This window comes from Polynucleobacter sphagniphilus (genome assembly GCF_001953355.1).
GTDB lineage: Bacteria > Pseudomonadota > Gammaproteobacteria > Burkholderiales > Burkholderiaceae > Polynucleobacter > Polynucleobacter sphagniphilus.
This window is the reverse complement of the sequence record NZ_MPIY01000003.1, coordinates 402,699-460,369: the sequence shown is the minus strand read 5'-3', so window position 1 is coordinate 460,369 and position 57,671 is coordinate 402,699. Positions and strand designations below refer to the sequence as shown.

General features: G+C 47.5%; 54 protein-coding genes and 1 pseudogene (2 of these 55 cut by a window edge). 27 read left to right on the top strand and 28 right to left on the bottom strand.

All coding sequences use genetic code 11. The features are described 5' to 3' along the window. Positions 1 to 1,333, bottom strand: the 5' portion of a protein-coding gene (gene rpoD / locus BOQ04_RS05925) for an RNA polymerase sigma factor RpoD (RefSeq protein WP_233126664.1). 758 nt of this gene lie to the left of the window's left edge; the window shows 1,333 of its 2,091 coding nt (coding positions 1–1,333); the start codon lies at positions 1,331 to 1,333; its stop codon lies beyond the left edge, outside the window. On the opposite strand from rpoD, the gene BOQ04_RS10925 reads away from it, so the two are divergent. Then, positions 1,296 to 1,901 carry a hypothetical protein gene (locus BOQ04_RS10925; RefSeq protein ID WP_233126662.1) on the top strand — a complete coding sequence of 202 codons (606 nt, stop codon included), beginning with the start codon at positions 1,296 to 1,298 and terminating at the stop codon, positions 1,899 to 1,901. The two genes, rpoD and BOQ04_RS10925, sit on opposite strands and share 38 nt — an antisense overlap. Before the next feature lie 113 nt (positions 1,902 to 2,014). On the opposite strand, the gene dnaG is transcribed toward BOQ04_RS10925, so the two are convergent. From dnaG to rpsU, 3 genes are all read right to left on the bottom strand, one after another. Next, a complete protein-coding gene (dnaG, locus tag BOQ04_RS05920; RefSeq protein ID WP_076023816.1) occupies positions 2,015 to 3,958 on the bottom strand; it encodes a DNA primase in 1,944 nt (647 codons plus the stop codon). Positions 3,959 to 3,998: 40 nt separating this feature from the next. Then, positions 3,999 to 4,445, bottom strand: coding sequence for a GatB/YqeY domain-containing protein (locus BOQ04_RS05915; RefSeq protein WP_076023815.1), 447 nt, complete (start codon positions 4,443 to 4,445; stop codon positions 3,999 to 4,001). Between the two features lie 109 nt (positions 4,446 to 4,554). After that, on the bottom strand, positions 4,555 to 4,767 hold the full coding sequence (gene rpsU / locus BOQ04_RS05910) for a 30S ribosomal protein S21 (RefSeq protein ID WP_011903537.1): 213 nt from the start codon (positions 4,765 to 4,767) through the stop codon (positions 4,555 to 4,557). A 77-nt stretch (positions 4,768 to 4,844) separates the two neighbouring features. On the opposite strand from rpsU, the gene tsaD reads away from it, so the two are divergent. Next, positions 4,845 to 5,918, top strand: a complete 1,074-nt coding sequence (tsaD, locus tag BOQ04_RS05905) for a tRNA (adenosine(37)-N6)-threonylcarbamoyltransferase complex transferase subunit TsaD (protein ID WP_076023814.1) — start codon at positions 4,845 to 4,847, stop codon at positions 5,916 to 5,918. A 33-nt stretch (positions 5,919 to 5,951) separates the two neighbouring features. On the opposite strand, the gene folE2 is transcribed toward tsaD, so the two are convergent. The 4 genes from folE2 to xseB are packed head-to-tail and all read right to left on the bottom strand — an operon-like array spanning position 5,952 to position 9,868. Then, complete coding sequence (gene folE2 / locus BOQ04_RS05900) at positions 5,952 to 6,779, bottom strand: GTP cyclohydrolase FolE2 (protein ID WP_076023813.1); 828 nt, start codon at positions 6,777 to 6,779, stop codon at positions 5,952 to 5,954. Between the two features lie 25 nt (positions 6,780 to 6,804). Then, positions 6,805 to 8,706, bottom strand: coding sequence for a 1-deoxy-D-xylulose-5-phosphate synthase (dxs, locus tag BOQ04_RS05895; protein ID WP_076023812.1), 1,902 nt, complete (start codon positions 8,704 to 8,706; stop codon positions 6,805 to 6,807). Positions 8,707 to 8,724: 18 nt separating this feature from the next. After that, positions 8,725 to 9,615 (bottom strand): polyprenyl synthetase family protein, encoded by an 891-nt coding sequence (locus BOQ04_RS05890; RefSeq protein ID WP_076023811.1) that lies wholly within the window; start codon positions 9,613 to 9,615, stop codon positions 8,725 to 8,727. A 19-nt stretch (positions 9,616 to 9,634) separates the two neighbouring features. Next, positions 9,635 to 9,868, bottom strand: a complete 234-nt coding sequence (gene xseB, locus BOQ04_RS05885; protein WP_076023810.1) for an exodeoxyribonuclease VII small subunit — start codon at positions 9,866 to 9,868, stop codon at positions 9,635 to 9,637. A 162-nt stretch (positions 9,869 to 10,030) separates the two neighbouring features. Here xseB and BOQ04_RS05880 point away from each other — a divergent pair, with 162 nt between their 5' ends. Then, positions 10,031 to 11,137, top strand: a complete 1,107-nt coding sequence (locus tag BOQ04_RS05880; protein ID WP_076023809.1) for an aromatic ring-hydroxylating oxygenase subunit alpha — start codon at positions 10,031 to 10,033, stop codon at positions 11,135 to 11,137. 18 nt (positions 11,138 to 11,155) lie between these two features. Next, a pseudogene (locus BOQ04_RS05875) lies at positions 11,156 to 11,987 on the top strand (sulfurtransferase). Between the two features lie 7 nt (positions 11,988 to 11,994). Here BOQ04_RS05875 and BOQ04_RS05870 read toward each other — a convergent pair. From BOQ04_RS05870 to polA, 3 genes are read right to left on the bottom strand one after another with little or no spacing between them, the layout of a single operon-like run. After that, positions 11,995 to 12,768, bottom strand: a complete 774-nt coding sequence (locus BOQ04_RS05870) for a ZIP family metal transporter (protein WP_076023808.1) — start codon at positions 12,766 to 12,768, stop codon at positions 11,995 to 11,997. A 5-nt stretch (positions 12,769 to 12,773) separates the two neighbouring features. Next, a complete protein-coding gene (locus tag BOQ04_RS05865) occupies positions 12,774 to 13,637 on the bottom strand; it encodes a dienelactone hydrolase family protein (RefSeq protein WP_420875842.1) in 864 nt (287 codons plus the stop codon). A 15-nt stretch (positions 13,638 to 13,652) separates the two neighbouring features. Continuing rightward, positions 13,653 to 16,484, bottom strand: a complete 2,832-nt coding sequence (gene polA / locus BOQ04_RS05860) for a DNA polymerase I (protein ID WP_076023806.1) — start codon at positions 16,482 to 16,484, stop codon at positions 13,653 to 13,655. A gap of 85 nt (positions 16,485 to 16,569) precedes the next feature. Here polA and BOQ04_RS05855 point away from each other — a divergent pair, with 85 nt between their 5' ends. Genes BOQ04_RS05855 through BOQ04_RS05845 form a run of 3 tightly spaced genes read left to right on the top strand, consistent with a single transcriptional unit; the run spans position 16,570 to position 18,734 of the window. Next, on the top strand, positions 16,570 to 16,965 hold the full coding sequence (locus tag BOQ04_RS05855; protein ID WP_076023867.1) for a hypothetical protein: 396 nt from the start codon (positions 16,570 to 16,572) through the stop codon (positions 16,963 to 16,965). Between the two features lie 12 nt (positions 16,966 to 16,977). Beyond that, positions 16,978 to 17,955 (top strand): homoserine kinase, encoded by a 978-nt coding sequence (locus tag BOQ04_RS05850; RefSeq protein WP_076023805.1) that lies wholly within the window; start codon positions 16,978 to 16,980, stop codon positions 17,953 to 17,955. Beyond that, positions 17,952 to 18,734 (top strand): BPSS1780 family membrane protein, encoded by a 783-nt coding sequence (locus BOQ04_RS05845; protein WP_076023804.1) that lies wholly within the window; start codon positions 17,952 to 17,954, stop codon positions 18,732 to 18,734. Before BOQ04_RS05850 ends, BOQ04_RS05845 begins: the two co-directional genes overlap by 4 nt. A 16-nt stretch (positions 18,735 to 18,750) precedes the next feature. Here BOQ04_RS05845 and BOQ04_RS05840 read toward each other — a convergent pair whose 3' ends face one another. Next, positions 18,751 to 21,117, bottom strand: a complete 2,367-nt coding sequence (locus BOQ04_RS05840) for a UvrD-helicase domain-containing protein (protein ID WP_076023803.1) — start codon at positions 21,115 to 21,117, stop codon at positions 18,751 to 18,753. 24 nt (positions 21,118 to 21,141) lie between these two features. On the opposite strand from BOQ04_RS05840, the gene BOQ04_RS05835 reads away from it, so the two are divergent. Both BOQ04_RS05835 and galU read left to right on the top strand, forming a co-directional pair. Further along, positions 21,142 to 24,033: a valine--tRNA ligase gene (locus BOQ04_RS05835; protein WP_076023802.1), complete on the top strand. Its 2,892-nt coding sequence runs from the start codon at positions 21,142 to 21,144 to the stop codon at positions 24,031 to 24,033. 21 nt (positions 24,034 to 24,054) lie between these two features. Beyond that, positions 24,055 to 24,939, top strand: a complete 885-nt coding sequence (galU, locus tag BOQ04_RS05830; RefSeq protein WP_076023801.1) for a UTP--glucose-1-phosphate uridylyltransferase GalU — start codon at positions 24,055 to 24,057, stop codon at positions 24,937 to 24,939. A gap of 21 nt (positions 24,940 to 24,960) precedes the next feature. On the opposite strand, the gene BOQ04_RS05825 is transcribed toward galU, so the two are convergent. Both BOQ04_RS05825 and alaS read right to left on the bottom strand, forming a co-directional pair. Continuing rightward, positions 24,961 to 25,188, bottom strand: a complete 228-nt coding sequence (locus BOQ04_RS05825; protein WP_076023866.1) for a sulfurtransferase TusA family protein — start codon at positions 25,186 to 25,188, stop codon at positions 24,961 to 24,963. An 8-nt stretch (positions 25,189 to 25,196) separates the two neighbouring features. Beyond that, complete coding sequence (alaS, locus tag BOQ04_RS05820; RefSeq protein WP_076023800.1) at positions 25,197 to 27,821, bottom strand: alanine--tRNA ligase; 2,625 nt, start codon at positions 27,819 to 27,821, stop codon at positions 25,197 to 25,199. A gap of 16 nt (positions 27,822 to 27,837) precedes the next feature. Here alaS and BOQ04_RS05815 point away from each other — a divergent pair, with 16 nt between their 5' ends. From BOQ04_RS05815 to BOQ04_RS05805, 3 genes are read left to right on the top strand one after another with little or no spacing between them, the layout of a single operon-like run. After that, positions 27,838 to 28,380, top strand: a complete 543-nt coding sequence (locus tag BOQ04_RS05815; RefSeq protein ID WP_233126660.1) for a tripartite tricarboxylate transporter TctB family protein — start codon at positions 27,838 to 27,840, stop codon at positions 28,378 to 28,380. A 24-nt stretch (positions 28,381 to 28,404) separates the two neighbouring features. After that, positions 28,405 to 29,907, top strand: a complete 1,503-nt coding sequence (locus BOQ04_RS05810) for a tripartite tricarboxylate transporter permease (RefSeq protein ID WP_076023799.1) — start codon at positions 28,405 to 28,407, stop codon at positions 29,905 to 29,907. A 59-nt stretch (positions 29,908 to 29,966) separates the two neighbouring features. Further along, entirely contained in the window at positions 29,967 to 31,739 is a 1,773-nt protein-coding gene (locus BOQ04_RS05805; RefSeq protein ID WP_076023798.1) for a glutamine--tRNA ligase/YqeY domain fusion protein, read from the top strand. On the opposite strand, the gene BOQ04_RS05800 is transcribed toward BOQ04_RS05805, so the two are convergent. Beyond that, the gene (locus BOQ04_RS05800) at positions 31,702 to 32,616 is read right to left on the bottom strand and encodes an SDR family oxidoreductase (RefSeq protein WP_198929287.1); all 915 of its coding nucleotides are present in this window, start codon (positions 32,614 to 32,616) and stop codon (positions 31,702 to 31,704) included. The two genes, BOQ04_RS05805 and BOQ04_RS05800, sit on opposite strands and share 38 nt — an antisense overlap. Before the next feature lie 27 nt (positions 32,617 to 32,643). Here BOQ04_RS05800 and BOQ04_RS05795 point away from each other — a divergent pair, with 27 nt between their 5' ends. Both BOQ04_RS05795 and BOQ04_RS05790 read left to right on the top strand, forming a co-directional pair. Then, a complete protein-coding gene (locus BOQ04_RS05795) occupies positions 32,644 to 33,681 on the top strand; it encodes a CDP-6-deoxy-delta-3,4-glucoseen reductase (RefSeq protein WP_076023796.1) in 1,038 nt (345 codons plus the stop codon). A 79-nt stretch (positions 33,682 to 33,760) separates the two neighbouring features. Then, entirely contained in the window at positions 33,761 to 34,954 is a 1,194-nt protein-coding gene (locus BOQ04_RS05790; protein WP_076023795.1) for an acetylornithine transaminase, read from the top strand. Here BOQ04_RS05790 and ispH read toward each other — a convergent pair. Both ispH and BOQ04_RS05780 read right to left on the bottom strand, forming a co-directional pair. Further along, positions 34,951 to 35,892: a 4-hydroxy-3-methylbut-2-enyl diphosphate reductase gene (gene ispH / locus BOQ04_RS05785; RefSeq protein ID WP_076023794.1), complete on the bottom strand. Its 942-nt coding sequence runs from the start codon at positions 35,890 to 35,892 to the stop codon at positions 34,951 to 34,953. The two genes, BOQ04_RS05790 and ispH, sit on opposite strands and share 4 nt — an antisense overlap. 18 nt (positions 35,893 to 35,910) lie before the next feature. Further along, complete coding sequence (locus BOQ04_RS05780; RefSeq protein ID WP_076023793.1) at positions 35,911 to 36,357, bottom strand: FKBP-type peptidyl-prolyl cis-trans isomerase; 447 nt, start codon at positions 36,355 to 36,357, stop codon at positions 35,911 to 35,913. Positions 36,358 to 36,399: 42 nt separating this feature from the next. On the opposite strand from BOQ04_RS05780, the gene radC reads away from it, so the two are divergent. The 3 genes from radC (at position 36,400) to rpmG (ending at position 37,638) form a co-directional block, all read left to right on the top strand. Further along, complete coding sequence (radC, locus tag BOQ04_RS05775; RefSeq protein WP_076023864.1) at positions 36,400 to 37,068, top strand: RadC family protein; 669 nt, start codon at positions 36,400 to 36,402, stop codon at positions 37,066 to 37,068. A 157-nt stretch (positions 37,069 to 37,225) separates the two neighbouring features. Beyond that, positions 37,226 to 37,459 carry a 50S ribosomal protein L28 gene (gene rpmB, locus BOQ04_RS05770; protein ID WP_076023792.1) on the top strand — a complete coding sequence of 78 codons (234 nt, stop codon included), beginning with the start codon at positions 37,226 to 37,228 and terminating at the stop codon, positions 37,457 to 37,459. Between the two features lie 11 nt (positions 37,460 to 37,470). Beyond that, positions 37,471 to 37,638 carry a 50S ribosomal protein L33 gene (rpmG, locus tag BOQ04_RS05765; RefSeq protein WP_015421876.1) on the top strand — a complete coding sequence of 56 codons (168 nt, stop codon included), beginning with the start codon at positions 37,471 to 37,473 and terminating at the stop codon, positions 37,636 to 37,638. A gap of 89 nt (positions 37,639 to 37,727) precedes the next feature. Here the strand turns inward: rpmG and BOQ04_RS05760 are convergent, their stop codons facing one another. Genes BOQ04_RS05760 through purN form a run of 3 tightly spaced genes read right to left on the bottom strand, consistent with a single transcriptional unit; the run spans position 37,728 to position 41,121 of the window. Further along, positions 37,728 to 38,927 carry a DesA family fatty acid desaturase gene (locus BOQ04_RS05760; protein ID WP_076023791.1) on the bottom strand — a complete coding sequence of 400 codons (1,200 nt, stop codon included), beginning with the start codon at positions 38,925 to 38,927 and terminating at the stop codon, positions 37,728 to 37,730. Between the two features lie 53 nt (positions 38,928 to 38,980). Continuing rightward, positions 38,981 to 40,495, bottom strand: a complete 1,515-nt coding sequence (locus BOQ04_RS05755; RefSeq protein WP_076023790.1) for an RsmB/NOP family class I SAM-dependent RNA methyltransferase — start codon at positions 40,493 to 40,495, stop codon at positions 38,981 to 38,983. Then, complete coding sequence (gene purN, locus BOQ04_RS05750; protein ID WP_076023789.1) at positions 40,492 to 41,121, bottom strand: phosphoribosylglycinamide formyltransferase; 630 nt, start codon at positions 41,119 to 41,121, stop codon at positions 40,492 to 40,494. Before purN ends, BOQ04_RS05755 begins: the two co-directional genes overlap by 4 nt. A gap of 39 nt (positions 41,122 to 41,160) precedes the next feature. Here purN and BOQ04_RS05745 point away from each other — a divergent pair, with 39 nt between their 5' ends. The 5 genes from BOQ04_RS05745 to dut are packed head-to-tail and all read left to right on the top strand — an operon-like array spanning position 41,161 to position 47,176. Then, positions 41,161 to 42,111 (top strand): bifunctional riboflavin kinase/FAD synthetase, encoded by a 951-nt coding sequence (locus tag BOQ04_RS05745; RefSeq protein WP_076023863.1) that lies wholly within the window; start codon positions 41,161 to 41,163, stop codon positions 42,109 to 42,111. Beyond that, positions 42,086 to 44,965 carry an isoleucine--tRNA ligase gene (gene ileS, locus BOQ04_RS05740; protein ID WP_425338951.1) on the top strand — a complete coding sequence of 960 codons (2,880 nt, stop codon included), beginning with the start codon at positions 42,086 to 42,088 and terminating at the stop codon, positions 44,963 to 44,965. Before BOQ04_RS05745 ends, ileS begins: the two co-directional genes overlap by 26 nt. Beyond that, positions 44,965 to 45,456 carry a signal peptidase II gene (gene lspA, locus BOQ04_RS05735; protein ID WP_076023787.1) on the top strand — a complete coding sequence of 164 codons (492 nt, stop codon included), beginning with the start codon at positions 44,965 to 44,967 and terminating at the stop codon, positions 45,454 to 45,456. Before ileS ends, lspA begins: the two co-directional genes overlap by 1 nt. Before the next feature lie 18 nt (positions 45,457 to 45,474). Then, entirely contained in the window at positions 45,475 to 46,686 is a 1,212-nt protein-coding gene (gene coaBC / locus BOQ04_RS05730; protein ID WP_076023786.1) for a bifunctional phosphopantothenoylcysteine decarboxylase/phosphopantothenate--cysteine ligase CoaBC, read from the top strand. A gap of 40 nt (positions 46,687 to 46,726) precedes the next feature. Continuing rightward, positions 46,727 to 47,176: a dUTP diphosphatase gene (dut, locus tag BOQ04_RS05725; protein WP_076023785.1), complete on the top strand. Its 450-nt coding sequence runs from the start codon at positions 46,727 to 46,729 to the stop codon at positions 47,174 to 47,176. A gap of 66 nt (positions 47,177 to 47,242) precedes the next feature. On the opposite strand, the gene BOQ04_RS05720 is transcribed toward dut, so the two are convergent. The 3 genes from BOQ04_RS05720 to clpS all read right to left on the bottom strand — a co-directional run bounded on the left by BOQ04_RS05720 (position 47,243) and on the right by clpS (position 50,371). After that, entirely contained in the window at positions 47,243 to 47,566 is a 324-nt protein-coding gene (locus BOQ04_RS05720) for a hypothetical protein (protein ID WP_076023784.1), read from the bottom strand. Positions 47,567 to 47,711: 145 nt separating this feature from the next. Further along, a complete protein-coding gene (clpA, locus tag BOQ04_RS05715; protein WP_076023783.1) occupies positions 47,712 to 50,018 on the bottom strand; it encodes an ATP-dependent Clp protease ATP-binding subunit ClpA in 2,307 nt (768 codons plus the stop codon). After that, positions 50,015 to 50,371: an ATP-dependent Clp protease adapter ClpS gene (gene clpS / locus BOQ04_RS05710; RefSeq protein ID WP_076023862.1), complete on the bottom strand. Its 357-nt coding sequence runs from the start codon at positions 50,369 to 50,371 to the stop codon at positions 50,015 to 50,017. The genes clpA and clpS overlap by 4 nt, the downstream gene beginning before the upstream one ends. 277 nt (positions 50,372 to 50,648) lie before the next feature. Here clpS and BOQ04_RS05705 point away from each other — a divergent pair, with 277 nt between their 5' ends. Together BOQ04_RS05705 and BOQ04_RS05700 are read left to right on the top strand one after the other, a co-directional pair. Continuing rightward, positions 50,649 to 50,852, top strand: a complete 204-nt coding sequence (locus BOQ04_RS05705) for a cold-shock protein (protein ID WP_011903586.1) — start codon at positions 50,649 to 50,651, stop codon at positions 50,850 to 50,852. A 106-nt stretch (positions 50,853 to 50,958) separates the two neighbouring features. Further along, the gene (locus BOQ04_RS05700; protein WP_076023782.1) at positions 50,959 to 51,417 is read left to right on the top strand and encodes a DUF192 domain-containing protein; all 459 of its coding nucleotides are present in this window, start codon (positions 50,959 to 50,961) and stop codon (positions 51,415 to 51,417) included. Positions 51,418 to 51,498: 81 nt separating this feature from the next. On the opposite strand, the gene ppnP is transcribed toward BOQ04_RS05700, so the two are convergent. From ppnP to argF, 3 genes are read right to left on the bottom strand one after another with little or no spacing between them, the layout of a single operon-like run. Then, on the bottom strand, positions 51,499 to 51,804 hold the full coding sequence (ppnP, locus tag BOQ04_RS05695) for a pyrimidine/purine nucleoside phosphorylase (protein WP_076023781.1): 306 nt from the start codon (positions 51,802 to 51,804) through the stop codon (positions 51,499 to 51,501). Positions 51,805 to 51,836: 32 nt separating this feature from the next. Then, positions 51,837 to 53,066 carry an argininosuccinate synthase gene (locus BOQ04_RS05690; protein ID WP_076023780.1) on the bottom strand — a complete coding sequence of 410 codons (1,230 nt, stop codon included), beginning with the start codon at positions 53,064 to 53,066 and terminating at the stop codon, positions 51,837 to 51,839. 43 nt (positions 53,067 to 53,109) lie between these two features. After that, a complete protein-coding gene (gene argF, locus BOQ04_RS05685) occupies positions 53,110 to 54,057 on the bottom strand; it encodes an ornithine carbamoyltransferase (protein WP_198929286.1) in 948 nt (315 codons plus the stop codon). A gap of 152 nt (positions 54,058 to 54,209) precedes the next feature. Here argF and BOQ04_RS05680 point away from each other — a divergent pair, with 152 nt between their 5' ends. After that, entirely contained in the window at positions 54,210 to 54,518 is a 309-nt protein-coding gene (locus BOQ04_RS05680; RefSeq protein WP_076023778.1) for a DUF3579 domain-containing protein, read from the top strand. A 79-nt stretch (positions 54,519 to 54,597) separates the two neighbouring features. Here BOQ04_RS05680 and rpsT read toward each other — a convergent pair whose 3' ends face one another. Further along, positions 54,598 to 54,864: a 30S ribosomal protein S20 gene (gene rpsT, locus BOQ04_RS05675; RefSeq protein WP_076023777.1), complete on the bottom strand. Its 267-nt coding sequence runs from the start codon at positions 54,862 to 54,864 to the stop codon at positions 54,598 to 54,600. A gap of 152 nt (positions 54,865 to 55,016) precedes the next feature. Here rpsT and murJ point away from each other — a divergent pair, with 152 nt between their 5' ends. Both murJ and BOQ04_RS05665 read left to right on the top strand, forming a co-directional pair. Next, positions 55,017 to 56,570 (top strand): murein biosynthesis integral membrane protein MurJ, encoded by a 1,554-nt coding sequence (murJ, locus tag BOQ04_RS05670; protein ID WP_076023776.1) that lies wholly within the window; start codon positions 55,017 to 55,019, stop codon positions 56,568 to 56,570. Between the two features lie 5 nt (positions 56,571 to 56,575). Continuing rightward, positions 56,576 to 57,418: a SirB1 family protein gene (locus BOQ04_RS05665; RefSeq protein ID WP_076023775.1), complete on the top strand. Its 843-nt coding sequence runs from the start codon at positions 56,576 to 56,578 to the stop codon at positions 57,416 to 57,418. Between the two features lie 22 nt (positions 57,419 to 57,440). Here the strand turns inward: BOQ04_RS05665 and BOQ04_RS05660 are convergent, their stop codons facing one another. Next, positions 57,441 to 57,671: the 3' end of a VTT domain-containing protein gene (locus tag BOQ04_RS05660; protein ID WP_076023861.1), read on the bottom strand. It continues 420 nt past the right edge of the window; only the last 231 of its 651 coding nucleotides appear in the window; the start codon falls outside the window, past its right edge — the gene reads right to left on this strand; its stop codon occupies positions 57,441 to 57,443.

The window sequence follows — 57,671 nt, the reverse complement described above, 5'->3', positions numbered from 1 at the left end:
TGTTTACTTCTTTTAATTCCGGAAGTGGAATCACTACATTCTTCTGAATATCTATCAACTTCTGTTGCAACTCTTGAATAGCCGGAACATTGCGCTCCAAGAGTGCGCTGTATGGCTTGTTCTCTTTCAGTAACTTGTCTGTCCAAATTAAATCCATTGACATCTTAGGGAAGTCTTTCAAGACCTCACCACGATTGACACCCACTTTATCGACCAAGAGGCTCACAATGCCGCGCTCCAACTTCCATACTTGATCTACTTGCGAGCGCATGGTGTCGCAAAGTTTCTCAACACTCTTAGCAGTCAGACGGAAACCAAGCAATTCAGCACGAATGAGTTCTTGCGCTTTAATCCAAGCTGGGCAGTTATAGCCCTCCTTTTCAAACGCACGACGCATCTTTTCTGCTTGAGCACGAACAATGGCAAATTTCTCTAAAGAGATCTGCTTCAACTCTTCAAGCTGCTTTGCATTTGCAGTAGCAGCACCGCCGCCACCGCCGCCCCCTTCATCGTCACCAACATCTTCGCCCTCTTCAGCATCTGGATCTTCTTCAGGCTCTTCAGGTCCTAGCTTGATATCTTCTGCGTTGGGATCAACCAATCCATCAACGAACTGGTCAATTTCCATTTCGCCACTGGCAATTTTGTCAACGTTAGCCAGCATTTCAGCAATAGTGACCGGACATGCAGCCAAAGCCATCACCATGTCTTTGAGGCCTGCCTCAATCTTCTTAGCAATAACGATCTCGCCTTCGCGAGTCAGCAAGTCAACTGTACCCATTTCGCGCATATACATACGCACCGGATCAGTTGTACGTCCAAACTCTGAATCCACTGTTGATAAGGCAGCTTCGGCTTCTTCTTCGGCTTCTTCTTCTGTAGTGGCTGCTGATGCATTTTCGTTGAGCAACAGCGTTTCAGCATCAGGCGCCTGCTCATAAACGGTAATGTTGATATCGCTTAAGAGGCTGATCAATGTATCCAAGGCATCCGCATCAGATAACTCGTCGGACATCACGTCATTCATTTCACCATGGGTTAAGTAACCCTTGGATTTACCCATCTTGATCAAAGTCTTCAAGCGGGTACGACGCAGCTCTTGTTGCTCTTCAGAGCCCAACTGCTGTGCCGCAAATTCTTTTAACAAGGCTTTTTCCTTAGCCTTACGCTCACGCGCCTTTTGACGATCCGTTAGGACAGGCTCGGCACCTTCGGCTGGAGCATCCGCTTTTGTTTTGCGTGCTTTTTTAACTTCTTCAACAACTTCAACCTGCTCTTCTGTTACCGGCGTTTTTTTGCCTTTAACTTCTTTCTCTACCTTAGGCTCTTCCACCTTAACTGCTTTGCCTTTTGTAGGCGCCTCAACTTTGACTGCGGGCTTGGCTACTTTAGTAACAACTGCTGGCTTCGCTACCGTCTTGGCAGGCGCTTTAGCTGCTGGCTTGACTGGTGCCTTAGCCGCAGGTTTAGCTGCTGGCTTGACCGGCTTTACAGGAGTTTTTGCTTTTGGGGCTGGCTTGGCAGGTGCTTTTGCTTTAGGTGCTGGCTTAGCAACCGCCTTCACTGGCTTGGCTGGTGCCTTAGCCGCAGGTTTAGCTACAGGTTTAGCTGCAGGCTTGACCGGCTTTACAGGTGCCTTTGCTTTAGGTGCTGGCTTAGCTAGTGTCTTCGCTTTTGGCGCTGGCTTGGCGGGTGCTTTTGCTTTGGCGCTTGCTTTTGACGCTGGTTTTGCAGGTGCCTTTGCTTTTGCTGCTGGCTTGGCTGCAGGTTTTTTAGTCTTGGTAGTTGGCATTTATAAGCGCTTATTTTCGTTACTGTTATCGGTGTCGACTCATTACAGGCAGTCACATCATCCACTTGCCCCAAATTTAATCAAAATAAAGCGCAAGTGGCTGAATTAAATCGGTTTTTTTCTGGGAATAGAGGATTATAGTCGATTACGACTTTTTTACCCCCGCCCTTACCTTAAATAAGGGGCAATTTAAGTATTTTCTAGAGGGTAATCAGAAAATACTTAGTTAAATTTCAGTCTTTCGCCTAACTCACGATAGCGCGCCCGATCTTGGTCGGTAGCAGTCCCCCCAGAAATCTTTTGGGTGATGTCGGTCATTTCCTGCTTGAGATCGGTCAATTCCAGCTTTTTAAAGCTGCCCTCTAAATCAGCCATAGCACCCTCAAGGTCCAAATCCGACCCCATCACCCGCTTACGCAGCACTTCATACAAGGGGGCAAATTCACTACGTGATAGCTGCTCCTGAAATAAAGCAAAAGATCCGGCGCCAACACTGGGTGGCTTACCAGCCTCACCCGGGATTAGCTCAACTAAATCACATTGCGCCAATAAATCTTGCATCAAGGCAAATGCCTTTTCTGAGCGTAACTTCGAAGCTTTTAATGCGAGCGTACGTTTATTAGCATCCAAGCTTTTACCTAGATGTGGAAACTGAATTAAGACTCGCAATAGTTGCTCAGCCAAATCGGTTGGTGCTTGAGGTGGCGCTATTGGCTGAACCCGCTTAGCAGCACCTTTAGCACTTTGCCATGGCGCACCTGGTGTGCGATTGGTATTGCCAAAATGGGGGTTTGTATTTGAGCGTTGAGGATGACTAACATACGCATTACTCTGTACCGGAGCAGGTGCCACCGTCAACCCACAAAATGACTCCAACTCAGCGGGAGTGGAATTCGTGCGAATCGCTACCTCCCGCAGAATTTGTGTACGCAATGCAATCGGAGGCATGGATAAAAGTAATGGCTTGGCAGCATGGTGGGTATGCGCCCTACCCTCTGGTGTAGTGAGCTCATGTTCTTGACTCACAATCTTAAAAAAGAAGCTGGATAAAGACATTGCTTCTTTAATTACTTTTTCAAAAGCAGGGGCACCATAGGCGCGGACATAACTATCGGGATCGTGCTCGGTTGGTAAAAATAAGAAGCGAATTTCTTTATCGTCTGACATTAATGGCAGGCAGGCCTCTAGCGCGCGCTGTGCAGCCCTTTGCCCAGCCGCATCTCCATCAAAGGAAAATACGATCCGATCGGTTTGACGCAATAACATCCGAACGTGATTTGCAGTGCAAGCCGTACCTAGAGTAGCAACTGCATTCGGGAAACCCAGTTGCGCCAGAGCCACAACGTCCATATAGCCTTCGCACACCAAAACATACTCTTGCGCACGAATCGCTTGTCTTGCTTCAAACAAGCCATAGAGCGTATTGCCCTTAGAAAATAATGGTGTTTCAGGTGAATTTAAATATTTCGGCTCGCCCTGATCCAGAATACGTCCACCAAAACCAATCACTTGACCCTTTGGATTACGGATGGGGAACATGATGCGATCACGAAAACGATCGTAACGACGAGCAGTCTGTTGATTATCCGTTTGCTCGCCCTGAATCAGCAAACCGCCTTCGAGCAAGGTCTTTGCAATCTCATCATTGGCATAGGTGCCAAAGACAGCTTCGAGTCCCTGCCAACCATCAGGCGCATAACCTAGGGAATAACGCTTGGCAATTTCGCCAGTGAGGCCGCGACCCTTTAGATACTCTACAGCCCGCGGTGCTTGCTTTAATTGTTGTCGATACCAATCGGCTGCAGAACTCATTACCTCACTTAAGGCCATGGTCTGCTGCAATCTAGCAACATCATTTGCAGTGCGTTCTTCACGCGGCACAGTTAGACCGGCTGAGCGCGCTAACTCTTCAATGGTGTCGACATAGCCAAGGCCAGCATATTCCATCATGAAGCTGATAGCAGAGCCATGCGCGCCACAACCAAAGCAGTGATAGAACTGCTTGGTAGGCGAAACCGAAAACGATGGTGATTTTTCTTGATGAAAGGGGCACAAACCTTGATAGTTCGCGCCCGCTTTTTTGAGTTTGACATGCTGCCCCACCACATCGACGATGTCGATCCGATTCAGTAAATCGGCAATGAAAGATTGGGGGATGAGAGCCATAAACGCCAGTATCGGCTATCGAAAAGGATTGATGATGACTTTATTTTGCAAGTGCAGCCTTCACCAAACCAGATACCTTACCCATATCGGCTTTGCCAGCCAACTGGGCTTTTAAGGCGCCAATTACTTTACCCATGTCTTGCGGACCAGTTGCACCCGTTGCAGCAACTGCGGCAGTAACGGCTGCCGCTACTTCAGCATCTGATAATTGCGCCGGCAAATAGACTTGCAATACTTCCATCTCGGCAGCTTCAATTGCCACCAGATCATCACGCTGTGCTTTTTCAAACTGAGAAATAGAATCTTTGCGCTGCTTAATCATCTTTTCAATCGTGGCAATCACGGCGGCATCGTCGAGCACAATGCGCTCATCTACTTCGCGTTGTTTAATCGCGGCCAATAAAAGACGAATCGTTCCCAAGCGGGCCACTTCTTTGGCGCGCATGGCACTTTTCATGTCTTCAGTAATTTGATCTTTAAGGCTCATAAGAATTCCCTGATATCGTCAATATTCGGTAGATTAGAAAGCAAAAACCCGCTGCGTTTCACCGTCAGCGGGCTTCAAAGCTGCTCGGTGAAGAGCGCTTTAAATTTGATTAGTAGAGCTTCTTAGGCAACATTTGGCTGCGAATGCGCTTGTAATGGCGCTTAGCAGCTGCAGCCTTTTTACGCTTACGCTCAGCCGTTGGCTTCTCGTAAAACTCGCGGGCACGCAAGTCTGTCAAAAGGCCATTTTTCTCAATGGTGCGCTTGAAACGGCGCAATGCCACTTCAAAAGGTTCGTTCTCACGTAGGCGGACTGTAGTCATACTTGTTTAACTCGTATATGCTCGAAAATTATCGAAAATTAATCTGAATCACGGATTCTAGCACGGCTAAGTAAAAAATGATTGTTTTAGGCATAGAAACTTCTTGTGACGAGACCGGCGTGGCCCTATATGACACTGCTGCCTGGGAAAATGGCGATTTAGCCGCAAAAGGCATCCTAGGGCAAGGCTTGCACTCCCAGATCGCCATGCACCGAGAGTATGGGGGTGTTGTCCCAGAATTAGCCTCTAGAGACCATATTAGGCGGGTTTTACCCCTCCTAGACGAGTCCTTAGCCCAAGCCAAGCTCACCTTAGGGCAAATTGATGCCGTGGCCTTTACCCAAGGGCCTGGCCTTGCTGGCGCCCTTCTGGTAGGCAGCGCCTTTGCCAAATCCCTCGCTCAAGGCCTCAATTTACCCTCCATTGGAGTTCATCACCTCGAAGGACACCTCCTTTCACCTCTTTTGGGCACTTCTGCACCGTCTTTTCCCTTCATTGCCCTGCTGGTATCCGGTGGACATACCCAGCTGATGCTGGTGAGCAAGGTGGGTCATTACGAACTCCTTGGGGAGACCTTAGATGACGCCGCCGGGGAAGCTTTTGATAAAACCGCCAAATTACTTGGCCTGGACTACCCAGGTGGCGCTGCCATCTCCAAACTGGCAGAAAAAGGTCAGGTAGGCCGTTTTGATTTACCAAAACCGATGCTGCATTCCAAAGATTTAGATTTTTCGTTCTCAGGACTAAAGACTGCAGTGTTAAATCAGGTTAAAAAATGGGATGCAGGTGAATTAAAAAGCCCCGAACAAATGGCGCAATTTCATGCTGATCTTGCAAGAAGCTTTGTTGATTCCCTGGTGGCAGTACTGGTGAGCAAGTCTGAAAAAGCGCTCAAGCAAACTGGCTGTAAACACCTGGTACTAGCTGGTGGCGTAGGAGCCAATCAACAACTGCGTAGCGCTTTGAATGAAAAAGCAAAAAAAGGTGGTTTCGAGGTGCACTACCCACCTTTAGAGCTATGCACTGACAACGGTGTCATGATTGCTTTTGCAGGCGCACTTCGTATGCTTGCCGACAGCAAGGGACTGAGTAAATCGGGTGCTTTTGATATCAAACCCCGTTGGGATTTGGCCAGCAATAATCTGACCTAAGCAAAAAGCTAAATTGCTTATTTGCTTATTTGCTTATTTGCTTAAACTAATTTTTGCGTATGCACTGTGGTTGTGGATGGATTCAAAGTTTTCCGCCTCCACCACCAAGGATAGAATTCGCTCATCTTTTTTTAGTTGGCCAGCCACATCGCGCACCAAGTCTTCCACAAACTTCGGATTGTCATAAGCGCGCTCAGTAACCCACTTCTCATCAGGGCGCTTGAGCATGCCCCAGAGCTCACTAGATGCTTGGCTTTCAGCGGCCTGCACCAAATCTTCGACAGTCATTTTTGTCTGCGAATCGAGCGCTACCGACATCGTGACGTGTGAGCGTTGGTTATGGGCACCGTACTCAGAAATCTCTTTAGAACAAGGACACAAACTCATTACCGGTACCAGTGCGCGTAAGTTCAACTCAACATCTACATTGCCTGTCGCCAGTAACTTACCCTTAGCAATCCAGGTCACCTCATAATCCATCAAGCTTTCAACGCTTGACACGGGGGCGGCTTTTTTCACAAAGTGTGTATATGAGAATTGAATACGGCCTTCAGTTGCGTTAAGTAGTGGCAACATCTCACGCACCATCTTGACTACAACCTCACTATCAATAGCTTCTGTTTGCTTTTGCAAGAGCGCAACAAAACGCGACATGTGCGTGCCTTTGACATTGGCAGGCAATGCGACATCCATCTCAAAATTACCTACCGCTGGGAAAGTACCAGCTTTAGTGCGAATCATTAAGGGATGGCGTAAGCCACGAATTCCTACTTGCTCAATTGGTAAGGCACGCTCATCGTGAGATGACTGCACGTCAGGCATGGCATGAGTTTGCAAAAAAGCCGTATTGATATCGTTCATAGATCTATTTTCCAGCAAATGAGACTTATTTGCCCAGCACCGCAGTTTTTACATTTAGAAGGTCTGGAAATCGCTCTGTGATGGATTTAGCAATGCCAATGGCATCTAAGCCACACTGCGCCATGAGAATGCTGTAATCACCGTGTTCAACAAATTCATCAGGAATACCCAATTGCAACAGAGGCTTAGTCATGCCCGCTTTGGCAAGCACCTCTAAGCAAGCACTTCCAGCACCGCCTTCGATTGCACCATCCTCCAGAGTCACCAGGTAATCATGGTCGTTCGCCAAAGACTTTACAAGATCAACGTCAAGTGGTTTTACGAAACGCATATTGGCTACAGTGGCATCGATTTGCTCTGCCACTTCTAATGCGGGGTAAAGCAAAGTTCCGAAAGCGATGATTGCCACACGCTTTCCAAGTGGTGCGTTCGATTTTCTGCGGATCTCACCTTTACCAAGTGGAATAGTGCGTAATTCTGTCGAAGGCATCGTGCCTACACCAGAACCACGTGGGTAACGAACTGCACTCGGATGTGGCTGATGAAATGCAGTTGTTAATAAATCACGGCACTCAGCTTCATCAGCAGGCGTCATCACCAACATATTCGGAATACAGCGCAAGAAAGCAATGTCGTATACACCGGCATGTGTCGCTCCATCTGCGCCAACTAAACCGGCACGATCTAAGGCAAACAAAACTGGTAAATCCTGAATCGCTACATCATGAATCAGCTGATCATATGCACGCTGCAAAAAAGTGGAATAAATTGCCACTACCGGCTTCATTCCCTCGCATGCCATACCTGCTGCGAAGGTAACTGCATGCTGCTCTGCAATGCCAACGTCGTAATAACGCTTAGGAAATCTTTTTTCAAATTCAACCAGGCCAGAGCCTTCGCGCATTGCTGGAGTAATACCCACCAAGAGTGGGTCTACTTGCGCCATGTCGCATAACCATTCACCAAATACCTGGGTAAAAGTTTTTTTGCTTGAGGGCTTGGATTTCACTCCCTCCTCGGGATCAAACTTACTCGGGCCATGATACAAAACCGGATCTGCTTCCGCTAATTCATAGCCTTGGCCCTTACGGGTAACCACATGCAAAAACTGAGGTCCACGCCCTTCGATCGCCAAACGACGAACGTTCTGCAGCATCGGAATGAGGGCATCTAAATCATGACCATCAATCGGCCCAAAATAATTAAAGCCAAATTCTTGAAAAATAGTGGATGGAGAAACCATACCTTTAGCATGATCCTCTAAGCGTTTTGCAAACTCACGCAATGGTGGTGCAATCGATAGAACACTATCAATACCTTTTTTAGTGGCGGAATAAATATTGCCACTGAGCAGTCTAGCCAGATGACGATTGAGCGCCCCCACTGCTGGCGAAATAGACATATCGTTGTCATTTAAGATCACCACCAATGGCAAGTCGTCATAGACGCCCGCATTATTCATCGCTTCAAATGCCATGCCACCAGTCATCGCACTATCGCCAATCACTGCAACAGCTACATGCTTTTCGCCTTTGGTTTGAAAAGCGCGGGCCATTCCCATGGCCGCAGAGATGCTAGTGGAAGAGTGGCCTGTACCAAAAGCGTCGTACTCACTTTCAGAGCGGCGGGGAAAACCAGAAAGGCCATTGAACTGGCGCAACGAGGCCATTTTTTCACGACGGCCGGTCAAAATTTTGTGGGGATAACTTTGATGACCCACATCCCAAACAATCCGATCATCGGGGGTATCAAAAACATAGTGCAAGGCAATCGACAATTCAACCGTACCCAAATTGGAGGAAAGATGTCCGCCGGTTTTTGAAACGGAATCGAGGATAAATTGACGTAACTCTTCAGCTAGCGCTGGCAACTCTTCACGCGTGAGTTTTTTTAATTCGGCCGGAGTATTAATTGAATCTAAAGTCATTGAATCGGTAATCTTTACTTATTTGCCTCGATTGACTACCAAGAGGGCTAACTCCCTTAAGGGGTCAGCCTCACTGCCAAAGCCCTCTAAATGGCCGATGGCTTGCGCTTGTAGTGTTTGAGCTTGTTTCTGTGCATAGTCTAAACCCATCAAGGTAACGTAAGTAGGCTTATCGTTTGCCGCATCCTTACCCGCAGTCTTACCCAAGGTTTGACTGTCTGCAGTTGCATCCAAGACATCATCCACAATTTGAAAGGTCAAACCCAAGGCCTCAGAATAACCCCTTAAAGAGCCCATTTGACTCACATTGAGGTGGGCAGCAATGCCACCCATTTGCACAGCACACGATAGAAGTGCGCCTGTTTTTAAGGCATGCATGTGTTTTAAGTCGGCCAGATCAAGCTTCTTGCCCACACTGTCAAGGTCAATTGCCTGACCACCAGCCATACCGCGCGACCCCGAGGCAGCAGCTAAAGCAGCAATCATTTGCAAACGAAGCTGTGCAGAGTCATCAGCCAGTGCCAGAATCTCAAAAGCGCGGGTTTGCAAGGCATCTCCAACCAAGAGGGCAGTGGCCTCGTCGAAGGCCTTATGCACTGTAGGGCGACCGCGGCGTAGGACATCATTGTCCATGCACGGCAAATCATCGTGAACCAAGGAATAGGCATGAATACACTCAATGGCCACGGCAGCACAATCGAGCATCTCTGGTTTGGCATCACCTAATTGACCAGCTGCATAAACCAATAAGGGGCGCACCCGCTTACCCCCGCCCTGAGCCGCATAGCGCATGGCCTCATGCAGACGATTTGGAATGGTTTGGGCACTATCCAGCATATCCCCTAAGGCGGATTCGAACTGCTCTGAATGCTGCTTGAGCCACTCCTGAAATAAAGAATTGCCAGTCATACAGTCTTTTTTAAAACTTTTAAGCTTCGAAAATGCGTACTTGTTGCTCAACCTGTGCCAAAACCCCTTGGCAATGTTTGAGCAAGGCTGCACCGCGCTGATAAGCTAAAAGTGTCTCTTCCAAAGAAAATTTGCCTGATTCCATATCTGAAATCAGCTTTTCAAGCTCCTTAACCGCCTGTTCATAACGCAAATCAGGGTCGATTTGCACCTCAAGCCCGGCCTTTGGGTTTTCCGATTTTTTGGCTGGCATATGCTGATTTCTTTCGTTTAAATGGCACAAATAGCCCTACATATTAAAGCGAGAACCCATATCGATGGGTATAATTACCCCCTTCCTTTCCAATATCGACACGTCGATGGTTGGATTGGTTATTCCGCTTAGCTTCGGCTGACGTTTTCGGGGGTGGGGAGAATGACTAATCTGGCTACCGCGCAGAAGCTTGCGCCGTCCAATTTACAACTGCCGGTTTCGGCCTATTTTGACGTTGAACTTTATCAACGTGAGATTGAACTGCTTTTTAAGCAGGGTCCTGGCTATGTAGGCCATGAATTAATGGTGCCTGAAATTGGCTCCTATCAAACAATTACTGCAGAAAATGAAGGGCGTCTACTCGTTCGCCATGAGCAGGGCATCGAATTACTCTCCAATGTATGCCGTCATCGCCAAGCTTTAATGCTCAATGGCTCAGGTAAAACTGACAATATCGTTTGCCCACTGCACCGCTGGACCTATGATCTCGAGGGCAAATTATTAGGCGCACCTCATTTTGAAGATAAGCCTTGCCTTAATTTAGGTAAATCGCCATTGCAAAACTGGCAAGGGCTTTTATTTGAAGGTCCGCGTGATGTGCGTGCTGATCTTGCCAAGCTAGGTGTCGCTGATGACCTCAAATTTGAAGGTTATATCCTCGATCACATTGAAGTTCATGAGTGCAATTACAACTGGAAAACCTTTATTGAGGTTTACCTTGAGGACTATCACGTAGTGCCATTCCATCCAGGTTTGGGGAAATTTGTTTCTTGCGAAGATCTCCACTGGGAATTCGGTGATTGGCATAGTGTACAGACCGTTGGCATTCACAAGAACCTGAGCACTCCAGGTTCGGCGACGTATCGCAATTGGCACGAAGCAGTCCTGCGCCATCACGGTGGCAAGATGCCCCGCCACGGCGCCATTTGGCTAACCTATTACCCCAACGTCATGGTTGAGTGGTACCCAGGTGTTCTGTGCGTTTCCACCTTGCATCCGATGGGCCCAAACAAAACACGCAATATTGTTGAGTTTTACTACCCTGAAGAAATTGCCCTCTTTGAGCGTGAATATGTAGAAGCTGAGCGTGCGGCTTACATGGAAACGTGTATCGAGGATGATGAAATCGGTGAACGTATGGATGCCGGGAGAGCAGCTTTACTAGCTCGCGGTATTAATGAGGTTGGCCCTTACCAAAGCCCAATGGAAGATGGTATGCAACACTTCCATGAATGGTATCGTCGTGTCATGCAATTTGAAGGCCTCTAAAAGACAAAGGATACGCAAGTGACTCCCCTCATTACCGCCAATCAATTAGAAGAGATTATTAACAGCGGGGAGAATGTTTTACTCTGCGATTGTCGCTTTGACTTAAACGATCCGACTGCCGGTAAAAAAGCGTATTTAGAAAATCATATTCCCGGCGCTATTTATGTCGACCTTGATCAAGATTTATCTGGTGAAAAAAAATGGTCTAAACGGCAGACACCCACTACCTACACCAGAATCTTGGGCAAAAACCAAATCCCGCCTCGGCATCGACCCCAATACCTTGGTGGTCGCTTATGACAAGCAAGGTTCAATGTATGCCAGTCGCCTTTGGTGGATGCTAAAGGCCACTGGACATGCTCATGTCCAAGTATTGGATGGCGGCCTAGATGCCTGGAACGGGCCAATGGGCACCATTCCCCGTCCTGCCACCCCCACAGCTCAAGCGCTTGAGGCAAGACCCTATGTGGGCCTCGTACACGCAAAGGAAGTTCTTCAGAACATTACTAGTCAACAATATTTGGTGATTGATGCCCGCGCCAATGATCGCTTTCATGGACAAAATGAAACCTTAGATCCAGTGGGTGGACATATTCCTGGAGCGATAAATCATTGCTTTAAAGAAAATTTATCAGCCACTTCATTTAAAGCGTCTGACTTACTCTTTAAGGATTTTTTAGCTTTACTCGGCAACCGCAAAGCTGCCCAAGTTATTCATCAATGCGGCTCAGGAGTAACTGCTTGTCACAACCTCTTAGCAATGGAAGTAGCTGGCCTCAAGGGTTCACGCCTGTATGCGGGGAGCTGGAGTGAATGGTGCGCTGATCCGAGCCGCCCAATCGAAAAATAAATTGGTGCTAGTGCAAAACGGATAGCAACAATACAAAACCAACACCACACGCAATCAAAACAGTTTGGCGCAATGATTCTGCCCAGTGTGGGCGACGATGCATTTGCGGAATCAGATCACTGACCGCAATATAAATAAAACTACTTGAGGCAATCACCAAAAGATATGGCATGATGGAATGCGCCTGCGCCAAAAAGAAGTAAGCCAGCACACCCCCCAAAACTGCGGCTAAGCCACAGATCAGGTTGTAGAGCAAGGCGCGAGAACGTGTAAATCCAGCGTTGAGCAGCACCATGAAATCACCGATTTCTTGAGGAATCTCATGCGCAATGATTGCCAAAGCAGTAAAAAATCCAACATGATAATCAGCCATAAAGGCAGCGGCTATCAAAACACCATCAACAAAGTTATGCAAGCCATCACCAACCAAAATCATCCAACCACTGCGTCCAGCCACCTCAGCATCATGACCATGATGGTGATCATGTCCATCACCTTCGTGGTGATGACTATGGCGCAATAGGGAGATTTTCTCTAGCAAGAAAAAGCCCAATAAGCCCGCCAATAAAGTGGCAAATAGAAGACGGGGCTCACTTCCGGGAAAGCTAAATGCTTCGGGTAGCGAATGCAACAAAGCAGTAGATAACAGAATGCCAACGGAGACACTCACCATGTTCTCCACCATCTTCGAAAGCAATGACAGTGAGCAACTTGCAGCAATCAACACGCTCACAGTACCAGCGAGTGCAGTGATGAAAATAATGCTTTGTAGTACAGACATGGTGATCACACTACTCCATACTGCTTAAACCAAGCGATGCATTTATTCCAGGCATCCTTGGCAGGACCCTCGCGATAAGATTCTCGATAGTCAGCATGAAATGCATGCGGGGCATCTGGGTAGACCTCAATGCGAGATGCTCTCGCGGCCGCATTATGAGGTGCCGCTTTAGCTAAGGCGGCACGCATTTGCTCCACGGTCTCGAGCGGAATACCCATATCGGTACCGCCATATAAACCCAATACCGGCGCATGCAAGTTGCTAACGATATCAATTGGCTGCTTCGGATTAGTAGGGGTATTTTCACCAACGAGGCGCCCATACCAAGCTACACCCGCTCTGACAGTAGGAAGGGTGGCTGCCAACCAAGTAATGCGGCCACCCCAACAGAAGCCAGTGACACCAACGCGCTGTATATCACCGCCATTCTTAACGGCCCAGGCAAGTGTTGCCTCGAAGTCTGCAATCACTTGCGCATCGGGGGTTTTAGCCACGATATTGGTCAAAATGTCGGCAATCGTGCCGTAATCATTGGGGTCACCAGCACGGATAAAAAATTCTGGGGCAATTGCCAGGTAACCTAGCTTGGCAAACCGTCGCGTGACATCGGCTACATACTCATGTACCCCAAAAATTTCACTGACGACGATCACGATCGGCAACTGGCCGTGCGACTTTTCTGGTCGTGAGACATAGCATGGCAATTGAAAACTTCCAACAGGAATCATTTGCTCGCCAGCAGTCAAACCCACAAAATCGGTCTGAATCGTTTCAGCGAGTACTGGTGTGGATGCTGCCACATAACCTACACTGACGCCGGTAGCAGCGATAGCAGATGCCTTAATAAAATCTCTCCGATTGTTTTTCATCATTCTTTACCCAAATTAATGGGCCTCCTCCCAATTATCGCCAATACCAATGCTCACAAGCAATGGCACCTTCAATTGTGCGACATTACACATAAGGTCTGGGAGTTTGGCTTTGAGCAATTCAATTTCATCTATGGGCACATCAAACACTAGCTCATCGTGCACTTGTAAGAGCATGCGCGTCTTAAGTTGTTCCTTTTCTAGCCAAGCTTCTACAGCAATCATTGCCAATTTAATCAAATCAGCGGCAGTACCCTGCATTGGCGCATTAATGGCAGCGCGCTCGGCACCTTGGCGCCTTGGGCCATTTGATCCTTTAATCTCAGGCAACCACAATCTTCTACCAAACACAGTTTCTACATAACCATGCTCTCGAGCAGCGAGACGAGTCCGCTCCATATATTGGGCTACACCGGGGTAGCGATCAAAGTATTTGGCAATATAGTTTTGTGCCGCGGAGCGTTCAATACCCAAGTTCCCCGCTAAGCCGAAAGCACTCATGCCATAAATCAGACCAAAGTTAATAACCTTGGCATAGCGTCGCTGCTCTGAATTGACTTGGTCTAAAGGAATACCAAAAATTTCAGATGCGGTTGCTTGATGCACATCCTTGCCGGCTGCAAAAGCAGCCATGAGATTCTCATCTTCTGCAATGTGCGCCATGATGCGTAACTCTATTTGAGAATAGTCAGCAGAAAGCAATTTACAACCTTCAGCTGGAATAAAGGCCTCTCGAATGCGACGCCCCTCTTCTGTACGCACCGGAATGTTTTGTAAATTAGGATCACTCGAAGCCAAACGACCAGTAACTGCAGTCGCCTGAGAAAAATTCGTATGCACGCGCCCAGTCTTAGGGTCAGCCATACGGGGTAATTTTTCAATATAGGTAGACATCAACTTAGCCAAACTGCGGTAATCCAGAATGCGTGCCGGCAATGGATAATCTTCTGCTAGTTTTTGCAAAACCTCTTCATCGGTAGATGGCGCGCCCGATGGGGTTTTCTTAACAACTGGTAACTCTAACTTGCCAAACAAAATCTCAGCAATTTGCTTGGGCGATTGAATATTAAAAGGCTGTCCTGCTAATTGATGTATTTCACCTTCTAACTCAAGCAGACGTTTGCCAATTTGTTGACCCTGCTTTGCCAACAAAGCCGAATTAATTCGAATGCCATTGCGCTCCATAATGCCCAGTACCCGCATCGCTGGCATTTCAATATTTTGATACACATAAAGTAAGCCAGGATTAGCCTGGATTTGTGGCCATAACTCCAGATGCAAACGCAATGTGATGTCGGCATCTTCAGCCGCATAGTCAGTAGCAATTTGCAGGTCCACTTGATCAAAACCAATTTGGTGAGCACCTTTGCCGCAGACCTCTTCGTATCGAATCGTTTTCATTCCCAAATGCCGCTCAGCCAGGCTATCCATATTGTGTGGCAGATGCGATTCAAGAACATAGGATTCAAGCAAGGTATCAAATGCAATACCTTGCAAAGTAATTCCGTAATTTGCAAAAATATGGGTGTCGTATTTTAAGTTTTGACCCACCTTTGCATGCGCTACACTCTCTAGCCAAGGGCGCAGCCGAGCAAGCACCAAGTCTCTATTGAGCTGGGTCTCACCATTGCGATGAGCAAGCGGAATATAACAAGCCTCGCCTGGCGTTACCGCTAAAGAAATTCCCACCAATTCAGCAGCAAGCGCATCTAAGCTAGTGGTCTCAGTATCGACTGCCGTAAGAGATGCTTGCTCAATTTTTTTGATCCAACGATCGAGATCCTCTTCTTTGACCACGCACTCGTAGCGCTTACTGATAGAGGCTTGAATGTCGGTGGTTTCTTGAGATAGGGTTTTAGTAGGGCTACTTGCTATTGCGCCAGCTTGACTTGAGGCCAGATTTGCATCACCTCTACCGACTTCCTGCGGCAATGGACTGCCCGCCAAATCCAAACGGGTTGATACCTCAGTCTGATCACCAGTGAGCTTTTTTTCAACATCGCGCAACCAAGTTTTAAACGCATAGCGTTCAAATAACTCGCGCAGTAAGGGGGCATCTTCCGGCTTTGCCAGCAGGTGATCTAAATTAGGTAAATGTGGAGATAAATCGCAATCGGTCTTTACGGTAATCAGTTGACGTGCCTGCGGGAGCCATGGCAAGGTCGCTCGTAAGTTTTCTCCGACTACACCCTTTACTTGATCTGCGTTTGCCATCAAGTTATCTAAATCGCCAAATTCAGCCAGCCATTTATTTGCTGTCTTAGGGCCAGCCTTAGGCACACCCGGTACGTTATCTACCGTATCTCCAATGATGGAAAGATAATCCACAATCCGCTCAGGGGGTACGCCGAATTTTGCAATCACCCCATCAATATCTAACCTCTCATCAGTCATTGTGTTGATTAAAGTGACGGATGAATTAACTAGCTGTGCTAGATCTTTGTCCCCGGTAGAGATAATCGTTTCCCAGCCCGCTTGGGTAGCCTGGCACGCTAAGGTACCAATCACATCATCTGCCTCCACCCCTGAAACCATCAGTACCGGCCAACCCAAAGCCTTTACCATCGCATGAATTGGCTCAATTTGTTTGACCAGGTCTTCTGGCATAGGAGAGCGGTGAGCCTTGTACTCGGAGTACATTTCATCTCGAAAAGTCTTACCCTTAGCATCAAAAACACAGGCAATATGATCGGTATTAAGCTCTGAGCGGGCGCGGCGCATCATATTGACCATGCCGTAAATGGCCCCAGTGGGTTCGCCGGCCCCGTTTCTCAGGTCAGGCATGGCATGAAAGGCGCGATACAGGTAGCTAGAACCGTCTACCAACAAGAGTCTATGTTTAGTCATACCGCAATCGTACAATCTAGTTGCGAACTTCTGTCAGGTATGGCCAAAGAACCATCCCAGAGCAGGCTTAAAAAGGTGAAATATGATGCATTTAAATACAAATTTATTGAAACAATTATTGCGCCAAACCCTTGTTTTAAAAGGTCTTTTCCTATTTTCAAGCCTGGTTTTAGCGCAGCAGCCTGCTGGCGAAGCCCTTAGCCAAGATGAACTTGCACGGATCAATAATCAGCCACTCGCTCCTGCCGTAAGCGCAAATGGCCTGACTAGCGCTCCAGAAATTCGCAAACCCAGCTTCCAGCACAAAGAAGCCACCGGTACTGAAGTAACTGAATACAAAAATCCCAATGGACCTACTGAAGTACAGGTTAAAACCAAGTACACCACCTATGAAATGTCGCCACCTGAATCAGTCAAGCCTGGTGCCCAATCTGGCGAAGGTGACTTGTTAAGCGTTCCTAGCATTAGCATCCCTTTTTAAGCCTGATTTCATATGGCTGTTTTTACCCCACTTGAGCTTGGTGATATCTCCCAATGGATAGAACAAGATTTTGATATTGGCCAGGCCCTGGAGATTCGCGGGATTCATGGTGGGATCGAAAACTCGAACTTTTTTTTAGATACTAGCCGCGATGGGCAAAAACACGAATACGTTTTAACCCTGTTTGAAAGACTGACCGCAGAGCAGTTGCCCTACTACCTAGAGCTGATGCGTCATCTGGCCAATCAAGGAATTCCAGTTCCAAGGCCCATTGAAAATAATCAAGGACTCATTCTTTTTGAGATCAAAGGTAAGCCAGCAGCGATTGTCACCAAACTTCCCGGGCTATCTAGATTAGAGCCTGCAGCCAATCACTGCGCTCAAGTTGGCGAGATGCTAGCCAAAATGCATTTAGCGGGCGCTCATTTTCCAAAAGTCCAAGCCAATTTACGTAGCTTATCCTGGTGGCAAAAAACAGTTCCGCAAGTAGTTGGCCATTTAGATGTAACTCAAGCGCAATTACTAACAAGCGAGTTATACGCCCAAGAAAACTTCTTTCACTCAGAGAGTTACGCTGCTCTGCCGCAAGGTGCAAGTCATTGCGACCTCTTCAGAGATAACGTACTGTTTGATCCTCAAGCATCTCATGATCCCTCCCAGGATCAATTGGGCGGCTTCTTTGACTTTTACTTTGCTGGCACTGATAAGTGGTTATTTGATTTAGCAGTCACAGCAAATGATTGGTGTCTAGCAGACAATAAACAAGACCTTGAGCCGACTCGTTTAAATGCATTATTAGAGGCCTATCAATCAGTGCGCCCACTTACAAAAGATGAACAAGCCAGTTGGCCTATGATGTTGCGTGCAGCAGCATTACGCTTTTGGATCTCTCGTTTATGGGATTTTTACTTGCCGCGAGATGCTCACATGCTGACGCCGCATGACCCAAAACATTTTGAGCGCATTCTGGAAAGTCGTCGCACCTTATGAAACTCAATTCGGTAATTGCTAGGGAGGGTTATACCTGGATACAGCAAGGTATTTGGCTATTTAAACAAAATCCTTTGGGATTTTTCATGCTGGTATTTATTTATGTTTTTGTGGCACAGCTCGCTGTATTGGTACCTATCCTTGGTGTCTTTGCGGTACTCATTTTAACCCCGACCTTATCTGTTGGTTTTTTGACCGCATGCCGTCAGGCTATTGTTAAAGAGCCTTTGCGTCCAATGGTCTACCTCATTGCCTTGCGCTCAGGCCCCATTATTCGCAAACGCATTTTGCAGCTTGGTTTGATCTATACCATCCTGATTCTTGTTCTGAGCATTGCACTCAGCGCCTTAGTTGACTTTGAAGCCCTGCTTCCCTTGGTCACTAGGGATCAGCCTCTGACGGCTGAGACGCTTCACCAAATTTATGAGCTGTTAGCGATCGGCGGCTTACTTTACATTCCGGTAGCGATGCTAATGTGGTTCTCCCCTATCTTGATTGCCTGGACTAATATGCCATTAGCTCAAGCCCTCTTCTCCAGTTTTATTGCATGCTGGAGAAATCGCGGCGCTTTTTTGGTGTACATCGCCATTTGGATTGTTGTATTGATCATTATTCCAATGGCAATTGGTGCAGGATTGAATGCACTGAATCTAGAGCAGGTAGCCTCATTCATCGTTGCTCCGATTTCAATGGCGGGCTTAACAGTAATGCAGTGCTCCTTCTATGCCACATGGAAAGCCTGCTTTGTAGAAGACGCAGCACCAAGCTATTTCGCTTAATTTTTTACGATACAAATCAATCAATTGCGGCAAGTTTTGCAATGCTCAATTGCAGCCACTTCACTCCATGCCGCTTGAAATTCACTTGCGCACGCGCATCTGCGTCATTACCCTCTAAGCCAGTAACCCGTCCTTCACCAAACTTAGTGTGAAATACGTTTTGACCAATTTTGAATGGATAGTTTCCACGAGGTGGCGCAGCCATTCTGGTAACCGCAGTAGATGCTGAGCCTACTCGTTTAGGCGGCAATTGTCGGGCACTACCAGAGTCAAAGAAATCATTGGATTCATATTCGCGCTGACGGGTGTAGCCATCCTGCCAAGTGGAGCCCGAGCTTCTACTAGCTCCACCCCAACGCGCATCTTTAGCTTTGGGTGTAAGCCACTTTAAGGAGTCTGATGGCAACTCTTCCAAAAAGCGTGAAGGCATGTTGTAGCGCACCTGACCATGGAGCATGCGTGATTGAGTATGCGACAAATACAAGCGCTCTTTGGCCCGGGTAATCGCTACATACATCAAGCGTCTTTCTTCTTCCAGGCCATTTTGTTCGTTCACACTATTCTCATGAGGAAATAATCCCTCCTCCAGCCCAGTAATAAATACCGCCGTGAACTCAAGACCTTTCGCGGAGTGGACTGTCATTAACTGCACAGCATCTTGGCCAGCCTGCGCTTGATTATCACCAGCCTCTAATGAAGCATGGGATAAGAAAGCGGCCAGTGGAGACACCTCCACTACTCCAGGTGCATTCTCACCAGGCAGCATGGCAGCAGGAGCATCCTGCCCAAATCCCTCTTCAGCAATGAAAGCGGTGGCAGCATTAATTAATTCTTGCAAGTTCTCTACGCGATCCTGACCTTCTCGCTCGCCAAGGTAATGCTGAATTAATCCGCTATGTTGAATCACAAACTCTACTGTTTCTGGCAAGGTGTTATGGCGTGTAGCCTCACGCATATGATCAACCAAGCGCACAAAGCCACTGAGTGATGCACCTGCTTTTCCAGTCAAAGTGGTAGCTGCTAAATACAAAGAGCATTGCTGGGCTCTGGCCTCATCTTGCAAGGCCTCAATGGACCTCGCACCAATGCCACGGGTTGGGAAATTCACCACCCGAGAAAATGAGGTGTCGTCGTTGGGATTTTCAAGCAAACGCAAATAAGCTAAAGCATGTTTAATCTCGGCACGCTCAAAGAAGCGCAGGCCACCATATACGCGGTAAGGAATCGCCGCAGAGAATAAGGCATGCTCAATAATGCGTGACTGGGCATTGCTACGGTAGAGCAAAGCAATTTCAGTTCGCTTTATACCGCTATTGACTAGAGCCTTGATTTCATCAACAAGCCAAGCGGCTTCGGCATGATCGCTCGGCGCATCGTAAACACGTACTAGCTCTCCATGCCCCGCATCAGTTCGCAAATTCTTTCCAAGACGCTCTGAATTATTCGCAATAATGTGATTGGCAGCATCGAGAATGTGGCCATGCGAGCGATAGTTTTGCTCTAGCTTCACCATCAGAGGATGAAACTGCTTTTCATAAAGACGCATGTTTTCCACATCAGCCCCACGGAAAGCATAAATACTTTGATCGTCATCACCAACAGCAAACACCGCACTACTTCCTGCGCCGCTGACATTCACGGGAATTTGCGAATGGCCAGAGAGTAATTTCAACCAGGCGTATTGCAAGGCATTCGTATCTTGAAACTCATCGATCAAAATATGGCGAAAGCGCTCTTGATAATGCGTTCTAATTGCTTCGTTATGCTTTAAGAGTTCGTAGCTACGTAATAAGAGCTCGGCAAAATCAACCACCCCCTCACGCTGACACTGCTCATCGTAGGCTTCGTAGAGTTGGGCCATCTTGGCCTGGAAATCATCACCCACTGATAAGTCCCGAGCCCGCTGGCCGCGTTCTTTTGCATGCCCTATAAAGTATTGCAATTGCTTGGCTGGATATTTCTCATCATCGACCTTCAAGCCTTTTAAAAGCCGTTTGATAGCAGAAAGCTGATCCTGGGTATCCAAAATCTGGAAAGTGGATGGCAAACCGGCCTCTTTATGGTGCGCGCGCAATAAGCGGTTACAAAGACCGTGGAAGGTGCCGATCCACATACCGCGGGTATTAATGGGCAACATGGCTCCCAAACGCACCAACATCTCTTTTGCAGCCTTATTGGTAAAGGTAACCGCCATGACGCCTATAGGGGATACCTGGCCGGTTTGGATCAGCCAAGCTATACGGGTAGTGAGCACGCGGGTCTTGCCGCTCCCCGCACCAGCCAAAATCAAGCCTGACTGGGCTTGACCGTGTTCATTGAGGGGCGGGAGGGTCACTGCCTCGCGCTGTTCTGGATTGAGGTTCGCGAGCAAATCTGAGTACATCGTCCCAATTATAATTTGCCTCTTATGCCAAATGCTTCGAATACCCCCAATTCTCCTGTGAACAGCTCAGTTGATGAGCTCGCCAAATCCTATGAACCCGCCCCCATTGAGGCTTATTGGGGCCCTGAATGGGAACGCCGGGGGATTGCAGATGCCACGCTAGCGGAAAACAAGGGTGATTTCAGTGTTCAGCTGCCACCCCCCAATGTGACTGGCACCTTGCATATGGGTCATGCCTTTAACCAAACCATCATGGATGGCTTGGTTCGCCACGCCCGCATGTCCGGCAAAAATACCCTCTGGGTACCCGGCACAGACCATGCTGGCATTGCGACCCAAATCGTGGTCGAACGCCAACTCGATGCCCAACAGATTTCTCGGCACGACTTAGGGCGTGAGAAGTTTTTAGAAAAAGTATGGGAGTGGAAAGAAACCTCCGGCTCGACCATCACCAGACAAATCCGCCGCCTTGGTGCTTCAATTGATTGGGGCAAAGAATATTTCACGATGGACAGCAAGATGTCCAAAGCAGTGGTTGAGGTTTTTGTTCGACTACATGAACAAGGTTTGATCTATCGCGGTAAGCGCTTAGTCAATTGGGATCCTGTTTTAGGTACTGCTGTATCTGACCTGGAAGTCGTCAGCGAAGAAGAAGATGGCTCGATGTGGCACATTCGCTACCCTCTCGCTGATGGATCCGGCTATCTCACCGTGGCAACTACTCGACCTGAAACGCTCTTAGGTGACGTGGCAGTGATGGTGAACCCCGAAGATGAACGCTATCGGCATCTCATTGGCCAGTTCGTTCTCTTGCCGCTATGCAATCGTCAGATTCCGATTATTGCTGATGATTATGTTGACTTGAACTTTGGCACCGGTGTAGTGAAGGTCACACCTGCCCATGACTTTAATGACTATGCCGTGGGTCAACGTCATCAGTTGCCGCTTATTAATATTTTGACTCTAGATGCCAAGATAAATGAGAATGCCCCTGCCGCTTACCAAGGCATGGAACGCTTTGCAGCACGAAAACAAGTGGTAGCAGATTTAGATTCTGCTGGTCTACTAGAAAAAGCACAGCCCCACAAATTGATGGTACCGCGCGGTGATCGTACGCAAACCATTATTGAACCCATGCTCACTGACCAATGGTTCGTAGCAGTTTCAAAACCAAGCCCTGACAATCAGTATCAGCCCGGCTCATCGATTGCAGGCGCCGCTCTTGATGCCGTCACCAAAGGTGATATCAAGCTCGTTCCGGAGAATTGGATCAGCACCTACACTCAATGGTTAGAGAATATTCAAGATTGGTGTATTTCTCGTCAACTCTGGTGGGGTCATCAGATCCCAGCTTGGTATGGAGAAGAGGGTCAAATCTTTGTAGCGCGCTCTGAAGAAGAAGCTCAAGCAAAGGCTATTGCAGCTGGATATACAGGCAAACTCAATCGTGACCCCGATGTATTGGATACCTGGTTTAGCTCGGCCTTAGTACCATTTAGCTCACTTGGTTGGCCCGAAGAAACCCCTGCGCTCAATCACTTCCTGCCGTCGTCGGTATTGGTAACTGGTTTTGACATTATCTTCTTCTGGGTAGCACGCATGGTCATGATGACCTGCCACTTCACTGGCAAGGTGCCCTTTCATACGGTCTATGTTCATGGCTTGGTACGTGACGCCGAAGGCCAGAAGATGAGCAAGTCCAAAGGCAATACCTTAGACCCAATTGATCTGATTGACGGCATCAAATTAGAAGAGCTGGTTGGCAAGCGCACCACTGGCCTCATGAATCCAAAGCAAGCAGAAAGTATTAGTAAGAAAACCAAAAAAGAATTTCCTGATGGCATTCCTGCATTTGGGACAGATGCCTTGCGCTTTACTTTTGCATCACTGGCTTCCTTGGGTCGCAATATTAATTTCGACCAAAAGCGCTGCGAAGGCTATCGTAACTTCTGCAATAAATTGTGGAATGCTACCCGCTTTGTTCTGATGAATTGCCCAGGCAATGATGAAGAAAATGGTTTTACTCCCTGCGACAATCAATGTGGTCCAGAAGGTTATTTAGACTTTTCGCCAGCAGACAGATGGATTGTTTCCTTGCTACAAAGAACTGAAGCAGATGTAGATAGGGGATTTAAAAACTATCGCTTTGATAACATCGCCAACAGTATTTACCAGTTTGTCTGGGATGAATATTGTGACTGGTATCTCGAGCTTGCCAAAGTGCAATTGCAAACTGGTACTCCAGCACAACAAAGAGCCACCCGCCGTACGCTCTTGCGAGTGTTGGAAACGATTTTGCGTATGGCTCATCCACTCATTCCATTCATTACTGAGACCTTGTGGCAAACGGTAGGCCCCAAGAGCGGTAAAGAGTTAGCCAAACAAGATAAGCAGACCATTGCACTTCAGGCTTATCCAGTTGCTCAGCTTGAAAAAATTGATGAGCAAAGCGAAGCGTGGGTAGCGCAGATCAAAGCCATCGTTGATGCCTGCAGAAATCTCCGTGGTGAGATGCAAGTCTCTCCAGCACTACGTGTACCACTTTGGATTAGCGGACCAGAAAACTTTTTAAAGCAAGCCAGCCCTTATCTTGTTGCACTGGCCAAGCTATCTGAAGTCAAGATCTACCTTATTGAGTCCGCGCTTGAACAAGATGCTCCAGGTGCTCCAATGGCTTTCGTTGGGAATATCAAACTACTGCTAAAAATTGAAGTGGATGTTGCGGCCGAGCGTATTCGTCTGAGTAAAGAAATCGAGCGTCTAGCTAATGAAATCAATAAAGCGCGCAACAAACTAGGGAATGAAAGCTTTGTAGCAAGAGCTCCAGAAGAAGTTGTGGCCCAAGAAAAGCAACGTTTAGCTGGCTTTGAACAAAATCATGAGAAGCTTGTAGCACAATTAGAGCGTCTCAAATAAAAAATATTGATCGGATTGAAGATGGCTACTACTACCAAAGCAGTTACTAAAGCGGTTTTCCCAGTAGCGGGATTAGGTACTCGATTTTTACCTGCTACTAAAGCTAGCCCTAAGGAGATGCTCAATGTAGTGGATAAGCCATTGATTCAATATGCTGTAGAAGAAGCTATTGCAGCCGGTATTACTCAAATGATTTTTGTTACCGGCCGAAGTAAACGCGCGATTGAGGATCACTTTGATAAAGCTTATGAGCTTGAAGCAGAACTTGAAGCTAAAAACAAACATGCCCTTCTAGAGATTCTGCGTAGCGTCAAACCAAGTCATGTGGATTGTGTATACGTTCGCCAGCCCGAGGCTCTTGGCTTGGGTCATGCAGTCTTGTGCGCAGAAAAACTAGTTCGTGATGAGCCATTCGCCATTATTTTGGCTGATGACTTATTGGATGGTCAGCCGCCCGTCCTCAAACAAATGCTCGACGTTCACGAGAGAGAGCAGGGCTCTGTATTGGCTGTTGAAAAAATTGACCCTGCAAGAAGTAGCTCATACGGAATTATTTCCGGTGCCGAGGTTTCTAAAGGCATTTACCGCTTAGATGGAATTGTAGAAAAGCCCCAGCCTCAAGATGCGCCATCTGATTTGGCGGTAGTTGGCCGATATGTTCTCTCATCAAACATCTTCGATCATATTCGTAATTTAAAGCCTGGTGCCGGTGGTGAAATTCAACTCACCGACGCAATCGCCTCTCTCCTCAAAGAAGAGCCTGTATTTGGCTATGAGTATGAAGGAGTGCGCTACGATTGCGGCAGTAAGTTAGGTTACCTCAAAGCCTCAGTGGAATTTGCTTTGCGCCATCCTGAGGTCGGAGCTGGTTTCGCCCAGTACCTCAAGGATCGCCATTTAGGCTAATCCCATTGTTTGGTTTGCAGCTTACCTTCTCTTTAAAAAGAAGATAAGCACATTCCCCTCTTGAGTAGTAGCTAGTAACTCATTACCGGTTTGCTTTGCAAAAGCAGGAAAGTCATGAGCAGCACCAGCATCCGTTGCCTTGACCTTTAATACCTCCCCTGTTTGCATGGTTGCCAGGGCCTTCTTAGTGCGCAAAATTGGTAGTGGGCAATTCATGCCAATGGCATCTACCTCTGCATTAAATATAATCGGCTCGCTCATTTACTGGCAACCCAAGCTTGCACACCAGCCAAGGCTGCTGCTAATGCTGCTGGATTATTACCTCCAGCCATCGCCATTTCAGGCTTGCCGCCGCCCTTACCACCAACTTGCAGCGCTACGAAATTGACCAAGTCGCCGGCCTTCACTTTAGCAATGGAATCAGCAGTAACACCGGCGATCAGACTTACCTTATCACCTTGGACAGATGCCAGCACAATCGCGGCAGTTTTCAACTTCGCCTTGAGAGCATCCATGGTTTCACGTAGAACCTGAGCATCAGCTCCATCTAAGCGAGCAGCCAAGACCTTCATGCCATTGACATCTACCGCCTGGGTGGCTAATTCATCACCTTGACTGGCCGCTAGTTTTGAATTCACCTTCTCGAGCTCGCGCTCAGCTTGGCGCAAGCTCTCTTGTAACTGCGTCACGCGATTAACCAAATCAGCGGGATGTGTTTTTAAAACACTCGCAGCGTCATTGATTTTGTCTTCCAAATCTTGCAAGAAGCGCAAGGCAGTATTACCAGTAACCGCCTCAATCCGGCGAATACCGGCAGCAACACCACTTTCAGAAACAATCTTCAAGCTACCAATATCGCCCGTACGAGCGACGTGCGTACCACCGCATAATTCTTTAGAGCTGCCGATCTCCAGTACACGCACTTCATCGCCGTACTTTTCGCCAAACAACATCATCGCGCCCGTTTTTTGCGCATCCTCTAAAGACATAACTTTGCCTGAGGTGGCAGTATTCGCTAACACTTCACGGTTAACAATATCTTCCACTTGACGAATTTGCGCAGCGCTAATCGGAGCATTGTGTGTAAAGTCAAAACGGGTTTTGCTAGCATCAACCAAAGAACCTTTTTGCTGCACATGATCACCCAATACTTCACGCAAGGCTTTATGCAAAATATGCGTAGCGCTGTGATTGCGCATCGTCTCTGTTCTCTGCTCAGCATCTACCAGAGCATTTAAAGAGTCACCCACTTGAAGATTACCTTCGATAAGCTCACCTTGATGACCAAACACATCTGCTTGAATCTTAAAAGTATCATCGACTGCAAAACGCATGGATTCATTACGTAACTCGCCGCGGTCACCTACTTGACCACCAGATTCAGCGTAGAAAGGGGTGTGATCCAAAACCACTACGGCTGCATCCCCCGCTTTGATAGATTGAACGGATGAACCATCTAAATACAGGGCAGTAACCTTTGCACCATCATGTTTAAGAGTGTCATACCCATGAAATTGGGTAGGCTTGCCAGAGTATTCGAGACCCTGTGCAACCTTGAACTTACCTGCCGCCCTAGCTTGATCGCGCTGCTTCTGCATTGCCACTTCAAAGCCAGCAGCATCCACAGCAACACCACGCTCACGGCAAACGTCAGCCGTTAAATCTAATGGGAAACCAAAGGTGTCATGCAAACGGAAGGCCGTTTCACCATCAACGGTAGTTGAGCCATTAGATAAAGCGCCCTCCAAAATTTCCATCCCATTGGCAATCGTTTGGAAGAAACGCTCTTCTTCTTGCTTGATGACTTCGCCCACCTTGTCTTGCGCCGCACGCAATTCGGGGTATGCATCACCCATTTCTTTCACTAAAGCCGGTACCAACTGATAGAAGAATGGTTTACGCGCACCTAATTTATAGCCATGGCGAATAGCGCGACGAGTAATACGCCGCAATACGTAGCCACGGCCCGCATTACCAGGAATAACGCCATCAACTACGATAAAACTACAGGCCCGAATATGATCTGCAATCACCTTTAATGACGGGCTCGCTGGATCGCAGTTCTCACCGCCAGCAGCATCCACCACATCTTTGGCTGCTTTTAATAAATTCACGAAAAGATCAATTTCATAATTGGAATGTACGTGCTGCAAGACTGCTGCAATGCGCTCTAAACCCATACCCGTATCTACACTTGGCTTCGGTAATGGATGCATGTTGCCGGCTTCATCACGATTAAATTGCATGAAGACGTTATTCCAGATCTCAATGAAGCGATCACCATCCTCATCAGGACTGCCAGGAGGGCCGCCAGGAATATGCTCACCATGATCATAAAAAATCTCGGTGCAAGGACCGCATGGGCCGGTATCACCCATCATCCAAAAGTTATCAGACGCATAACGCGCGCCTTTGTTATCCCCAATACGAATGATGCGATTGGCAGGAACCCCAATTTGGTCTTTCCAAATCGCGTAGGCCTCATCATCTTCAGCATACACAGTGACCAACAATTTATCCTTGGGCAACTCAAAGACCTGGGTCAATAAATCCCATGCAAATTGAATCGCATCTTTCTTAAAGTAATCTCCAAATGAGAAATTACCCAGCATCTCAAAAAAGGTATGGTGACGCGCGGTATAACCAACGTTATCTAAATCGTTATGTTTACCGCCAGCACGAATACACTTTTGTGCAGTAGTGGCACGGGTGTAAGGACGCTTATCAAAGCCTAAAAAGACGTCCTTAAATTGATTCATGCCTGCGTTGGTAAATAGCAAGGTTGGGTCATCCCCAGGAACAACTGGGCTAGATGGAACAATTTGGTGGCCTTTTGCGGCGAAGAAATCCAGGTATGCCTGGCGAATTTGAGAGACTTTCATAGGAATAATTATCGCATTGGCACCCATCAAGGGCAAACGCACCAAAACCCACTGGCATGCTGTCTTACAATCCCTCATCACGGCTACAAAGGAGTATTTAGTGGAAATCCGCAATCAGAAGGACTTTGGGGCTGGCCTAATGTACGTGGTCACCGGCCTCTTTTTTACCTTTATTGCCGCCCGACAGTCTATGTATAGCGCACCCAAAATGGGTCCTTGGTATTTTCCATTTTGGCTGGGTCTGCTCTTAACCGCCCTTGGGCTAGTGGTTTTAGTGAAGTCCCTTCAAGCCAAAACAGCACTTGAAAAAATTCCGCCTTTTGATTGGAAAATCATCGGTCTCATTACGGGCTCCGTAGTCCTATATGGGGTATTGCTACCCATCTTCGGCTTTGGACTGGCCATTATGGTGTTGGTATTTACATCTTCAAAGGCAAGTCATGAATTCGGCTGGAAGGGAACCTTGATCAACGCGCTCGTGCTTGCATTGGGCTCCTACCTCATCTTCGTTTTTGGCCTCAAATTGCAATTCCCATTGTTGCCTTACTTTTTGCAGTAAAGCCCAAAAAGAGATATTAAAAAAATGGATTTATTTAGCAATCTAGCACTTGGTTTTGATACCGCCTTCACTCTCCAGAATATGTTTTACTGCTTTCTGGGATGCATATTGGGCACATTAATTGGTGTTCTGCCAGGACTGGGGCCGATTGCCACGATTGCAATGCTACTGCCAGCAACCTATGCGCTGCCCCCCACCGCGGCGCTCATTATGTTGGCTGGGATTTATTACGGCTCACAGTATGGTGGCTCCACTACTGCGATATTGCTCAATATTCCAGGGGAAACCTCCTCGGTTGTGACAGCGATTGATGGCTACCAAATGGCGCGTAATGGCCGTGCAGGGGTGGCCCTCTTTACGGCAGGGATGGGCTCATTCTTTGCAGGTTGTGTGGCAACCCTAGTATTGGCTGCTTTTGCAAAACCCTTATCTCAAATGGCATTTCAGTTTGGTTCTGCAGAATATTTTTCTCTCATGGTTCTCGGATTGATTGGGGCAGTCGTGTTAGCTTCTGGCTCCCTAATTAAAGCCATTGGGATGATTGTCCTTGGCCTCTTACTTGGCCTCATAGGCACTGATGTGAATTCAGGGGTTTCTCGTTACGCCTTTGATTTGCCAGAACTCAATGACGGGATTGGTTTTGTTGCGGTAGCCATGGGCGTCTTTGGTTTTGCCGAAATCATGACCAACCTTGAAAAGAAAGGGCAAGACGAGGGCTTTTTGAACAAGATGAGCACCATGATTCCCACCAAAACAGATGTCAAGCGCATGGTCCCTGCGATCTTGCGTGGCACCGTGATTGGGTCCATCTTGGGAATTTTGCCTGGTGGCGGGGCTGCTCTAGCGTCTTTTGGAGCCTACTCAGTTGAAAAAAAGACTTCTAAATATAGTCATGAGTTTGGCAAGGGGGCCATTGAAGGCGTCGCCGGCCCGGAGTCTGCCAATAACGCGGCCGCCCAAACTTCCTTTATTCCACTGCTGACGCTCGGTATCCCGCCAAACGCTGTGATGGCTTTGATGGTGGGCGCCATGACCATTCACGAAATTCAGCCAGGACCCATGGTAATGACCAGTAATCCGGCATTATTTTGGGGCTTAATTGCCTCCATGTGGATTGGCAACATGATGTTGATTGTTCTCAATCTCCCCTTAATTGGCGTCTGGGTCCAATTATTGAAAATCCCCTATCGCTATATGTACCCCGCGATTCTGGTTTTTTGCTGTATCGGCGTCTATACCGTCAACAACACCGTGTTTGATGTTTACATCACCGCGGCCTTTGGTATTGCAGGTTATCTCTTTACAAAATTAGGCTGCGAACCCGCGCCCCTCCTTTTAGGATTTATTTTGGGTCCGATGATGGAGGAGCATTTCCTACGCGCCCTCCTTTTGTCTCGCGGGGACTTAAGTACTTTTGTAACACGCCCACTCTCCCTGGGCTTGCTGATCGCGGCAGCCCTCCTGGTGGTTGCAGTTACCTTGCCGGCAGTCAAAAAAACCCGTGAAGAAGCCTTTGTAGAGGAATAAGGGTGCTTATACCCTTTGCGCCTTGATCTTGGGAGCGCACTTTTCTCTACAATGGGAATATGTCCCAAGATAGCAAGCCCTCCAAACCAGCCTCCCCTGCTCTTGCAGAGCCCTCTAATTTTTTACGCCAAATCATCGATCATGATTTGACTAGTGGCGCCTATCAGCATCGCAGCAATAGCGCTGGTCAAGCAATACCTTCAATCATTACGCGTTTTCCACCTGAGCCCAATGGCTATTTACATATTGGTCATGCGAAAAGTATTTGCCTGAACTTTGGCTTAGCCAAGGACTACAACACGCAAGCTGGTGGTGCGCGTTGCAATATGCGCCTGGATGATACCAACCCTGTTAAAGAGGATGTGGAGTACGCCGATAGCATTTTGGATGCGGTGAAATGGCTAGGCTTTGACTGGGGCACTCACCTTTATCACGCCAGTGATTACTTTGATCGATTGTATGAATTTGCAGAAATTTTGATTCAAAATGGCAAGGCCTACGTGGATAGCCAAAGCGCTGATGACATTCATGCGAATCGGGGTAACTTTGGTCAACCTGGTAAAAATAGTCCGTATCGTGAGCGTAGTCCAGCAGATAACCTGCAGCTCTTTCGTCAGATGCGTGATGGCAAATTCAAAGACGGCGAACATGTCCTGCGCTTAAAAATTGATATGGCGCATCCAAACATTGTGATGCGCGATCCAGTGGTGTACCGTATTCGCCATACCGATCACCATCGCACTGGCAGCAAGTGGTGCATCTACCCTTTATACGACTACACACATTGCATTTCTGATGCATTAGAAAATGTTTCTCATTCCATTTGCACTCTGGAGTTTGAGAACAACCGCCCTTTGTATGACTGGGTACTCAATGCACTCAAAGAAGTGGGGGTCTTTAAAGACCCCCTACCGCATCAGTATGAGTTTGCTCGCCTCAATCTCACCTACACCATCACCAGTAAGCGCAAGTTATTGCAATTGGTAGAAGAAAACCATGTTGAAGGTTGGGATGATCCACGTATGCCAACGATTGTGGGGATACGTCGTAGGGGTTATACGCCTGAGAGCATTCGCCTTTTCTGCGAACGCATTGGCGTTTCAAAAGCGGATAGCTGGATTGATATGAGTACGCTAGACCAGGCTTTACGCGATGACTTAGAAGCCAGAGCACCTCGTGCCACAGCTGTCTTAAAACCACTCAAGCTAGTCATCCAAAACTTGGATGCCAACGTAAGTGAGTCTTGCTCAGCACCACGCCACCCCCATCATCCAGAGTGGGGTCATCGTGAATTTAATTTCACGCGCGAGCTTTGGATCGAGGCAGATGACTTTATGAAAGAGCCCACTAAGGGCTTCTTCAGACTTTATCCACCCATTGGCGATCAGGCTGGTGGACGCGTTCGCTTGCGTCATGGATTTGTGATTGAATGCACTGGGTTTGAAGTAGATGCAGATGGCAATGTCATCCAGGTGAACGCAACTCATTTTCCAGATAGTAAAAGTGGGACGCCCGGATCCAATAATTACAAAGTAAAAGGGAACATTCACTGGGTTAGCGCAGCCGAGGCGATTCCAGCTGAAGTGCGTCTCTATGACCACTTATTTAGCGACCCCCACCCAGACAGTGGGGATAAAAACTTCCTAGAAGCAATCAATCCAAACTCCAAAGAAACCATTACCGCTTACTTAGAACCCTGTATGAAAGATGCCAAACCGGAAGAGCGTTTTCAGTTTGAACGTCATGGCTATTTTGTTGCCGATCGAATCGATTCACAAGCAGGCAAACCCGTCTTTAATCGGACTGTTGGCCTGAAGGATTCTTGGAAATAGTTTTTAAGAATGCAGCAACGCTCGGATAGCGCAGCGGTGTTTTTAATTCTGCTAAGCGTGTATTTGTTACACGCCGAGATTCACGCATAAAAGACCATAGCATGGGGCTAACTATTTTTTGCAACTGCTCAGCAGGCAAGCGTGGTGGTCGCTCTAATGCAAACGCATCGGCTACCTGATCAAAGTAATCACCCATCTTTGTTTGGCCGCCATCACAGGCGTTAATGACTCTTTGTGGTTTACCGTGATAAACCGCTGCGCACACTAAATTCGCCAGATCATCGCTATGTATATGATTGGAGTATGCATCTTCATGTGGAAGTAATGCTGGAGTTTTGGCATGCAAGCGCTCAAGCGGCAAACGATCGGCGGCATAAATACCCGGCACCCGCAAAATAGTTACCCCTACACCATGGGCTGGCCCCCATAAACGAAGTGTGCGCTCAGCATCCACTCTGCGCTTGGCTCGCTCGCTTTGCGGATTAACCGGGGTCACTTCACTTACCTGAGCCCCTTGGTGGTCACCGTATACCCCTGTGGTGCTGACATAAATGAGGCGGCGGACAGTATTTGACCCTTGGGCTAAAATTCGGAGGAGGTTGCGGGTTCGGTTGTCGCGGACACCAACACTTTGGGGAGGTGCCAAATGAATGATCGTTTGAGCTAAATCGCTTAACCGCCATAAACTTTCTGGCTGATCTAAATTTCCCAAAATAGGTAGGGCGCCCGACTGTATTAACTCGCTAAAGCGACTTTTCTGAGAAGTTAAGGCAAAAACACGATAGTGCTTCGATAGCTGTTTGGCAACGCGCAGACCAATGTCTCCGCAGCCAATAATCAGGATTCGGGGTTTACCAAACGATTTCATAAGTGACATCGTAACGATTTATTGAAAGGAATGAGAGTGTCGTATCAAGTCACGCTCAAAACGAGCGGTAAGCAATTTACAGTTGATTCAGAAGAAAGCATCCTTGAGGCGGCCCTAAGACAGGGCATTAACTTGCCTTATGGTTGCAAGAATGGTGCCTGCGGTTCATGCAAAGGTAAGGTATTAGAAGGTCAGCTCAGCCATGGTCAACATAGTGAAGGTGCGCTGAGCCGGGCTGAAGAAACTGCGGGATCGATTTTGTTTTGCTGCGCACACCCACAGTCTGACTTACTGATTGAGGCTCGTGAAGTCCAAGGAAGCGGTGATATTGCCATTCGGAAAATTCCATGCCGGGTCAACACCATCACCAAGCCCAGCGCCGATGTAGCCATCTTGAAATTGCAACTACCGGCGGCTGAACGCTTTCAGTTTTTAGCTGGTCAATATTTAGAATTTTTACTGAAAGATGGTCAACGTCGTGCCTATTCGATAGCCAATGCCCCAGAGCAAGAAGGGCCACTTGAGTTACATATTCGCCATTTGCCTGGCGGTCTTTTTACTGATTTTGTATTTGGGGTGAAAGATCCAGCCCTCAAAGAAAAAGATATTTTGCGCTTTGAAGGTCCTTTGGGTAGCTTCTTTTTAAGAGAAGATTCTAAAAAACCCATTATTTTTGTTGCTGCAGGCACAGGCTTTGCCCCCATTAAATCGATCATCGAGCAAATGCAGCTTAAGAAAATAGCGCGGCCCGTTTATCTCTATTGGGGCGGTCGTCGTCCAGGCGACCTTTACTTGCCTGAACTGTGCGCCTCATGGGAAAAAGAGATTGCCAACTTTAAATATATCCCCGTTATATCGGATGCCCAGCCAGAAGATCAGTGGCAAGGCCGCACTGGCTTTGTTCATCAAGCCGTCATGCAAGACCATCCAGATATGAAAGACTTTCAGGTTTACGCCTGTGGTGCCCCCATCATGGTCAATTCGGCGCGGACTGACTTTTCATCTCAATGTCATCTACCTGAGGAAGAATTCTTTGCAGATTCCTTTACCAGCGCTGCTGATCTAGCGAGCTGATGGCCAGGAGCCCCACCATTTTTGATTCAAAGCGCGATAATAGATTCCAATTTGCCACCCCAACCAATCACCTATCCAAATGAATAATCCTGCCCAGACTGTTGATGCGCATTCCGTCATGTTCATTACCCCTAGACCAGAAGTCATCATGGTGGAGGGTAAGGGCTCATGGCTAGTCGATAACAATGGCAAACGCTATTTAGATTTTTTGCAAGGATGGGCTGTCAACTGTTTGGGTCATGGCAACCCCGGCATGATTGAGGCGCTCAATGCGCAAGCAAAAAAACTCATCAACCCCAGTCCAGCTTTTTATAACGAGCCAATGATTGGCTTATCCAATCTATTGACGGCAAATAGCTGCTTTAACAAAGTATTTTTTGCAAACAGCGGTGCTGAAGCCAATGAGGGTGCCATTAAATTAGCCCGCAAATGGGGGCAACTCAATAAGCCAGGCGCCTTTGAAATCATTACCTTTGACCATAGCTTTCATGGACGCACATTAGCCACCATGAGCGCCTCTGGTAAACCAGGTTGGGATACCTTATATGCACCACAAGTGCCTGGATTTCCGAAAGCAGAGCTCAACGATTTAGATTCCGTTAAAAAACTGGTGACAGATAAAACCGTAGCGGTGATGCTTGAGCCCGTTCAAGGCGAAGGCGGCGTCATTCCTGCTGATGCCACTTTTATGAAAGACCTGCGCCAATTTACTAAAGAGAACAGCATTCTCCTCATAGTGGATGAAGTGCAAGCTGGCTGTGGCCGCACAGGTACTTTGTTTGCTTATCAGCACTATGGTATCGAGCCTGACATCATGACTTTGGGGAAAGGTATTGGTGGTGGCGTTCCTTTGGCCGCCTTGTTAGCTACCGATGCAGTGGCTTGTTTTGTACCGGGTGACCAAGGTGGCACCTATAACGGCAACCCACTCATGACTGCGGTTGGCATCAGCGTAATTGAACAGTTGCTGGCACCTGGCTTCTTGGATTCAGTTAAAGCAAAAGGCGAACTTCTGCGCTCAGAACTACTGGCACTTTCTCATGAATTTAATCTGGGCGGTGAACGTGGTGAGGGTTTATTGCGCGCCCTGATTTTAGGAAAAGATATCGGCGGAAAATTAGTGGAACTAGCGCGTGATCGCGCACCGGAGGGTCTTCTGATTAACTCTCCTAGACCCAATCTATTGCGCTTTATGCCAGCCCTCAATGTATCTGATGATGAAATCCGTCAGATGTGTGGCATCTTGCGCGAACTTTTGAAACTGACTACCTAATCAACTAAATTTTTAGGTAGTGAAAAGGTAACATCTTCAACCACCCCCGGCAGTGCTCGTACTTGCCGCGGACCAAATTCTTGGATCTTTGCAACGATTGACTGCGCCAAACTCTCTGGCGCTGATGCGCCAGCAGTCAAACCCACGCGCTTTTTACCTGCAAACCATTCGGCCTTGAGTTGCTCCGGTGCGTCCACCATGTAAGACGGTACACCTAACTTTTCAGATAGTTCACGCAAACGATTCGAGTTCGAGCTTGCCTTACTACCCACCACAATAACGACCTCAACTTGAGGCGCCATCAACTTAACGGCGTCTTGACGATTTTGAGTAGCGTAACAAATATCTTGCTTGCGAGGTTGAACAATCTTAGGGAACTTGCTCGTTAATGCATCAACAATTTCTTTGGTCTCATCAACGGAGAGCGTTGTTTGAGTTACAAAGGCAATCTTGGTATCACTTGGGAAAGTCAATTTCTCAACATCGCCGATTTTCTCAATCAAGAAGACGCCCTCTTTCACCTGCCCCATAGTGCCCTCAACCTCAGGGTGGCCAGCATGGCCAATCATCAATACGGTATAGCCTTCTTTGCACATCTTAACGACCTCAAGATGTACTTTGGTTACCAATGGACAAGTCGCGTCATACACCTGCAATCCACGTTGTTCGGCATCTTGTCGCACCTCTTTAGAAACGCCGTGCGCACTAAACACCACAATGCCACCCTTGGGTACTTCGTGCAATTCATCAACAAAGACCGCGCCTTTTTCACGGAGCTCATTGACCACGTATGCGTTATGCACAATTTCATGGCGCACATAGATTGGGGCACCAAAGCGATTGAGCGCTTCATTAACGATATTGATTGCGCGGTCTACGCCAGCACAAAAGCCGCGGGGCTGGGCCATCAAAATTTCAGGGCTATCTATCGGATTCATGGCTGCTTTAAATATGTTCTAGAGAATCGCAACAATTTGCGCTTCAAAGGTAACGGGGCGACCAGCCAAGGGGTGATTGAAATCAAACCAAGCACCCTCTTCGTTAATCGATTGCAATACACCAGCATATTGAGCACCACCCGGGGCATTGAACTCAATCACATCACCCGGATTAAATTCTGCGTCCTCATCCCGGCCTTCTTTAAGCGCCCCCAAAGAAACCCACTGCACCAACTCATCTTTACGTTCGCCAAAACTTTCTTCCGGCGGGAGTAAGGCACTTTTTTTCTCGCCCACCTCTAAACCCAACAACACTTTTTCAAAACAAGGCGCAAATTGTCCAGAACCCATCAAAACCGTCGCGGGACGGTCAATAAACGTATTGATGTAATCCTCCCCATTGGGCAAAGTCAGCCGATAGTTGAGGGTGAGATAGGAATTAGGCAGAACAATAAGCTTAGTCATAAGGTAATTGTATCTAGGCAGCTGACCAAGGAACACTCTCCGATCCCAGATTGGCCAAGAGAGGATCAGCCTAGAGAGAAATTACGCGCCCAAGGCGCTCAGTCATTAAATGATGCTGAGCTCTTAGCCATCTTCTTGCGGGTTGGAGTTAAAGGCAAAAGCGCCGTGGCCTTGGCCCAAGATCTTCTCCATCAATTTGGCAGCCTACCTCGCCTTTTGAGTGCTAGCCCTGACGAGCTAACGCGCATTCACGGCATGGGACTCTCAAAATGGTCACAAATCCAAGCCGCCTATGAACTAGTCAAGCGTAGCCTGGAGGAAGGGCTGGCATACGACTCGATCTTTTCTTCGCCAACCCATGTCAGGGAGTTTTTACAGGCAAAAATAGGCAAACTACCCCATGAAGTCTTTTTATGTCTTTATTTAGACTCCAGATATCGTCTGATTGAGTGCCAGGAGCTCTTTCGGGGGTCGATCACCCATACAGCTGTCTATCCACGAGAAATCCTCAAGGAGGCCCTCACCCGCAATGCCAGCGCCATCATCGTGGCCCATAATCACCCGAGTGGGAATCCGCTACCAAGCCAGGCTGATCAAGATTTAACCAACATCCTCACAAAAGCCCTGGAACTAGTCGATATTCCGCTACTTGATCACTGTATCGTGAGCGGGAGTGGTTTTTTCTCATTTTCAGACTCAGGCCTTATGTAGATTGACTTTTAAAGATAGTAATTACTAACTTTAATGGTAATTCAGAATGTCTAGATCCATTTATTACACCAATCGTTCAAACTAAAGCCAATTAGGGGTAGATCAAAACCCTCTATGCCTGATACAATCTTCTTTTTTCGCAATTATGGAGTCCGTCATGGCAAAAGTTTGCCAAGTCACTGGGAAGAAGCCGATGGTTGGCAACAATGTATCCCATGCAAATAACAAAACAAAGCGTCGCTTTTTGCCTAATCTGCAAAATCGTCGTTTCTGGGTAGAATCTGAAAACCGTTGGGTCAGCTTGCGCTTAACCAACGCTGGTTTGCGCGTGATCGACAAAAATGGCATCGATGCTGTTTTGTCTGATCTTCGTGCACGTGGCGAAATTTAAGGAGCGCACAAATGGCTAAAGGCGGCAGAGAAAAAATCAAGTTAGAGTCATCAGCAGGTACTGGTCACTTCTACACTACTTCAAAAAACAAGCGTACAAAGCCTGAGAAAATGGAGATCATGAAATTCGATCCAACCATTCGCAAGCACGTTGCTTACAAAGAAACCAAGCTGAAGTAATTTCTTTACTTCACAAATAAAAAACCCGCTAATACAGCGGGTTTTTTATTATCTGAACTTCGAGAGCGCAGACCCAACTCATCGTTGGCTTATGCATAACGTCGCAAACGCAAAGAGAACTCGCGCAAGCTCGATAAACCACTCTCCTCGGCACGCTGACACCAAGAATGGAGTTGGGCTAGCAATTGATCGCCAGTAGCATTAGAGCGGCCCCAGATGGCTTGTAAATCACGACGCATTTCAATCATTTTGCGCAACTGGGCATTGCTTGCAATTAACTCTTCCAGTTTGGATTTTTCTTCATCACTCAGGCGAGATTCATCTTTGCCCAACCATGTGCGCGCATCCTTCAGATGCGCAGCCAATACCTGCATATGCTGGACTTCATTACTAAAGAAGCTGCGTAGCGTCTTGCTATAACGCGCCATGATTTCATAACGATTGGCAATGATGGCTTCCAGTGTGCCCTGGTCCGCAGGGCGTAAGTTACTCAGAATAGGCTTGGGGGGAGTCTTCTTTACTGTCGCCAAACCAAGCGCACTCATCATCTGTATGTAAAGCCAACCAATATCAAACTCATACCACTTGTTAGAGAGCTTGGCGCTAGTAGCGTAGGTGTGATGGTTGTTGTGTAACTCCTCGCCACCGATCAAGATACCCCAAGGAAGGATGTTTCTGGATGCATCTTCGCAATCGTAATTACGATAACCCCAGAAATGTCCAATGCCGTTAATCACACCAGCTGCCGTAATTGGAATCCAAAGCATTTGCACTGCCCACACTGTCAAACCAATACCGCCAAATAAAAATACGTCGATGATTAACATCAAAGCAACGCCTTGCCATGAAAATTTAGAATAGAGATGATGTTCTATCCAGTCATTAGGGGTGCCGTGTCCGAACTTGTTTAAGGTCTCTTGATTGGCAGCCTCTTTTTTATAGAGCTCTGCACCACGTGACAAGACGGTATTGATTCCTAAAATTTGTGGGCTATGTGGATCATCGATGGTTTCGCACTTAGCGTGGTGTTTGCGATGAATCGCAGCCCACTCCTTGGTCACCATTCCGGTTGTAAGCCACAACCAGAAGCGGAAAAAATGCGACATGATGGGATGCAAATCTAAGGCGCGATGGGCTTGGCAACGGTGCAGAAAGATAGTCACAGCAGCAATAGTGATGTGCGTCACGAGCAAAGTGTAAACAACGATCTCCCACCAAGACCATTGAAGATAGCCATGCGCAAGCCAATTGAGAAATAGATCAAAACCAGAATAAGAAGCAGTATTCAAAAGGGAGTCCCTAAAGATATGGTAAGCCCCTATTTTAAAGCTTTCCCAGCTTTTTAGGCTTCTTCTTTTGGCGCTTTAACGACTATCTTTTTTTGGAAGACGGCTCCAAAAAATCCATCCGTCCCATGAATATGGGGCCACAACTGCCACCAAGGATTATCTGGACTGCATCCAATCGGCATCTGATTTGGGAACAGGGGTTTAAGCACTTCTGCAGCAGGCACCACTTCAAATTCAGGGTGTTTTGCTAAAAAGTCTTCTGCAATCCCTTGGTTTTCTTGCGGCAAGAGACTGCAAGTGGCATAAACCAAACGGCCGCCGGGTTTTAGCAAGCGACTTGCAGAAGCCAGAATATTGGCTTGTTTAACATTTAATTCGAGCACTCCCTCAGGAGTTTGACGCCACTTTAGATCAGGATTGCGGCGCAAGGTACCCATCCCGCTACATGGCGCATCCACTAAGACACGATCAATTTTTCCAGCCAAACGCTTAATCTTGGTGTCATTCTCACTATCGATCCAAACAGGATGGACATTGGATAAGCCGCTACGGGCCTGCCTAGGCTTTAGATTTGCCAAGCGACGCTCGGATGTATCTAAGGCATATAAACGGCCTGTAGAGCGCATCAGGGCTCCTATTGCTAAAGTCTTGCCACCAGCACCTGCGCAAAAATCAACCACCATCTCACCGCGCTTAGGCGCCAACAGGTAAGCCAACAGCTGGCTGCCTTCATCTTGAACCTCAAACATGCCGGCCTTAAAGCCAACCGTATTTTGTAGCGCAGGCTTGCCCATGATGCGCACGCCATCTGGCGCATAAGGCGTTGGGATCGCTTGATAACGACCGCCCAGGGCATTCATCTCAAGGAGCAATTGCTCGCGCGTAGTCTTCATCGTATTTGCGCGCAGATCCAATAGGGCTGGATGCATGAGTGATTTAGCCAAGGCTTCACGAGACTCTTCACCCGGATACTTTCCAAAAGCATCCCAAAGCCACTCCGGCAGATTATTGCGAACCAGGGGGTTTAAAGTCTCCGGGTCAATCTTAGAAACATGAACGAGCCACTCGTACTCTCCCGGCTTGAGCACGTGCGCCAGATCGGCAATCGCGCTTTCTGCACGATTCGATGTGCCTAGGCCACCTTCAGACAAGGCGGACATCAAACCCAATAGAGCTAAGCGTCTGGCCTGAGAGCCTTCACCACTCACTGCCAATTGTGAGAACTCATTTTTACGACGCAAGATAGCAAAAGCACTTTCTGCGATCAAGGCGCGATCACGGTTACCAAGTTGCGGCTCAGCCCGAAAGTAGCGACTGACGACTCGATCTGCAGGCTGCTCAAAACTGAGCATCTCTGGCAACAGGCGCTCTAAATGAATGGCATGCTGAGGCAATGCCTTGGCATTCGAAAAATTCTTTTGACCGACAGGCCCAATGAGATTGCCGCTCGCATTGCGTCGCTCAGGGTTACGCAAAGGATCTTTTGATTTAGTAGCGTAGTTTTTACTATCGCTGGATCTAGCCCTGGCTCTTGGGCTGGCATTTCTGGATGAACGTTCTTTACTCATAATTTAAAAAATTGCGACTCCGGGGGTTGTAACTTCACTTGATTACCTTCTATTCGCAATCGTCCATCGAGGAACCATTTTACGGCCCGTGGATAGATTTGATGCTCAGCAGCCAAAACACGAGCCCCCAAGGTCGCTGCATCGTCCCCGGGAAGCACTGGAACAGAGGCCTGGCAGATGATGGGACCCTCATCAACGCCTTCATTTACAAAGTGCACAGTAGCTCCGTGTGTTGTCACTTTAGCCTCCAAAGCACGCTCATGGGTATGCAATCCAGGAAAAGCAGGTAATAAAGCAGGATGAATATTGATCAAACGCCCTTCATAGTGGCGAATAAAGCCCGGAGTCAAAATACGCATAAATCCAGCTAAAACCACTAAATCAGCCCCTAAAGCATCAATTTGCTCGATGAGGGCGGCATCAAAAGACTCTCTAGAGGGATGCTCTTGATGCTCAATGGCAAAGGCTGGAATTCCATGAGAACGAGCAAAATCAAGCCCCAAAGCGCTAGATCGGTTGGAAATGACCCCCGAAAATTGAACGGGCCAAGCCTCTTTTTGGGCTGTTTTAACGATTGCCTCGAAGTTTGATCCGCGGCCTGAGATTAAGGTAACGATTGATTGCATGCCCACAATATAATTGAAGGCTACCCTGAAAGCGATTTTGTGAACGTATTCCGTGGCCCGACCCAGTTTTCTGCAGGACCTGCTTGTGCCTTAACCATTGGTAATTTCGATGGCGTGCACAGGGGTCATCACGCCCTGCTCAAAGAACTAAAAGAAGGAGCCGACGAAAGAGGGCTGATAAGTTGCGTCATGACTTTTGAGCCGCATCCAAAGGAATTCTTTTCGCCGGAGGCAGCGCCACCACGCATCTTGAATCTGCGTGACAAATTAGCTGCGTTTGCGCAAATGGGAATCGATCGAGTGGTGGTTGAGCATTTCAACAAGGCTTTTGCGAGCCTAAGTCCAGAAGAGTTTGTTTCAGAAATTCTAGTCAAGCGGCTCAATGCAAAATGGATTTTAATCGGGGATGATTTTTGCTACGGCGCAAAACGTGCCGGAAATTTTGCAAGCCTCAAAGCAGCTGGTGAAAAATTTGGCTTCACCGTTTCAAGCATCGACACTATTCTTGAAGATGGCGAGCGCATTTCTAGTTCGGCTTTGCGCGCCGCATTAGCCAATGGTGATATGACACTCGCCGCCAAATTACTCGGGCGCCCTTATGGCATTTCGGGCCATGTCATTCATGGACAAAAGCTTGGGCGCGAACTGGGCTTTCCCACCTTAAATTTAGCAGTTGCAAATCATCTTCATCATCGTAAGCCTGCAACGAGCGGCATCTTTACAGCACAGGTTATTGGCTTGAGTGATAAGCCTCTGCCAGCAGTAGCTAGCTTGGGTGTACGGCCCACAGTAGAGGATGAAGGGCGGGTGTTACTTGAAACGCATATCTTTGATTACCAACAAGATGCTTACGGAAAAATTGTGACCGTTGAGCTTTTAGAAAAAATTCGTGACGAGGAAAAGTACGCTGACCTCGACACACTCACACAAGCTATTGCAGCAGATGCAAAGCACGCCAGAAATTATTTCCAGAAAAAAGTCTATGTCTGAAAAAGCAAACTCATATCCCGTTAATCTTTTAGAAACGCCATTTCCGATGCGCGGAGATCTTGCGAAGCGCGAACCACAATGGGTTGAGCAATGGCAAAAAAATAAGCTCTACGAAAAGATTCGTGCGGCACATGCCAATCAACCGAAATTTATTTTGCATGATGGCCCTCCATATGCCAATGGTGATATTCATATTGGGCATGCAGTTAACAAGATTCTCAAAGACATGATCGTAAAGTCACGCTGGTTGATGGGTTTTGATTCAGCCTATGTACCTGGCTGGGATTGCCATGGCATGCCGATTGAAATCCAAATTGAAAAACAATTCGGTAAGAATTTACCGACTGCAGAGGTGCAAGCAAAGGCACGGGCTTATGCACAAGTGCAAATCGATAAACAAAAGAAGGATTTTGAGCGCTTGGGCGTTCTGGGCGACTGGAATAACCCGTATCTCACCATGAACTTCCGTAACGAGGCAGATGAGATTCGTGCGCTTGGCAATATTTGGAAAAAGGGTTATGTGTTCCGCGGCCTCAAACCGGTCAATTGGTGCTTTGATTGTGGATCTGCACTAGCCGAAGCCGAGGTTGAATACCAAGATAAGACGGATCCAACGATTGATGTTGGCTTTGCTTTTGATGATGCTCAGCGCCCACAATTAGCAAAAGCGTTTGGTTTAAATGACTTACCAGCAAAGCCTGGTATGGCGGTCATCTGGACAACGACACCTTGGACGATTCCAGCCAATCAAGCCTTGAATGTCAACCCCGAACTCATCTATGCCTTGGTAGATGTGGGTGACAAATTATTCATTCTTGCAAAAGATCGTGTGGAGACCTGCCTTCAGGAATATGGTCTGGCAGGTGAAATTATCGGCACCTGCTTGGGTAGCCAATTAGAAAATATTTCGTTCTGGCATCCCTTAGCAAAACTCGATGCAGGTTATCGTCGTTTATCCCCTATCTATGCAGCTGAATATGTCAGCCTCGATACCGGCACTGGAATTGTTCATTGCTCACCAGCCTATGGTGAGGAAGACTTTAAGTCTTGCAAAAAGCATCAGATAGCCGATAGAGATATTCTGAGCCCGGTAATGGGCAATGGCGTCTACGCCTCCTGGCTCCCTCTCTTTGCCAATGAATTTATCTGGAAGGCCAATCCAAAAATTGTTGAGGCACTCCGAGAGGCCGGTAGCTTGGTGAGAGAGAAAAGCTATACCCATTCATACATGCATTGCTGGCGTCATAAGACCCCAATTATTTATCGTGCCACCTCTCAATGGTTCGCGAGCATGGATAAAAAACCATCTGATGGTAAAGCCAGTTTGCGTGAGACTGCATTGGCCGGTATTGAAGGAACAGAATTCTTTCCAGCATGGGGCAAGCAACGCCTTCACAGCATGATTGCCAATCGTCCAGATTGGACGCTCTCACGCCAACGCCAATGGGGCGTACCAATGGCTTTCTTCGTTCATAAGGAAAGTGGTGAACCACATCCTCGCACCATCGAACTTCTTGAAGAAGTTGCAAAACGTGTTGAACAAGGCGGAATTGAGGCCTGGCAAAAACTCGAAGTGAGCGAACTACTTGGCGATGAAGCATCCCAATACGAAAAGAATCGCGACACCCTAGATGTTTGGTTTGATTCTGGAACAACGCATTGGCACGTGATTCGTGGTTCCCATCGCAATGAACTCTTTAGACCTGAATCCGAATTACCAGAAGGTCGCTTGGCTGATCTCTATTTAGAAGGTTCAGATCAACACCGCGGCTGGTTCCACTCATCTTTGCTGACAGGCTCCATGCTCGATGGCAAGCCGCCTTACAAAGCGCTATTAACCCATGGCTTCACTGTTGATGGTCAGGGTCGCAAGATGAGTAAGTCGGTCGGCAACGTGATTGCTCCACAACAAGTCGCCGATAAATTAGGAGCAGAAATCATCCGCCTTTGGGTTGCCTCAACAGATTACTCGGGTGAAATGACAATTTCTGATGAGATCCTCAAGCGAGTAACTGAAAGTTATCGCCGCATTCGTAACACCCTGCGCTTCTTGCTTGCCAATCTCTCTGACTTTGATCCCACCCAGCATGTCTTACCAACAGAGCAATGGCTTGAGATTGATCGTTATGCTGTCGCACTTGCTGAGCAATTGCAAGGCGAAGTGGAAACCCACTACAAAGCATACGAATTCCAACCAGCGGTTGCACGCATGTTGACTTTCTGCTCCGAGGATTTAGGTGGCTTCTATCTGGACATTCTGAAAGATCGTCTGTATACGAGTGCACCCCACTCACAAGATCGCCGTGCTGCGCAAAATGCGCTTTTCCATATCACGCGCAACCTCTTGAAATGGTTGGCACCCTTCCTCTCCTTTACGGCAGAAGAGGCATGGAAATCATTTCCTCATGGCGCTCAAGAGCAGGCCAGTGAATCGATCTTCATGGAAGAATTTGGCGCTTTCCCAGCAATCAAAGATGCAAATGACTTGGTTTCTAAATGGAACCGCATTCGCGAGATTCGCTCTGAAGTCACCAAAGCCATTGAAGTTGAACGAGAGGCTGGCAATGTTGGTTCATCACTTCAGGCAGAACTCACCATTAAAGTGCCCGAGGCAGATTTTGCTTTAATCCACTCCCTCGGAAATGATTTACGTTTCGTCACAATTACTTCTAGTGCTGCAGTAGAGCACTCTAAGGATGGCTTGGAGGTTCTGGTGCGCGCCAGCCAATTCAAAAAATGTGGTCGTTGCTGGCACCATACAGATGATGTGGGCTTGAACTCAGAACATCCAGATTTATGTGGCCGCTGTATTAGTAATCTTTTTGGAAGCGGCGAAAGTCGCTCATTCGCATAATGCAAACCAAGCAAGAGCTGCCTTTTAAGAAGGCGTTGGCGATCGCAATATTTGTCATATTGCTTGATCAGGTGAGCAAACTGCTCGCATTGACCCATTTGCAATTTGGCCAACCTGAAGCAGTATTGCCCTTCATGAACTGGCTCTTGCTCTTTAACCCTGGAGCGGCATTTTCTTTTCTAGCCCAAGGGTCAGGCTGGCAGCGTTGGTTATTTACCGCCTTGGGTCTAGGAGCATCGCTTTATATCGTGCTGCTATTGCGCAAGAGCCAGAGCGATAAAACCCTCTCATGGGCTCTGAGTTTGATTCTGGGGGGTGCACTAGGAAACGTATTGGATCGCATCCGTTTTGGTGCTGTAGTTGATTTCATTGACCTTCACTACGCTACTTGGCATTGGCCAGCATTCAATGTAGCTGATAGCGCAATCTGCATCGGCGCCGCCCTGATAGTTTGGGGTGAGTTGCGCAAGGCATTTGGCAAAACTGCCTAACCCAATTAAGCTGGCGCCATGCAATCACTTTTAAACAAGAAAATCGTCCTAGGTATTTCCGGGGGAATTGCCGCCTATAAAGCTCCGGAACTTGCTCGCTTGCTCATGCAAGAGGGTGCATCGGTTCAAGTTGTCATGACGCAAGCAGCCCAGCAATTTGTTACTCCCGTAACTATGCAAGCTTTAACGGGCAACCCGGTTTATATCAATCAATGGGATGAGCGTATTGCAAACAATATGGCACATATTGAGCTTTCCAGAGCAGCCGATGCTATTGTCATTGCACCCGCAAGCGCAGACCTCATGGCCAAACTTTCACTGGGTCTAGCCGATGATTTACTCTCAACGCTATGTCTAGCGCGTGACTGCCCTCTCCTGCTTGCACCAGCCATGAATCGCCAAATGTGGGAGTACAGCGCCACCACTCGCAGCGTTGCGCGTTTAGAGGCTGATGGGGTTACTTTGTTAGGCCCTGCTAGCGGATTTCAGGCATGCGGTGAAATTGGCATGGGCAGAATGTTAGAGCCCGCTGAAATTACAGAACAGGTGATTGCCTTCTTTCAGAAGAAAGTATTGTCTGGCAAACGCGTACTGATTACTGCGGGTCCCACATTTGAAGCAATTGATCCAGTGCGCGGTATCACCAATCACAGCTCCGGCAAGATGGGCTTTGCGATTGCGCGGGCCGCCATTGAGGCTGGTGCGCAAGTGCATCTGATTGCAGGCCCCTGCGATCTGAACACACCGCTTCAAGCAACTGGTCGCATTACTCGTACCAATGTCATTAGCGCTAAAGAGATGCATGCTGCAACCATGGCATCGACCGACTGCGATATTTTCTTTGCTGTCGCTGCCGTGGCTGACTGGGGTATCGCCAAGCCTTCTAAAGAAAAGATGAAGCGCCAGGGAACTAAAGCCCCTGCCATTGAATTGATTGCGAACCCCGATATTTTGCTAGACGTTGCAAAGGCGGTAAAAAAGAAAGCTGGCAAACCTTATCCATACTGTGTCGGCTTTGCCGCCGAATCCACTACACTTGCCGAGCATGCAAAGGCGAAAAGAATTCGTAAAGGCATTCCAATGATTGTGGGCAATATTGGGCCCGATACCTTTGGCAGCAATCTCAATCAATTACTAGTGATTGATGATCGTGGTAGCAAGAAACTCGCTCAAGCTGAAAAACTCGTTTTAGCACGTCAACTCATTCAGTTAGTGGCTAAAAAATTGTAATCATGCGCAATTCATCCATTTATTTGCTTTAGGAATCTTCATGCAATCACTCCAAGTCAAAATTTTAGATGAGCGCATGCGCTCCCTATTACCCGCATATGGGACACCAGGTAGTGCAGGCCTGGACTTACGCGCATGTATTGATCAAACAATCGACATCGCACCAGGACAAACCGTACTGATACCAACCGGTTTAGCGATTTACGTTGAAGATCCTCGCTATGCTGCTTTTATTCTGCCGCGCTCTGGCTTGGGTCATAAGCATGGCATCGTCTTAGGAAATCTAGTTGGCTTGATCGACTCAGACTACCAAGGTCAATTAATGGTGAGCACCTGGAATCGTGGTGACACAGCCTTCAAGCTCGAACCAATGGAGCGCTTAGCTCAATTGGTCGTCATGCCCGTTCAACAAGTTGAGCTCAAAGTGGTAGAGGAGTTCACTGAAAGCAGCCGCGGTGCTGGGGGCTTTGGCAGCACCGGTCGCAGCTAAAGCATCACGCCTCGGCAATTGAATAAACCGCCCCTCTCTATTTGGGCGGTTTATTTTTTCCTAAAATTACTGAACTGGAACCTGCTGCCAGCCACTTGGGCAAGCTTGGGTTTGAGGGTAGTAGAGTCCATTCTCAGGACAAAATGCCGCTGTTCTATGGGCCACTTGATAGTATGGCGTTGCATAGTAGACGGGTGCAGGACGATAGTAAGTACTAGCAACTACTGCTCCGGCCACCGCACCTACTGCAAATGGTGCCCAACCATACCCATAACCACCTCCACGCCAAGCACCGTGCCATCCACCGCCATGCCAACCATAAGCATTGGCAGGAGCAACAAAACTGCATAAAGCGAGCGCTGTCATTACAGAAATTAGGATTTTTTTCATCTTTACCTCCTGGGTATTTATTTGAATTCTGATCCCTACTCATATAACGCTCATTCAAAATAGCGAGTTGACATTATTGCTAAATAAACAAAAACCACCCGAAGGTGGTCTTGTTTGCATACAAAAACTAGTTTCTGAATTTGGATCAGATTTCTTCGGCCGGAGCCACATCAGCCTTGGGTAGCTTGCGCGGCAATGCAGGTGCCTGAAAATCCAGTAACACCTTACCGTCAGCATCAATATCAACCGCTACCGCACCACCCTGTGCTAACTTACCAAAGAGTAGTTCATCTGCCAAAGCCTTGCGAACGGTATCTTGAATAATCCGCTGCATTGGCCGAGCCCCCATTAAAGGATCGAAACCATGCTTAGCAAGGTGGGCGCGTAATGCAGGGCTAAAAGTGGCATCCACCTTCTTCTCATGCAATTGCTCCTCTAACTGCATTAAGAATTTATCCACAACCCGCATGATGATGGTTTCATCAAGCGCCTTGAAGGAGACGATAGCATCCAAGCGATTGCGGAATTCTGGCGTGAAATACTTTTTAATATCAGCCATCTCATCACCAGACTCACGAGCATTAGTAAAGCCGATGGTTGATTTCTGCATTGCCTCTGCACCAGCATTCGTAGTCATGATGATGATGACATTGCGGAAGTCAGTTTTACGGCCATTGTTATCTGTCAAAGTACCGTGATCCATTACTTGCAGCAAGATATTGAAAATATCTGGGTGGGCTTTCTCAATCTCATCAAGCAAGAGTACGCAATGCGGCTTCTTATTCACTGCCTCAGTTAATAAGCCGCCTTGGTCAAAACCAACATAGCCCGGAGGCGCGCCAATTAAACGGCTAACGGCATGGCGCTCCATGTACTCAGACATATCAAAACGCAACAACTCAATGCCAAGAATGTAGGCAAGCTGTTTGGCAACTTCAGTTTTACCAACGCCCGTAGGGCCCGAAAACAAGAATGAACCGATCGGGCGATCAATCTTCCCAAGGCCCGCACGCGTCATTTTGATGGCACTTGCTAGCGCCTCAATTGCTGGGTCCTGACCGAAGACGACACTCTTGATATCACGATCTAAGGTCTGTAATTTGCTACGGTCATCCACCGTGACTGACTGTGGGGGGATGCGCGCAATCTTTGCCACAATTTCTTCAATCTCGGGGCGACCAATCGTTTTCTTCTGCTTAGACTTTGGCAAGATACGCTGCGCAGCGCCAGCCTCATCAATCACATCGATTGCCTTATCTGGCAAATGACGGTCATTAATGTAGCGTGAAGAAAGTTCAGCGGCAGCTACTAAAGCCGCAGCAGCGTATTTCACACTATGATGTTCTTCAAAACGGGACTTGAGTCCACGCAGAATCTGGACGGTTTGATCTACAGTAGGCTCAACAACATCCACCTTCTGGAAGCGGCGAGATAATGCTGCATCTTTTTCAAAGATGCCACGATACTCAGTAAAGGTGGTTGCGCCGATACACTTGAGCTGCCCATTTGATAGAGCGGGTTTGAGCAAATTGCTTGCATCGAGAGTACCCCCAGATGCAGCACCAGCCCCAATCAAGGTATGGATCTCATCAATAAAGAGAACGCCATGTGGGCTGTCTTTAAGGGATTTGAGAACGCTTTTAAGACGCTGTTCAAAATCACCACGATATTTAGTGCCAGCTAAAAGTGCGCCCATATCTAAGGAGTAGACGGTAGCATCAGCCAAGATATCAGGGACATCCCCCTTCACAATTCTCCAGGCCAGGCCTTCGGCAATCGCTGTTTTTCCAACGCCAGCCTCACCAACCAACAAAGGATTATTTTTGCGACGACGGCACAAGACCTGAATGACACGCTCCACTTCGCTGTCACGACCAATTAAGGGGTCAATCTTGCCTTGGCGCGCCATAGCATTAAGATTTTGCGTGAACTGCTCTAGCGGACTTTCTTTTCCACCTGAGGCAGATTCTTCTGTCTCTTGTGCAGGATCTACAGGTTTCACATGTTCAGCCTGATCCTTACGAACGCCATGACTAATAAAGTTCACTACATCTAAGCGGGTAACACCCTGTTGCTGCAAGAAATACACCGCATGGGAGTCTTTCTCGCCAAAAATAGCCACCAACACATTTGCGCCAGTGACTTCTTTCTTGCCACTAGAGGTTGACTGCACGTGCATAATGGCGCGCTGAATGACCCGCTGAAAGCCTAGAGTTGGCTGAGTATCGACCTCTTCGTTACCAGGCACTACCGGAGTATTGTCATTAATAAAATTTTTGAGTTGCGCACGCAGCTCCGCAATATTAACTGCGCAAGCTTTGAGAACCTCAACCGCTGTTGCGTTATCCAATAGAGAGGCCAATAAGTGCTCGACCGTAATGAACTCATGTCGAGCAGCCCGAGCGTCAACAAACGCCATATGCAAACTCACTTCTAATTCTTGGGCAATCATGCTTCCTCCATCGTGCACTGTAGTGGGTGGCCCGCTTCGCGGGAGAGCTCTAAAACCTGATGCACTTTGGTGGCAGCCACATCGCGGGTAAAAATTCCACAAACGCCTTTGCCTACCAAATGAACCTGGAGCATGATCCGAGTTGCCGTTTCATGATCCTTCCTAAAATACTCCTGAATGACCATCACCACAAACTCCATTGGGGTGTAATCGTCATTCAATAGTAAAACTTTATACATCGAAGGCTCCTTTACTTTCTCGGCCTGCTTTTCGAGAAGGACGGTGTCTTCGATGTAGGGGTTGTTGGGACTACCAACCGTGGGATTTTTCGTTGTGCGACTCATGAGAAACATTCTAAACACAGATACATAAACTTAAATTTACAGGGGTCCTGTTGTGAAAAAACCATTAATAAAGCCCACTTACCCCATATTGGGGCATTTTTTCATAAAAAAAGGGGTACTTCACCCCAACTATATGCATATAACCCCTTGACACCTCACCATAAAGGGCAAACAATCAGGGTATAGGCTTTATTTAAAGTCCTATTTAGGCGTGTTGTAGAGCGAGACTGATTAAAAAGTATTCACCCTCATCACGGTTGTTTTAAGTTTATGTAATGGAGTTCGCATGGCGACCGGAATTGTTAAGTGGTTCAATGATGCAAAAGGTTTTGGTTTTATCAAACCTGATGATGGTGAAGAAGAGTTGTTTGCGCATTTCAGCGCAATTACAATGCCTGGGTTTAAAACCCTCAAGGAAAACCAAAAGGTAACGTTTGACATTACCCAAGGTCCTAAAGGCAAACAAGCTACCAATATCCAAGCAGCTTAATCGCTCTTAGATCATTACTAAAACCCAGGACTTGTTCCTGGGTTTTTTTCGCCTATATTTTCTTCTCCCTTAGAATGCACGCACACCCTATTTGCTAGAGAGCATCATGCACCTTCTGAATATCAAACCCATCCTCCTGACCTTAGCGGGCGCCGCTTCCTTCCTGATCTCCATCAGCACCATCGCGCAAGTGAACACTGGCCTGCCGACTATTGAACTGAAAACAGGAATTTATCGTATTCAAGCAGAGTTAGCGGATACCCCTCAAGCAAGAGAAGTTGGGCTGATGAATCGCACGAGCATGCCCACTAACTCAGGAATGCTATTTGTTTTTGAACAGAAAGCAGGAAATTGCTTTTGGATGAAAAACACCAAGATCCCCCTATCGATTGCATTTATTGCAGATGACGGCAAGATTGTGAATATTGAAGAAATGCAAGCTGACACCACCAATAACCACTGCCCAACAGCCCCCATTCGTTACGCTCTAGAGATGAACAAGCAATGGTTTGCAGAGCGCGTGATCATTCCAGGAATGACAGTGACAGGCTTACCGAAGAAATAAGCAAAGAAGTCATAAAAAAATGCAGACCTTGGTCTGCATTTTGTTTGCGCCAGCGATACAGTGGCGAGCAACAACTCAGCTTTACTCAAAGTGGCAAACGTAGTGAACTGGTGACTCGGCGCGAATAATAAAATATCCGCCCTTTTCCACTTCCCAGCTCTGACCTGCCTTGAACTCCTGTTCAGGAGCACCATTAATGCTCACAAAAGCATTGCCATCCACCACTTCCATAATTTCTTTAGTGCTTAAGTCAAAACGTAAAGTGCTTGGAAGCACAACACCAACAGACTTACGCACACCATTTGGCAAGGTGACGGTATGTGAGACGCATTTACCATCAAAAAATACATTCGCTTTTTTACCTACTGATACTTGATCAAATTGCATCTTTATTCTTTCAAATCAACATCGTTAAAAAATTATTTAGCGCGCTTGCGCTTAGCAGTCTCAGCAATGCGCATACGCAAAGCATTGAGCTTGATGAAGCCACCAGCATCGGCTTGGTTATAAGCGCCACCATCATCGTCAAAAGTAGCAATTGTTTGATCGAACAATGTATTTGCTGAATCGCGCGAAATGACTGAGACCGAGCCCTTATAGAGTTTCAAACGCACCACGCCATTTACCATTTGCTGGGTGTGGTCAATTAAGGTTTGCAAGGCAATACGCTCTGGAGCCCACCATAAGCCGTTATAAATCAGGCTAGCGTAGCGAGGCATCAAATCATCTTTTAAGTGAGCCACTTCACGATCAAGGGTGATGCTCTCGATACCGCGGTGCGCTTTAAGCAAGATAGTTCCACCAGGGGTTTCATAGCATCCACGACTCTTCATGCCGACAAAACGGTTTTCGACTAAATCTAAACGACCGATGCCATGCATTCCGCCAAGGCGATTTAACTCAGCTAATAACTCATGTGGCTTATAAGTCTTACCATCAATCGCTACTGGATCTCCTGCACGGAATTCAATTTCAATAATTTGAGCAGCATCCGGGGCCCTTTCAGGTGAAACAGTCCAACGCCACATTGATTCTTCAGCCTCGGCATTGGGGTTTTCCAAATGACGGCCTTCATAGCTAATGTGCAAGAGGTTGGCATCCATGGAATAGGGTGAGCCACCTTGCTTATGCTTCATCTCGACTGGAATACCATGCTTTTCAGCGTAGGCCATTAATTTTTCGCGTGATAGCAGATCCCATTCACGCCATGGCGCAATCACTTTGATTCCTGGCTCAAGAGCGTAGTAACCAAGCTCAAAACGAACCTGATCATTTCCCTTGCCCGTTGCACCATGTGACACCGCATCAGCACCGGTTAAGCGGGCAATTTCTATTTGGCGTTTAGCAATCAAAGGGCGCGCAATAGATGTACCCAACAAATACTCGCCCTCGTAGATGGTGTTGGCACGGAACATAGGGAATACAAAGTCACGTACAAACTCTTCACGCAGGTCATCAATAAAAATATTTTCTGGCTTGATACCAAATTGCAATGCCTTTGCACGCGCAGGCTCCAGCTCTTCACCCTGACCCAAGTCAGCCGTAAAAGTCACGATCTCACATTGGTAGGTATCTTGTAGCCACTTCAAAATAACGCTGGTATCAAGACCACCGGAATACGCCAACACTGCTTTTTTAATATCTGACATGATTTCTATTCAATAAAAAATTAACTCGAAAAACTAAATATATTCAATCCAAGCGACCGCAGAGCAAATATTCCATGAGGGCTTTTTGCACATGCAAGCGATTTTCTGCTTCTTCCCACACAATACTTTGTGGACCATCAATGACATCGGCCGCCACCTCTTCGCCACGATGTGCAGGGAGGCAGTGCATAAACAGAGCGTCCGGTTTTGCTAACGCCATTAACTCGGGTGAAACCATCCACTCCTTAAATGCGCTCATACGCGACGCATTTTCATCCTCGTAACCCATACTGGTCCAAACATCTGTTGTTACCAAATCAGCATCCTTGCAGGCATCCCTAGGGTCTGAACATACTGTGAGGTGATTTAAGGCTGCTCCAGTGAGGCGCGAGCTATCTAGTTGATAACCCTTGGGGGCAGAAAAACGAATTTGGAAATTCAAACATTCGGCCGCCTGAATCCAGGTGTACGCCATATTGTTGGCATCACCCACCCAAGCAACTGTTTTACCCTGTATTGGGCCGCGTGCCTCGACAAAAGTAAAAATATCAGCCAAAACCTGACATGGGTGATATTCATTGGTTAAACCATTAATGACGGGTACGCGTGAATTAGCAGCAAAACGCTCAATGATCTCTTGCCCAAAGGTGCGAATCATGATGATGTCAGTCATCCGAGAGATCACCTGGGCGGCATCTTCTACTGGCTCACCGCGGCCCAATTGAGTATCGCGAGTATTCAGGTAGACAGCATGTCCACCCAATTGATGAATACCCGCCTCAAAAGATAAACGTGTACGAGTGGAATGCTTTTCAAAAATCATTGCCAAGGTGCGGTCATGCAATGGATGCCAAGTCTCATAGCTCTTAAATTTAGCCTTGAGCCAAGCAGAACGCTCGAGCAAATAGTCATACTCTTCTCGAGAAAGGTCAGAAAATTGCAAGTAATGCCTGACCTGACCGGGCGCTTGGGGTTTTGCCAGAGATGTCATTGTTGAGCTTTCTACTAAAGTTTTAGCTTGCATTTTTTTCTTTGGGCATTCAACTGCACGAAAATAGTTCCTAAAGTCATCTTAAGCTCATTCGAGGCTGTTAAGCTTAGAGGCTTATTGCTACTTATTTCTACTACGATCCTGACGCCAACTTGAACCACAAAAAGCTTTTCATTCAAGGCATTACAACTTCTGGCAAGCCATTTCGGCCCAGCGATTGGGCTGAACGTCTATGCGGAGTGATGGCTACATTTCGCCCGCCAGGCGATGCTGGCGACCCCCGCTTCACTTACTCGCCTTATGCCAGACCAGTTGTTATTGCTAAAGTGAAATGCGTTGTCATTGATACCAGACTGGGCGATCTTGATCCAAGAGCGCTCGACTTCGTTATGAACTTTGCCAAAGACAATGAGTTACCCATCGAAGAAGCTTGTGAGTTTGAACCCAAACCACAAACCTAGTCTTAAAAACAAAAACCCGCTCTGATAAGGAGCGGGCCTAGGCAAGCATGACGCTTGCCAGCCTAAAACAAATTACGTCTTACGCTGCCATTGCCTTAATAGCTGCAGACAAACGTGCCTTTTGACGAGCAGCAGTATTTTTGTGTGCAATTTTCTTGTCAGCAATCTTGTCGATTGTTGATTGAGTTGCAATGAAAACTTGAGCGGCAGCAGCTTTATCACCTGCTTCAATTGCTTTGCGAACCGCCTTAATGGAGGTGCGAAGCTTTGAACGCAAACTAGAGTTGTGCTCGTTCTGTTTTACTGCCTGCCGTGCGCGTTTACGCGCTTGTGCGGTATTGGCCATCTTTAAACCTTGCTATATAAAAATTACAAAATACGATTAACTGAAACTTGTATGGGATTGCCAGCTTTCTTTGCGGACCCACCAAAACCCAAGATTTTACATTAAAGGGGCAAAAAAGCCCAGCCGCCTGACAAATAAGAGAAAATCGACCCATGAATCTGCTTTCCGCTGCCGCCAAAGTCAGCTCCCTTACGATGCTCTCCCGCATTACAGGCCTCTTGCGGGAGACCCTAATTGCCCGTAGTTTTGGGGCTTCCGAGTGGACTGATGCCTTTAATGTGGCTTTTAGGCTCCCCAATTTGCTACGCAGATTATTTGCCGAAGGGGCCTTTTCCCAGGCTTTTGTCCCAATTTTGGGTGAAATGGCTACTCAAGGCGACCAAAAAAAGGCTCAAGTCCTCGTTAATGCCGTTGCTACGCTCTTATTTTGGGCTTTGCTGCTTACGGTATGTATTGGTGTCGTAGGCGCCCCCTTGCTGATTCTAGTGATTGCTACGGGCTTTAAAGGCGGTCCAGCATACGAGGCAAGTGTTGTTATGACACGCATCATGTTCCCTTACATTGGGCTAATTTCAATGGTTTCGCTGTCGGCCGGCATCCTCAATACCTTTCAGCGCTTCGCCATTCCAGCATTTACCCCGGTTTTACTCAATTTAGCCCTCATTGGGAGCGCTATTTTGTTGTCTCCATATCTAGAGCAACCGATTTATGCCCTGAGCATTGGGGTGCTTTTGGGCGGCTTTTTGCAACTTGGCATCCAGATTCCAGCTCTGGCGCGATTGAAACTTTTGCCCAGAATAGCTTTGTGGCCCAAAGCCATCAAGGCGGCCGCTCAAAATACTGAGGCAAGAAGGGTCATGCGACTGATGGGGCCAGCCGTTTTCGCGGTATCAGTTGCGCAGATTTCATTGATTATCAATACCAATATCGCCTCGCGACTACCTGCCGGGAGCGTCTCGTGGCTTTCGTATGCTGATCGCCTGATGGAATTTCCCACCGCCCTTTTAGGAGTAGCGCTGGGTACCGTGCTCCTGCCTAGTCTGAGCAAAGCGAATGCTCAAAATGACCTCAAGCATGCGGGTGAGCTCCTCATTTGGGGATTACAGTTAACCTTTTTGCTAGCTGCGCCTTGCGCGCTCGCCCTCTTTATTTTTGGCGAACCCTTGGCGGCAGTTCTGTATCACTACGGCAAATTTAGTGCGCTTGATGTCTTGATGACGCAGCGCGCCTTGGCAGCCTATGGTGTTGGCTTAATTGGCTTGATCTTGGTAAAAATCTTAGCGCCTGGTTTTTATTCTCGCCAAGATATTCGCACGCCTGTCAAAATTGGCTTGCTCGTGCTGGTTGCCACCCAGTTAGCCAATCTGGTTTTTGTACCCTGGTTTGGTCATGCTGGCCTTGCACTATCCATTGGGCTGGGGGCCTGCTTAAATGCCACCCTTCTTTGGGTTGGCCTTAGCAAGCGCGGAGCCCTTCCCTCAGCATCTTGGTTGCAGTATTTGAGTCAACTATTTTTTGCGCTCATTCCATTTGCAGGGGTACTCTATTACGCCGCCCACTTTCATAACTGGATAGCCTTGCAAAGCACGCCGTGGTGGCGCATCAGCTTATTGGCTTTGTGGTTAGGTGTAGCAGCAGTCGTCTACTTTGCCGCACTGGGTTTAGTTGGAATTCGCTGGCAAAAATTTCTGCGTCATGCAAAATAGAGCATATGCCAACACAACAGCTTGACTACTTCACATCCCTGGTTACAGAGGACGAGCACTTTCCCTTAACTGAGGCGGCAGTAGCAGTAGCTCAGCATGCCTATCCCGACCTAGATGTTCAGGGAGTGCTCGATCAAATCGATCAGTTGGCCAGCAAACTACGGACTCGTATTAGCCCGGATACCACCCCGATTCAGCGCCTGCAAATCCTCAAACACTTCTTCTATACTGAGCTTGGATTTGGCCCCAACCCCAATGATTTTTATGCGCCTGAAAATTCATATTTGCACCAAATTATTGAGAACCGGCGCGGCATACCCATCTCCTTAGCTATCCTCATGATGGAATTAGGGCAGCAGATTGGGTTAAATATTCGCGGGGTTTCTTTTCCGAATCACTTCATGATGCGTATTTCCCTGCAACAAGGTGAAATCATCATGGACCCATTAACAGGCGATTCGCTTTCCAAGAATCAACTGCAAGAAATGCTCGATCCCTACCTTGATGCCAAAGGTTATCGAGGTGAACTGAGTCTACCCTTAAATCTTTTTTTACGCGCCTCCAGTCCAAGAGAAATTCTCTCGCGTTTTTTACGTAACCTCAAAATGATTTACTCGGAAGATGAGCGCTGGGAGCGTCTCCTTGGCATACAAGAGAGATTAGTCATCCTCTTACCAGAATCAGTAGAAGAGATCCGTGATCGCGGGTTGATCTTTGCACAATTGGAATACGTTCGTCCGGCTTTAGCGGATATGCAACGCTATCTCAGTGAGGCGCCTGGAGCAGAAGATGCCTCCGAAATCAGAGAGCATATCGCTACGCTTGAGGGCCAAACCAAGCTGCACTAAGGCGTTACCTCAAGGGTAGTTGTTAGCCCTTTTTCTTTGACTTCAATAACTTGTAGAGTCCTGCCAATAAAATTGGCAAGGCCGCTGCGCCCACGCCAATGAGAACAATGACATTGAGGTTTTGGCGTATCAAGGGAATATTTCCAAAGAAATAGCCTGCGGCAACCAATCCCACAATCCACAAACCTGCGCCCGCAATATTAAATAACTGAAAACGCGCAAAGTTCATTTCTGAAACGCCCGCAATAAAAGG

Coding starts and splice junctions, on each gene's coding strand:
- murJ (WP_076023776.1), top strand. CDS start 55,017: ATGAATCTGCTTTCCGCTGCCGCCAAAGTCAGCTCCCTTACGATGCTC.
- BOQ04_RS05700 (WP_076023782.1), top strand. CDS start 50,959: ATGCACCTTCTGAATATCAAACCCATCCTCCTGACCTTAGCGGGCGCC.
- lspA (WP_076023787.1), top strand. CDS start 44,965: ATGCAAACCAAGCAAGAGCTGCCTTTTAAGAAGGCGTTGGCGATCGCA.
- alaS (WP_076023800.1), bottom strand. CDS start 27,821: ATGAAAGTCTCTCAAATTCGCCAGGCATACCTGGATTTCTTCGCCGCA.
- rpmG (WP_015421876.1), top strand. CDS start 37,471: ATGGCTAAAGGCGGCAGAGAAAAAATCAAGTTAGAGTCATCAGCAGGT.
- BOQ04_RS05845 (WP_076023804.1), top strand. CDS start 17,952: ATGAAACTCAATTCGGTAATTGCTAGGGAGGGTTATACCTGGATACAG.
- BOQ04_RS05850 (WP_076023805.1), top strand. CDS start 16,978: ATGGCTGTTTTTACCCCACTTGAGCTTGGTGATATCTCCCAATGGATA.
- rpmB (WP_076023792.1), top strand. CDS start 37,226: ATGGCAAAAGTTTGCCAAGTCACTGGGAAGAAGCCGATGGTTGGCAAC.
- BOQ04_RS05690 (WP_076023780.1), bottom strand. CDS start 53,066: ATGTCAGATATTAAAAAAGCAGTGTTGGCGTATTCCGGTGGTCTTGAT.
- BOQ04_RS05870 (WP_076023808.1), bottom strand. CDS start 12,768: ATGTCTGTACTACAAAGCATTATTTTCATCACTGCACTCGCTGGTACT.
- clpA (WP_076023783.1), bottom strand. CDS start 50,018: ATGATTGCCCAAGAATTAGAAGTGAGTTTGCATATGGCGTTTGTTGAC.
- galU (WP_076023801.1), top strand. CDS start 24,055: ATGGCTACTACTACCAAAGCAGTTACTAAAGCGGTTTTCCCAGTAGCG.
- BOQ04_RS05810 (WP_076023799.1), top strand. CDS start 28,405: ATGGATTTATTTAGCAATCTAGCACTTGGTTTTGATACCGCCTTCACT.
- BOQ04_RS05780 (WP_076023793.1), bottom strand. CDS start 36,357: ATGACTAAGCTTATTGTTCTGCCTAATTCCTATCTCACCCTCAACTAT.
- xseB (WP_076023810.1), bottom strand. CDS start 9,868: ATGCCAGCCAAAAAATCGGAAAACCCAAAGGCCGGGCTTGAGGTGCAA.
- dxs (WP_076023812.1), bottom strand. CDS start 8,706: ATGACTTTAGATTCAATTAATACTCCGGCCGAATTAAAAAAACTCACG.
- argF (WP_198929286.1), bottom strand. CDS start 54,057: ATGACATCTCTGGCAAAACCCCAAGCGCCCGGTCAGGTCAGGCATTAC.
- coaBC (WP_076023786.1), top strand. CDS start 45,475: ATGCAATCACTTTTAAACAAGAAAATCGTCCTAGGTATTTCCGGGGGA.
- tsaD (WP_076023814.1), top strand. CDS start 4,845: ATGATTGTTTTAGGCATAGAAACTTCTTGTGACGAGACCGGCGTGGCC.
- BOQ04_RS05855 (WP_076023867.1), top strand. CDS start 16,570: ATGCATTTAAATACAAATTTATTGAAACAATTATTGCGCCAAACCCTT.
- BOQ04_RS05790 (WP_076023795.1), top strand. CDS start 33,761: ATGAATAATCCTGCCCAGACTGTTGATGCGCATTCCGTCATGTTCATT.
- ispH (WP_076023794.1), bottom strand. CDS start 35,892: ATGAATCCGATAGATAGCCCTGAAATTTTGATGGCCCAGCCCCGCGGC.
- folE2 (WP_076023813.1), bottom strand. CDS start 6,779: ATGAACGATATCAATACGGCTTTTTTGCAAACTCATGCCATGCCTGAC.
- BOQ04_RS05805 (WP_076023798.1), top strand. CDS start 29,967: ATGTCCCAAGATAGCAAGCCCTCCAAACCAGCCTCCCCTGCTCTTGCA.
- BOQ04_RS05835 (WP_076023802.1), top strand. CDS start 21,142: ATGCCAAATGCTTCGAATACCCCCAATTCTCCTGTGAACAGCTCAGTT.
- BOQ04_RS05840 (WP_076023803.1), bottom strand. CDS start 21,117: ATGTACTCAGATTTGCTCGCGAACCTCAATCCAGAACAGCGCGAGGCA.
- BOQ04_RS05800 (WP_198929287.1), bottom strand. CDS start 32,616: ATGTCACTTATGAAATCGTTTGGTAAACCCCGAATCCTGATTATTGGC.
- BOQ04_RS05665 (WP_076023775.1), top strand. CDS start 56,576: ATGCCAACACAACAGCTTGACTACTTCACATCCCTGGTTACAGAGGAC.
- BOQ04_RS05755 (WP_076023790.1), bottom strand. CDS start 40,495: ATGAGTAAAGAACGTTCATCCAGAAATGCCAGCCCAAGAGCCAGGGCT.
- BOQ04_RS05915 (WP_076023815.1), bottom strand. CDS start 4,445: ATGAGCCTTAAAGATCAAATTACTGAAGACATGAAAAGTGCCATGCGC.
- dnaG (WP_076023816.1), bottom strand. CDS start 3,958: ATGGCTCTCATCCCCCAATCTTTCATTGCCGATTTACTGAATCGGATC.
- BOQ04_RS05865 (WP_420875842.1), bottom strand. CDS start 13,637: ATGAAAAACAATCGGAGAGATTTTATTAAGGCATCTGCTATCGCTGCT.
- BOQ04_RS05705 (WP_011903586.1), top strand. CDS start 50,649: ATGGCGACCGGAATTGTTAAGTGGTTCAATGATGCAAAAGGTTTTGGT.
- rpsU (WP_011903537.1), bottom strand. CDS start 4,767: ATGACTACAGTCCGCCTACGTGAGAACGAACCTTTTGAAGTGGCATTG.
- rpsT (WP_076023777.1), bottom strand. CDS start 54,864: ATGGCCAATACCGCACAAGCGCGTAAACGCGCACGGCAGGCAGTAAAA.
- ppnP (WP_076023781.1), bottom strand. CDS start 51,804: ATGCAATTTGATCAAGTATCAGTAGGTAAAAAAGCGAATGTATTTTTT.
- dut (WP_076023785.1), top strand. CDS start 46,727: ATGCAATCACTCCAAGTCAAAATTTTAGATGAGCGCATGCGCTCCCTA.
- purN (WP_076023789.1), bottom strand. CDS start 41,121: ATGCAATCAATCGTTACCTTAATCTCAGGCCGCGGATCAAACTTCGAG.
- BOQ04_RS05890 (WP_076023811.1), bottom strand. CDS start 9,615: ATGACTGGCAATTCTTTATTTCAGGAGTGGCTCAAGCAGCATTCAGAG.
- BOQ04_RS05720 (WP_076023784.1), bottom strand. CDS start 47,566: ATGAAAAAAATCCTAATTTCTGTAATGACAGCGCTCGCTTTATGCAGT.
- polA (WP_076023806.1), bottom strand. CDS start 16,484: ATGACTAAACATAGACTCTTGTTGGTAGACGGTTCTAGCTACCTGTAT.
- clpS (WP_076023862.1), bottom strand. CDS start 50,371: ATGTTTCTCATGAGTCGCACAACGAAAAATCCCACGGTTGGTAGTCCC.
- BOQ04_RS05880 (WP_076023809.1), top strand. CDS start 10,031: ATGACTAATCTGGCTACCGCGCAGAAGCTTGCGCCGTCCAATTTACAA.